We start from the raw sequence: 55,416 nt of genomic DNA on the forward strand, positions 1-55,416 counted from the left end.
GATCGGCGCGCTCAGGACACGGCACAGATTCGCCTGATAGACCTCGCCGGCCGCTATGTGCTCGCGGATGCGCCGTACGCCCGCCGTGTACGCGGAGCGGTCGAGCGACGACGTCCAGTCACCGGCAGCCGGGCCGAGCCACTTCCCCGGCACCGGCGCGGGCACGGGTTCCTCTCGTACGTCCCGGAAGCGGGCGCATGTCAGACCGCCCTCGAAGTCGGCGCAGACAGCCCAGAATCCGCTGGAGTCCAGGGCCGCGGCGTCGTTGGTCACATCGAGGAGGCCGGTGGCCACGCGATCGCCGAAGCGGGCGAGGGGAGGGAGGTCGGGCACGCAGTCGAGTCTATGGCGGGTGTCCTGCGGGTGACCTCGCCATGTCCCTTCGGGACCCGTCGGCAGGTCCCTGAGCAGGCGCAGCGCAGCACGCTGCACAAACGCGTTTTTGTGCTGGCCCCGGAATCCGCTAGAGTTCAACTCGTCGCCGGGCCGCGGGAGCGGAACGAAACGACAAGCGGACGTAGCTCAGTTGGTAGAGCGCAACCTTGCCAAGGTTGAGGTCGCGAGTTCGAGCCTCGTCGTCCGCTCGAAGGAACAGGGGATCTTCCCGACCCCCTACACTCCTGGTGGAGTGGCCGAGAGGCGAGGCAACGGCCTGCAAAGCCGTCTACACGGGTTCAAATCCCGTCTCCACCTCCAAGGACGATTAGCTCAGCGGGAGAGCGCTTCCCTGACACGGAAGAGGTCACTGGTTCAATCCCAGTATCGTCCACTGGATCTTCGACGGATCATCGAAGGTCTGACCCGCGCGATTAGCTCAGCGGGAGAGCGCTTCCCTGACACGGAAGAGGTCACTGGTTCAATCCCAGTATCGCGCACGCAGCAAGTTCGTGATCTTCAGGCGTGTTTGGTCGATCACGGTCCCGAGGACGATTAGCTCAGCGGGAGAGCGCTTCCCTGACACGGAAGAGGTCACTGGTTCAATCCCAGTATCGTCCACACACCGAAGCCCCCGGTCGATGACCGGGGGCTTCTTCGTGCTTGTGCGGCTCAGCTGGAGAACAGCATGTGGCCGAAGCTCTTGTGACGCTTGTGGCCGTAGTGACCGCCGTGGCCGCCATGGTGACCACCGTGCGGGGCGCCCCAGGCCGGGGCCGGAGGGGCAGGGGCCGGGTAGGCCTGCGGGGCGGCCGGAGGCGGCGGGGCCGGCTGGGACCACTGGGACTCCAGGCGGGTCAGCGACTCCAGCTCGCCGTAGTCGAGAAAGATGCCGCGGCAACCGCTGCACTGCTCGATCTGGACGCCGTTGCGGTTGTACGTGTGCATCGGGGCTCGGCACTTCGGACACTGCATGGTCGGCTCAACTCCTCGCCGGTCGATCCTGCTTCGCGTATCGCCAGAACAGACTCTGTCCGGCTGCGGTCGGTTGCACCCTACTTTGCGTAATCTCGGGTCAACTCAGGGGGGACGGAAGCCATTCGGTCGCAGGCGTCCACGAGGGACTGCTCGACCTCGTCCAGGGGACGGCCCTCGGCCACGGCCTTGGTGATCGCCCTCGCGGCGGTCTGCACGGTGAGGGCGCGGGCCGGGATGTCCAGGGCGGGCCAGGGGTCACCCTCCACGGGAACGGCCGGTCCGTCTGCGGCGCGGTACGCGGACAGGAACCGCTCCCACTCTTCGGGCGACAGCAGCCCGCAGGCGTACCAGGCGGCCGGACGGCCCAGGTCCCAGGCCGGCACGCCCACGCCGAGGTCGTCGACGTCGATGAGCAGCCAAGGGCCGTCCGGGGCCGGGTGGCGGACGAGTTGGCCGAGGTGGAGGTCGCCGTGGCAGAGGGTGGTGGTGTCGGGCTGCGGGGCCTTCGCGCGGGCCCAGGCGGGGAGGGTGTCCCAGGCGCGGAGGACGGCGGCGGTGGGGGTGCCGGCGGCGCTGGTGCCGCCCTCGGCTTTGCGGAGCCGGTCCACGGCGTGGGCGGCTTTGGCTGGGCCGCGCATGGGAGGCAGCGGCGCGCAGGCGTCGGTCGGGGTTCGGTGGAGACGGGCGAGGAGGGTGGCTGCCGCCTCCCAGGGGGCCGCGTCGGGGTCGCCCGGGTCGACGGGGGTGCCGTACGGCCAGAAGGTGACCAGTCGGCCGTGCAGGTCGGCGGGTATGAGGGTGAGCGGCGCCAGGAGTATGTCGGGGAGGTTGGCGGCGGTGGTGAGGCGAGGGGTGAGTTCGGTGGGGGTGATGTCCGGGGCGTGGGCCTTGGCGACGGTGTCGGCGTGCCGGACCACGGTGGCGTCGGGGCGGTCGGCCAGCGTGACGGTTGCTCCGCAGGGACAGGGGTGGGGGCGTGTGTGTGCCGTGGCTTCGGCGTGCGCGGTGAGGGCGGGCAGGAGGGGGTTCGGGGTCACTGGGGTCCCTTGTGTGCGGGGGTCTGGGCCGAGGGTACGTCGGTGACGGCGTCGGGTTGGCCGGGGGTTGCTCGTCGGCCTGGGCTGGATGCCGGGGGCGCCCCGGGATGTCTCGCCCCCCGCCGCCCCCACCCGTCCCGTCCTTGAAGGGGCTCCGCCCCTTCGACCCCGGACCTGGTGGGGGCTGCGGCCCCCAGAGCCCGCTATCGGCCTGAACGGCCTCGTCCTCAAACGCCGGACGGGCTGAAATACCTGGACCGACGCCTAGAGCGACCGTCCACGCTCACGCACCGCCCCCTTCGGGTGGGTGGGGGTTAGGGATGGCAGAGCCCTCGCCCCCAGATGCCGGACGGGCTGAAATACCTGGACCGGCGTCGAGAGGCAAAGCGAAGATCCTGCGCCGGCGGGCCGCAGCCGCGTACGACCGGAAGTCGCCGGCGCAGGCAAAAGCAATGCCGGCGCAGCTCCCCAGCTGCGCCGGCATTTGTGCCGTCCGCCGCACCCCCGTCCCCACGGGGTTTCATGGGTGGATGTCCCCGCCCGGACCGCTCTTCCGGGCCTGGGGTCGCCGCTCAGCGCCCCAGCATCACGCCCACGGACGACGCCTGTGTGGCCACTGTCTCCCAGCCGTCGAAGACGACCAGGAGCAGGACCGCCAGGGGAAGGGCCATGAGCGTCGCCACCAAGGGGTGGCGGCGGCCCTGGCGGCGCGGGCGCAGCAGCGGGCGCTGCTGCGTGCGGATCAGTGTCCGCGGTGCCGTCTGAGCCATGGTCCCTCTCCTGACCTGTGTCATTTGTCGTTGGCAGCGGCGGGTGTCTGACCTCGGGGGACGAGTGCTGCACCCGCCGCTTGACCTCAAATCTAGGCGGCCGGGCCACGCCGGGCGTCATGCCCTCGTACCGATTGGCGGGCCTCCCGGAGGATGAGCCATGACCCGGGAAGTACTCCCCTGGGTGGAGACGAGGTCCTGGGTCTCGGGGTCTTCCCCGAGGGGACGCCCGGTCTACACCGGTTTCTCCGAGCTGTCCTCGCGCGGCACAGGCTGCTCGACCAGCGCGAGTACCCGGTTCGCCATGAAGCGCGCCGTACGCACGACAGTCCCGCTTCGGGTGACTTCGCTCACTTCCACGACACCTCGCCGCACCGCCGTCTCCACCCGGCGGCCCGCCCTGCTCGCCACCACCTCGTACGTGCGGGTCGTGTCCCCCGCATCCACGACTATCTCCACGCGATCACCCTTCACGGGCCCAATCCCCCTTCTGCGATGGGCGGTTGGGGGACATTGCAGGGCGAAGTCGCCTTGCTCGCCAGCCCCCTGACCACCCTTCAAGTCTCCCACCCACCACTGACAATCCATCGCCCGGAGAGGGCGCGGCCTCTGCGCACGGCGGCCCGTGGAAACGTAAGCTGTGGCTCGTCAGACGGACCGGGCAGCGGGGATGAACATGGCGATGATGCGCCTGAGGCGCGAGGACCCGCGCGTCGTCGGCTCGTTCAGGCTTCACAGACGGCTCGGTGCAGGCGGAATGGGCGTCGTCTACCTGGGCTCCGACAAGAAGGGGCAGCGGGTCGCGCTCAAGGTGATCCGGCCCGATCTGGCGGAGGATCAGGAGTTCCGCTCGCGGTTCGCGCGTGAGGTGTCGGCAGCACGACGGATTCGCGGTGGCTGTACGGCACGGCTCGTGGCCGCGGACCTCGAGGCGGATCGGCCGTGGTTCGCCACGCAGTACGTGCCCGGGCCCTCCCTGCACGACAAGGTCGCCGGCGAGGGTGCGCTCGGCGCGGCGGACGTCGCCGCCGTCGGGGCAGCCCTGTCCGAGGGCCTGGTCGCCGTCCACGAGGCCGGTGTCGTCCACCGGGATCTCAAGCCCTCCAACATCCTGCTGTCGCCCAAGGGCCCGAGGATCATCGACTTCGGCATCGCCTGGGCGACGGGGGCCTCGACCCTCACCCACGTCGGCACCGCGGTGGGTTCCCCCGGCTTCCTCGCCCCGGAGCAGGTGCGCGGCGCCGCCGTCACGCCGGCCACGGACGTCTTCTCCCTCGGCGCCACCCTCGCCTACGCGTCCATGGGTGACTCACCCTTCGGACACGGCAGCTCCGAGGTGATGCTGTACCGCGTCGTCCACGAGGAACCCCAGCTGCACGGCGTACCGGACGCGCTGGCTCCGCTGGTGCGGGCATGTCTCGCGAAGGCACCGGAGGAGCGGCCCAGCACGCTGCAGTTGTCGCTGCGTCTGAAGGAGATCGCGGCCCGGGAGGCGCAGGGGCTCGCGGACGTACGGCCGCCCGCGCCGCGTTCCGGAGAGGCGGACCGGCCGACCGGGCGGCTCGCCGACACCTACCTGGAACAGCAGCGCCTCCAGCGCCGCCCACAGGGCACACCCCCGCCGCGCGGCGCCGCCGTCCCGCGCGGCAACGGCGCTTCCCGAGGTCCGGGTCCCGCGCGCGACGGTGTGCCGTCGCGGGGCGGCAGCGCCCTGCCCGGCGGTACGGCCTCGTCCCGGCCCGGACCCCGGCCGATCCCCGCCTCGCGCAACGCCCCTCGCTCGGGCGGCGGCGGCCGGCCCGCACCGCGCAATGGCGCAGGCCGCCCGTCGCCGCGGACGGGTACCGGTCGGCGGCCCGCCAACCCGCAGCTGCTGCGGCAGCGGCTGTTCGTGTTCGTCGTGGTGACGCTGCTCGTGGCGCTCGGCATTGCGGCGGCGCAGGGCTGCCAGGGCCCGGACCGCGGGCTCGGCGGTGACGGGGATGTCGTACGGCCGCAGCACGAGCAGCAGCAGGAGCAGGTGGAACCCGGCTACACGCCGCTGGACGGGGACGACCTGATGTCCCAGCGCTACGAGTCGACGTTCGAGATCCGCGACTAGGCGACGGGCCCGAGCGGAAGGGGCCTCACAGGGTCGGCAGGATCCGTTCGAAGAACTCGCGGTCGCCCTCGAAGACCGGGGCCAGGGACAGGAACTCCGCCGGGGTGACCCAGCGGGCCTCGGCGACCTCGCCCGGGTCGGGGACGACGTCGCCGGTCTCGGGGTTCGCCGTCCACCAGTGGAGGCGGAAGCGGCCGTCGTCCGTCTCGGACTCCCAGACCTTGGCCAGCGGTACGACGCTGAGGCCGACCTCCTCGCGGACCTCTCGGACGACGGCCTCGCGCTGGGTCTCCCCCGGCTCGATCTTGCCGCTGAGGGGTTGCCAGTAGCCGGGGCGCGCGACGGCGGGGCCGCGGCGGATGGCGAGGACGCGGTCGGCCCGGAGGAGGACCGCCACGATCGCCTCCCGCTGGGCCATCGCCGTACGGTCTAGATCTGCGGGCGGCCCGAGGCCACCGCGTAGAAGGCGACCGCGGCCGCCGCGCCGACGTTGAGGGAGTCGACGCCGTGGGACATCGGGATGCGGACCCATTCGTCGGCGGCGACCAGGGCCTGGGTGGAGAGGCCGTCGCCCTCGGCGCCGAGCATCAGCGCGACCCGGTCCATCCGGTGCGGGGCGGCCTCGTCGAGGGTCTTGGCCTTCTCGTCGGGAGTGAGGGCAAGGAGGGTGAAGCCCGCCTCGCGGACCGTTTCGAGACCCTTGGGCCAGGTGTCGAGGCGGGCGTACGGCACCGAGAAGACCGCGCCCATGGAGACCTTGACGCTGCGTCGGTACAGGGGGTCGGCGCTGTCCGGGGAGAGCAGGACCGCGTCCATGCCGAGGGCGGCCGCAGAGCGGAAGATGGCGCCGATGTTGGTGTGGTCGTTGACCGACTCCATGACCACCACGCGGCGGGTGGACTGGAGGAGTTCGGTGGCCGTCGGGAGCGGTTTGCGCTGCATGGAGGCGAGCGCGCCGCGGTGCACGTGGTAGCCGGTGACCTGCTCGGCGAGGTCCGGGCTGACCGCGTACACCGGGGCCGGGAGCTCGTCGATGACGTCGCGCATGACGTCGACCCACTTGGCCGAGAGCAGCATAGACCGCATCTCGTAGCCGGCTTCCTTGGCCCGTCTGATGACCTTCTCGCCCTCGGCGATGAACAGGCCCTCGGCCGGCTCGCGCTTGCGGCGCAGTTCGACGTCGGTCAGGCCCGTGTAGTCGCTCAGGCGGGGGTCGGCGGGGTCATCGACGGTGATGAGATCGGCCACAGGGTGATACTGCCTTGTCCTGGGTGTGGTGCCAACGGTTCGGTACGGGTTGGGTTACCCGCGGTTACGCGGAAGGGCTCGGTCCGCTCGGTCCCACGTTCACGACTTCGCCGATGACGATGACCGCCGGCGGCTTGACCTCGTGGGCGAGCACCGTCTCGGCGGCGGTCGCGAGGGTCGCGTTCACCCGGCGCTGGGCGGCCGTGGTGCCCTCCTGGACCAGGGCGACTGGCGTGTCCGGGGACTTGCCGTGGGCGATGAGGGTCTCGGCGACCTTCCCGATCGTGGCGACGCCCATCAGGATCACCAGCGTGCCGGTCAGCTTGGCGACGGACGGCCAGTCGACCAGGGAGCGCTCGTCGTCGGGGGCGATGTGGCCGCTGACCACGGTGAACTCGTGGGCGACGCCCCGGTGGGTGACCGGGATGCCGGCGGCGCCGGGCACCGAGATCGAGCTGGAGATGCCGGGCACGACCGTGTACGGGACGCCGGCCTCTGCCAGCGCCTGTACCTCCTCCATGCCACGGCCGTAGACGAAGGGGTCACCGCCCTTGAGACGTACGACCGACTTGCCCTGCTTGGCGTGCTCGATCAGCGCGTTGTTGATGGCCTCCTGGGCCATGAACCTGCCGTACGGCAGCTTCGCCGCGTCGATCACCTCGACGCTCGACGGCAGCTCCGCGAGCAGGTCGCGCGGGCCCAGGTGGTCGGTGATGACCACGTCGGCCTCGGCGAGCAGGCGGCGGCCGCGCACGGTGATCAGGTCCGGGTCGCCGGGGCCGCCGCCGACGAGGGCGACTCCGGCCGTACGGGTGCGGTGGTGCGGGGCGACGAGGGTGCCGTCGCGCAGGCCCTCGACGACCGCGTCGCGGATCGCGGCGGTGTGCCGGGGGTCGCGGCCACGCGCGTCGGTGGTGAGGACCGCGACCGTGACGCCTTCGCTGGTTCCCGTCGCCGGGGTCCAGGCGGTGGCGGCGTCGGCGTCGTCGGAGCGGACGCACCAGACGCGGTGGCGCTCCGCTTCGGCGGAGGCGCGGGTGTTGGCGTCGTCGTCGCTGGTGGCGATGAGGGCGTACCAGGCGTCGGCGAGGTCACCGTCCTCGTAGGGGCGCTGCTGCCAGGTGATCTCGCCTGCGTCCGCCATGGCTTCGACGGAGGGGGTCGCGTCGGGGGACACGAGGTGGATGTCCGCGCCTGCCGCGATGAGGGCCGGGAGGCGACGCTGGGCTACCTGGCCGCCGCCGAGGACGACCACTTTGCGGCCGGTGAGGCGGAGGCCTACGGGGTAGGCGGGGTGTTCGGCCATGAGGTGCGGCTCCTCGTCCTGGCAATGCGATGGGTGCTACGGCGCTGGAGCAGCCCTGACGTGCGGATTTTAGAGGTTGGTTCAGCCTATGGCCGGGGTGGGGTGCACGCAGGAGCGCGTACCCCACCCCGGTTCGAGGTCACTTCTCGGTGACACCCGCCGAGTCGAACGTCGCCACCTCGTGCATCGCCCTCGCCGTGCTCTGGACCAGCGGGAGGGCCAGCAGGGCGCCCGTGCCCTCGCCCAGGCGGAGGTCGAGGTCGACCAGGGGGCGCAGGCCCAGTTTGTTGAGGGCGGCCACGTGGCCGGGCTCCGCGCTGCGGTGGCCGGCGATGCAGGCCGCGAGGACCTCGGGGGCGATGGCGCGGGCGACCAGGGCGGCGGCGCCGGCGCTGACGCCGTCCAGGATCACCGGCGTACGGAGGGAGGCGCCGCCCAGCAGGAGGCCGACCAGCGCGGCGTGTTCGAAACCGCCGATCGCCGCCAGGACGCCGATGGGGTCGGCCGGGTCGGGCTGGTGGAGTTCGAGGGCGCGGCGGACGACCTCGGTCTTGCGGGCGAGGGTCTCGTCGTTGATGCCGGTGCCGCGGCCGGTCACCTCGGCCGGATCGGCGCCGGTGAAGACGGAGATCAGGGCGGCCGAGGCGGTCGTGTTGGCGATGCCCATCTCGCCCGTCAGCAGCGCCTTGTTGCCGGCCGCCACCAGGTCGCGGGCCGTCTCGATGCCCACCTCGATGGCCTGCTTGGCCTCCTCGCGGGACATCGCGGGGCCGGTCGTCATGTCGGACGTGCCCGCGCGGACCTTGCGGGGCAGCAGGCCGGGAGTGGCGGGCAGGTCGGCGGCGACGCCCACGTCGACGATGCAGACCTCCGCGCCCACCTGGCCGGCGAAGGCGTTGCAGACCGCGCCGCCGCCGAGGAAGTTGGCGACCATCTGGGCCGTCACCTCCTGCGGCCAGGGGGTGACGCCCTGGGCGTGCACGCCGTGGTCGCCGGCGAAGATCGCGACGGCCGCGGGCTCCGGGATCGGCGGCGGGCACTGCCGCGACAGCCCGGACAACTGCGCGGAGATGATCTCCAGCATGCCGAGCGCGCCGGCCGGCTTGGTCATGCGCTTCTGCCGTTCCCAGGCCTCGCCGAGCGCCTTCGCGTCCAGCGGGCGGATCTGGGCGACGGTCTCGGCGAGCAGGTCGTGCGGCTCCTCGCCGGGCAGCGCGCGACGGCCGTACGTCTCCTCGTGCACGACCCAGGACAGCGGGCGGCGCTTGGACCAGCCGGCCTGCATCAGCTCGGGCTCGTCCGGGAACTCGTCGACGTACCCGACGCACAGGTAGGCGATGACCTCCAGATGCTCGGGCAGCCCCAGTGCGCGGACCATCTCGCGCTCGTCGAAGAAGCTGACCCAGCCGACGCCGAGGCCCTCGGCGCGGGCGGCGAGCCAGAGGTTCTCGACCGCGAGCGCGGCGGAGTAGGGCGCCATCTGCGGCTGGGTGTGCCGGCCGAGGGTGTGGCGGCCGCCGCGGGTCGGGTCGGCGGTGACCACGATGTTCACCGGGGTGTCGAGGATGGCCTCGATCTTCAGTTCCTTGAACTGCTTCGCCCGGCCCTTGGGCAGCGACTTGGCGTACGCCTCGCGCTGGCGCATGGCGAGCTCGTGCATGGTCCGGCGGGTGTCGGCCGAGCGGATGACGACGAAGTCCCAGGGCTGGGAGTGGCCGACGGAGGGCGCGGTGTGCGCGGCCTCCAGGACGCGGAGCAGCACCTCGTGCGGGATGGGGTCGCTGCGGAAGCCGTTGCGGATGTCTCGCCGCTCGCGCATGACCTTGAGGACGGCCTCGCGTTCGGCGTCGTCGTAGGCGGGCGCGGCCGGGCCGGTGGACTGCGGTGCTTCTTCCACGGACGCCGTGCTCTCTTCTCCGGGGTCTTCCTGGTCGGCGGCCCGGGTGTCCAGGTCCTCCGCGTGCTGTACGAGTTCGGGGTCGCCGTCGCGGGGTGCCGGAACCGCGGCGCCGGCAGCCGGCGCCTCCTCCGTGGGGAGGACGATCGGCTGCGGCGGGGTCGGGGCGAGGTGCGGGGTGGTGGGCACCGATCCCTCGACCGGGACGAACTGGCCCAGCGGCTGGTCGGGCGCGGGCTGCTGGGCGATACCGGTCGGGAGGACGGCCGGGGCGCCGGCCCCACCGGACTCCGCGGGCTCCTCGGGTGCGTGTGCCGGGGCCTCGTGGGCCTGCGCGGGCCGGCCGGCCGGGGACCGGAGCTGCGGGCCGGCGGGCTCGGCGACGAAGGGCTCGGGCGCCTCGGCCGGGGCGTGCTGGGCCGTGGCCGGCTGCGGGGCGGCGGCATCGGCGGCGACTGCGGCGAGTGGCTGGGGCGCCACGGCGGGCTCGGCGACGTCCGGGGCCTGCTGGGCGTCCGGGAACTGGGCCACCGAGGCAACGACGGCCACCGGGACCGTCGGCGGGGCTTCCGCGTCGACGGCGGGCGCGGTCACGGCCACGGCCTGAGCTTCGGATTCGGTGTCCGGCAGAGCGGCGTGCTGCGGCGACTGCTGCTGGAATGCCTGCTCGGTGTCCACGGGTTCCGGGGCCGGCTCGGAGACCACGGCGGCCGAGGCGTCGTCGGCGGGCACGGTCACGGCGTCCGTGGGCTGCACGATCGGCGCGAGGTTCTCGGCCTCCGCGGGCTCGACTCCCTGCGCCGCGTCGAGCGCGACCGGGGCCGGGACAGCCTCAGGGGACGGCTGGGAGTCAGCGGGGGCCGAGGCCTGCGGAGCCTCGGGTGCGTCCGGGAACTGAACGGCTTCCGGGAACTGGGCCGCCTCGGGTGCAGCGGGCTCGGCGACCTGCACGGGGGCCTCGGGCACGGGAGCGTCCAGAAGCGGGGCGGCTTCCGGAGCGGGGGCGGCAGGGACCTGAACAGCTTCAGGGGCAGGGGCGCCGGGGATCGGGTCGCCTTCGGGAGCCGGCGCCTCGGGAAGCGGGGCAACCTCAGGGACCGTCTGCTCGGGGAACGGCACGGCTTCAGGGACCGTCTGCTCGGGCAGCGGCGCGGCTTCAGGGACCGTCTGCTCGGGGAACGGCACGGCTTCAGGAGCCGTCTGCTCGGGGAGCAGCGCAGCCTCAGGGACCGCCTGCTCGGGAAGCGGCCCAGCCTCAGGAACCGCCTGCTCAGGAAGCTGCACGGCTTCGGGGCCCGTCTGCTCAGGCAGCGGCGCAGCCTCAGCCGCGGGCATCTCGGAACCGTGCCCGGCGTCACCAGCGGTCGCAGCGGCAACCTGCGCAGGGCCGTCAGCGGCCGCATCGGCAGCCAGGTCCCCCGGCGCCTGACCGGCACCCGAGTCGACCTCGCTCACCGGGACGCCCCCAGCAGGGGTGTCCACCGCAGCCGCAGGAGCTGCGACATCGGCGGCACCGGGATCGGCCTCGTCCACCGCAGCCTCACCGGCGTCCGAATTCACGCCCACAGCCTGGTCGGCCTCGGAAGCAGGAGCCGCCGCACTCTCATCGGCCCCAGGAGCAAACGCGGCCGTGGGCGCCTCACCGGCATCCTGGCCGTGCACCGCCCCGGCAGCCGACGCGGCATCGTCACCCGACGGCTCCTGGGCGCCGTACGCCGCCTCCTGCGGAGCAGGCACGCCGACCTCGGCCTCCTGAACGGCACCTGCCTCGGCGCTGCCCTCCGTGGCCACCTGCTGTCCGGTCGGAACAACCGTTTCGGCAGCCGGTGCCTCGGTGCTCACCGGCACGGCGGCCTGGGCGGACGTGCCCCAGGCGGCCGCCGGCTGTGGGGCCGACGCCTCGCGGTGCTGCGGGACGTCCAGGTACTCGGGGCCGACCTGGCGGGCGGGGGCGCCGACGGCGCCGCGGTCGGCGAGAGAGCGGACCGGGCTGGCGGAGGCGTCGGGGAGGGGCGGACCGAGGTGCAGGGGGCGACGGGGAGTGATCGGCGGAATGGGCGCCGACGGGGCCGGCAGACGGACGGCGCTGAGGTCGACCGAACCGCTGTCGCGGCCGGACATCTCGTGCGCGCCCGGCTCGTGCAGGGCCTCGAGGACCGGCTCCGGCGCGGGCGGGGCGACCTCTGTGCCCCAGGCGCCCTGGGAGCCGGGCAGCAGCAGGTCTTCGTCCTCGGCAGTGGTCTCGGAGAGGTAGGTGTACGTACCGTGCGCCGCGGGGGCGCCCGGCTGCTCCACCATGCCTGCGCTCTCCGGCAGTCCCTCGCCCGGGACCTGGCCGGTGTCGGTCATGCGTACCCCTCGCCCATCGGTTAGTGCTTCCACGACCAGCTCACCGGGGACGGCGCACCGACCGCCCCCGTAGTGAAGAACGAGCGTGCGTGCCCAGCGGCACGAACGACCCGCCCAAAAAAGGCGACAAAGCCATTGAGTGGCATTGTCGTGGCCGTTCGACCGTCGCGACAGGTTGATCCGCGACAGGCCGCTGTGGACTGCGCCACGTTGCGCGTCCTCCGGTTTCGCCGTACCACACCCACCCCAAATGGGGAGCGTTTTTCCGGACATTGACCGACGAAGTGCCGGGCGACCGAGTGCGGTACAACGATCGGCCAGCCTACCGCGCGCGGTACGACAACCGGATCACGGGGAGGGCTACGCGATTACACTGTGCGGTCGGTCAGTGCCCGCCCGTCGCCCGACCACCACCCCTCAACGAGGCGCTTCGCGCCGCCCCAGATCTCCGGTGAGCAGGAACGCGACCGTCCGCTCCCGCTCCCTCCAGGCACGCGTGTCGAGTTGCACGGACTGCAGGAGGGCGCACTCCACGTCGTAGCCGTGCTGGGTGAGGTCGCGGCCGATGAGTTCGGCCTCGTCGCGGGTGGCGGCGTGCGTGACGATGCGCTGCGGGCGCCGGTCGGCGACGGCGGAGACGACGTCCGCTCCCCCGCCTCCGATGCGCACGACGTCCGGTTCGGGGAGGTTCTCCAGCACGTGCGGTGCCCTGCCGTGGACGATCTGGAGCTGGACCCCGAACCCGCGGGCGTTGGCCTCGGTGCGCTCGCAGGCGCGCGGGTCGCGGTCGACGGCGATGACGGCGGCGCCGGCCCGGGCCGCCTCGGTGGCGAAGGCGCCGCTGCCGCAGCCGATGTCCCACACCAGGTCGCCGACGCGGGGGCCGAGCCGGACGAGTTGGGCGGAGCGGAGCGGCTCCAGCTCGCCTTCGCCCATGAGACCGCCGTAGGCCTCGGCGGGCAGCGTCCAGCCGCGCGGCGCGGCAGAGGGGTCGCGGCCGGCGATCCACCCGCCGCCCTCCGTGGCGGCCACCTTGCCGCCGATGACGATCACGACGTTCGGGTCGCGCCAGGTGTGGTCGGCGGCCTTGTCGGAGGTGACGACGGTGACCTGTTCGCGGTCGGTGCCCAGTTCCTCGCAGATGACGAAGGTGCGGTGGACGCCTTCGAGGAGCAGGCCGAGTTCGGCGGGGCCCGCGCCGGGTGCGGTGAGGACTGCGACCTTGGTGTGGGCGCGGCACACATTGACCGCGCGGCGCAGGGTTCGGGGGTGTGCGACGACCACTTGTGCGTCGTCCCAGGGCATGCCGGCCCGGGCGAAGGCGGCGGCGACGGAGGAGACGGCGGGGACGACCTCGACCTCCAGGCCGAACTCGGGCGCGCGCAGGGTCCGTACGACTCCGAAGAAGCCGGGGTCACCGTCGGCGAACACGACCGCGGTGCCGCGGTGGCCGGCGATCCGGCGGGCGGCGAGGGCGACGCTGCCGAGGCGGATGCGCTCTGCGGCGGGCGGCACCTCGGGGAGCGCCAGGTGGTGGGCGGCACCGGCCACCAGCGTGGCGGCACCCAGGGCGGAGCGTGCCGCGGCGGTCAGCGGCGAGCCGTCCCAGCCGATCACCGTGACCCGGTCGGCCATCGTCGTCTCTCTCCAGGGATTGCGCAGGTCGTCGTCGGGCAGCCCGAGGGGCAGGCTCCGTGAGGGTACCTGGTCGCCGCGCGGGCACCCCGGGCGCCCGTGGGTTCGCTACCCGTCAGTTCCAGTCACCGAACGAGGTGAAGCCGTCGGCCGACTGATCGCCGACGCCTTCCAGGTCCTCGGGCAGCAGGCTCCAGACGATGAGGTCCGTGCGGACGTCGATCCACTCGCCGCTGTCGGTCCTGGCGCGCGCTATCCAGGCGCCGCGCAGTACGCCCTCGCTGATACAGCCGATCTTCTGCGCCACCTGCTGGGAGGCGGTGTTGTCGGCGGCGGTGCGCAGTTCCAGCCGTTCGAACTTCTGGTCGTGGAAGAGCCACTGCGCGGTGGCCAGGGCCGCTTCGCAGGCGTAGCCCTCGCCGCGCGCCCAGGGTGCGACGACGTAGGAGATCTCGCTGGAGCGGACACGCCAGTCGGTGTTCTGCAGCCGGACGATGCCGACGAGACGCTGGGTGAGGAACTCGGAGACCGCGAAGACTATGCCGTGCCCCTCGGTGCGTTCGGCGGGGGCGAGTTCGGTGATCCAGGCGCGGGCGTCGGCCTCGGTGTAGGGCTGCGGCACGGAGGTCCAGGCGGTGACCAGTTCGTCGTTCATCATCTCGGCCAACGACTGGATGTCCAGGTCTTCGAAGGGACGCAGCACCAACCGCTCCGTGCTGATGGAGATGTTGGGGAAGGTGCTAGTCATGCGCCACTCCGTAACCTTCGGAAAACCTGCAGGGCCTGCTGAACTGCCCAGCATGCAGCATGAAAGCACTGAACTGCACCACGGGGTCCACCCCAAGTGAAGGAGTGGACCCCGTGCGTGGCGATACGCCGTTTACGCCCCGTCAGCCGGAAGTCACCGGCAGGACCGAGCCCTTGTACTTGTCCTCGATGAACTTCCGCACCTCGGACGAGGCGAGGAGCTTCGCGAGCTTCTCGACCCGGGGGTCGTCCTCGTTGCCCTTCTTCACGGCCAGGAGGTTGGCGTAGGGGTTGTCCTTCGCCGACTCCAGGAGGATGGCGTCCTCGGTGGGGCTGAGGCCGGCGTCCTGCGCGTAGTTGTTGTTGATCACCGCCACGGCCACGTCGTCGAGCGAGCGGGGCAGCTGGGCGGGTTCCAGCTCCTGGAACTTCAGGTGCCGGGGGTTGGCGGCGATGTCCGCCGGGGACGCGTCCGTGCCCGCGCCCTCCTTGAGCGTGATGACGCCCTTGGAGGCGAGCAGCTTCAGGGCGCGGCCCTCGTTGGTGGTGTCGTTCGGCACGGCGACGGTGGCTCCGTCGGCGAGCTTCGTGACGTCGGTGACCTTGTTCGAGTAGACGCCCATGGGCGGCAGATAGGCCTTGACCACCGGGACCAGGTCGGTCCCCTTGGACTCGTTGAACTCGTCCAGGTAGGGCTCGTTCTGGTAGAGGTTCGCGTCCAGCGAGCCTTCCTGGAGGGCGGTGTTCGGCAGGACGTAGTCCGTGAACTCCCTGATCTCCAGCTTCAGCCCGGCCTTCGCGGCGAGATCGTCCTTGACGTACGTCAGGACCTCGCCGGCCGGGACGGCGGTGGCGCCGACGACCAGGGTGTCGTCGTCACCACCGCCGGAGCCCGAGCCACAGGCGGTGAGGCCGAGGGAGAGGGCACCCGCGAGCGCGGCCGTGAGCAGTACAGGGCGTCGGCGCCTCACGATGCTCATCAGAAGGCCGCGACGACCGCGCCGTCGTACTTGTCCTCGATGAACTTCTTCACCTCGGGCGAGGTGAGCAGCTTCGCGAGCTTCTGCACGCGCGGGTCGTCCTCGTTGCCCTTCTTCACCGCGAGGAAGTTGCCGTACGGGTTGTCCTCGGGCGACTCGGCGGCGATGGCGTCCTCGGCCGGGCTGAGGTCGGCCTCCAGCGCGTAGTTGCCGTTGATGACGGCGGCGTCGACGTCACCGAGGGAGCGCGGCAGCTGGGCCGCCTCCAGCTCCTTGAAGTTCAGGTTCTTGGGGTTGGAGGCGACGTCCTTGGGGGTCGCGTCGTAGCCGACGCCGGCCTTCAGCTTGATGACGCCGTTGGCTTCCAGGAGCTTGAGCGCGCGGGCCTCGTTGGTGGTGTCGTTCGGCAGGGCGACCGTGGCGCCCTTCTTGAGGTCCGTGAGCTTCTTGACGCCCTGGGAGTACACGCCGAGCGGCTCCAGGTGCACGGTGGCGTTCGGCACGGCGACGATGTCGGTGCCGTTCTTCTTGTTGAAGTCGTCCAGGTACGGCTGGTGCTGGAAGTAGTTGGCGTCGACCTCACCCTGCTGGACGGCCGTGTTCGGCGTCACGTAGTCGGTGAACTCCCGGACCTCGAGTTCGAGGCCCGCCTTCTTCGCGAGGTCGTCCTTGATGTAGGTGAGGATCTCGCCCTGCGGGGTCGGCGTGGCGGCGACCTTCAGCGGGGCGCTCGCGTCGGAGCCGGAGTCCTTGTCCGAGCCGCAGGCGGAGAGCCCGAGGGTGAGGGCTCCGGCGGCGAGGACAGCAGTGGTGATCTTGGCGGTGTTACGCACGAAAAGTGCCTTTCCTTATGGGTGGTGCGACCCCGACTTGGGTTCTCGGGGAGTTCTGGGTGCCCGTCCGGGAGGGTTCAGACGGTCTTGCTCGTGGCCGTGGAGGCCTTGAGCAGGCGGAGTTTGGGCGCCGCGCCCGAGTGGCCGCCCCTGCGGTGCAGGGAGCGGGCGGTGTAGTCGCCGGCGAACTGGATGAGGGAGATGACGACGGCGAGGATCCCGACGGTCAGCCACATCAGTTCGGTCTCGAAGCGCTGGTACCCGTAGCGGATCGCGATGTCGCCGAGGCCGCCGGCGCCGACCGTGCCGGCCATGGCCGAGTAGCCGATGAGGGCGACGATCGTGGTCGTGGTGCTGGCGATGAGCGAGGGCAGGGACTCGGGTACGAGGACCTTGCGGACGATGGTCCAGGTGTTGCCGCCCATCGACTGCACGGCCTCGACGAGCCCGCCGTCCACTTCGCGGACAGCCGTCTCAACGAGGCGGGCGAAGAAGGGGATCGCGCCGATCGCGAGCGGCACGATGGCGGCCTCGCGGCCGATGGTCGTGCCGGTGATCGAGCGCGTGAAGCCCATCAGCGCGACCATCAGGATGATGAACGGCATCGAGCGGGCGACGTTCACGATCTGCCCGATGACCTTGTTGGCGACGACGTTCTGCAGCAGGCCGCCCTTGTCGGTGAGGACGAGGAGGATGCCGAGCGGGAGGCCGCCGACGACCGCGATGAGGGTGGACCAGCCCACCATGTAGAGGGTGTCCCAACACGCCTGCTCCAGCAGGGGCTGCATCTCGGACCAGGTCACTTGGCACCTTCCTTCACCAGCGCGGAGACGGGCTGCCGGGCCTCTTGGCCGACGACGTCGATCTGCAGGCCCTGTTCGCGCAGGAAGCCGATCGGCACGACGTTGTCCTCGTAGCGGCCGGGCAGCTCGATGCGCATCCGACCGACCTGGAGGCCGCCGACGGTGTCGATGGCGGCGCCGAGGATCGAGATGTCGATGTTGTAGGTGCGCGAGAGCTGCGAGATGACCGGCTGGGTGGCGGCCTCGCCCTGGAAGGTCACGTCGACGACGGTGCGGTCGTCGGCGGAGGCCTCGCCGCCCACCGGGAAGAGCGCGGAGGCCAGTTCGGAGCCGGGGGTCGCGAGCAGCCCGCTGACCGTGCCGGACTCCACGACGCGGCCGTTCTCCATGAGCGCGGCCGAGTCGCAGATCGACTTCACGACGTCCATCTCGTGGGTGATGAGCAGGACGGTCAGGCCCAGCTGCCGGTTCAGGTCGCGCAGCAGCTGGAGGATGGAGCGGGTGGTCTCCGGGTCGAGGGCGCTGGTGGCCTCGTCGGAGAGCAGCACCTTGGGGTCGCCGGCCAGGGCGCGGGCGATGCCGACGCGCTGCTTCTGACCGCCGGATAGCTGGGCGGGGTAGGCCTTGGCCTTGTCCGCGAGACCCACCAGGTCGAGCAGTTCGAGTGCCTTGCGGGAGCGGTCCTTGCCTGACGTGCCGAGGATTTCGAGCGGCAGCTCGACGTTGTCCTGAACCGTCCGCGAGGACAGCAGGTTGAAGTGCTGGAAGACCATGCCGATACGGCTGCGCGCCCGGCGCAGCTCCCGGCCGGCCCGGGGACCGCGTCCCGCCAGGGCCGTGAGGTCCTGCCCGGCGACGGACACCGTGCCGGCGGTGGGGCGCTCCAGCAGGTTGATGCAGCGGATGAGGGAGGACTTGCCGGCGCCGGACTGGCCGATGACGCCGTAGACCTCGCCTTCGCGGACGTGCAGGTCGACGCCGTCGAGGGCGGTGACCTCACGGCCGCGCGAGCGATAGACCTTGGTCAGGCCCGATGTGGTGATCACTGGGTTTCCGTCACTGTCGAGTGCGCGGCGCATCGTGGGCACCGAACACGGGGCATTCGTGGTCGAAGGCGGCCGGAACGCAGCACGGCTTCCCGCGAACGCGGTGGAACGTGGGGGCGGACGTGTGCGCGGGGCGCGGCTCAGTCACGTACGCGGGGCGTACGGGCGGACATGAGCGGGCTCTCGCTTCGGGGCGCGAGGCTCAGATGGTGCAGGGGCCCTCTAGAAGGCGCACATTCGACACATACAACGAGCACCGGGCGCAAGGGTCGCCTCGGTCGCAAGGGTGCGGCAGCTCGTCGTGGTCATGCGATCAGTAAACCAGACGTACGGTCCTTACCAACCGCCGCTGTCCGCATACTGGACAGCGGCGGACAGCGCTCAGGCGCGTACGGAGATCTCGACTCCGGCATCGGTGACCAGTGCTGACAGGGCCGACAGGTCCTTCACCACGTAGTCGGCGTCCAGCTCGTGGGCCTGGTGGGTTGTGGTGAACGCCACGGTGGTCATTCCGGCGGCGCGGCCGGCCGCCAGGCCGGCGGGGGCGTCCTCGAAGACGACGCAGTGCGCGGGGTCGACGCCCAGCTGCCGAGCGGCGAGGAGGTAGGGCTCGGGGTCGGGCTTGCCGCGCGTGATGTCGTCGGCGGCGATCAGGGTCTTGGGCAGGATGCCGACTGCGTCGAGGCGGGCCTCGGCGAGGCGCCGGGTGGCGGAGGTGACGACGGCCCAGCGGTCGGCGGGCAGCGAGTCGAGGAAGTCCTTGGTGCCGGGCAGCAGGTGGACGCCGCCGTTGGGCACGTCCTCCACCTCCAGCGCCTCGATCCGCGCGAGGGCCTCCGGCACGACGTCGGCGGGCAGCAGGTCGGCGGCTATCTCCACAGCCGGCCGCCCGTGCAGCTCGATCCGCCCGAACTCCTCGGCCGTGATCCCGTACTCCCCGGCCCACCTGGTCCAGCAGCGGTCCACGGAATCGAGGGAGGAGACCAGGGTGCCGTCGTTGTCGAACAGGAGAGCGCGTGCGTGGATCGTCATGGTCCAGACCCTACGGGGCCGCCGGAGCTTGCCGGTCACGGCCTCGGGCGTCGATCGTGCCCGCACGAGACCGGCGGCGACGGCCATGGTGGCCGACGGGGAGTTGCCGAGCGGGTACGACGACGGGGACGAGACCGATCGCCGAGTCGGGCAACTGGACGCGATCGTCGAACCGGTGACGGTCGAGGAGACTCGTGCGCCGGCGGTCTGCTTCGGCCCGGCGACTGCGACGGCGTGGCCTGGTCGCTGCTGCACCTGATCGAAACGGGGCCGAACCCGGTGTTCACCGTCCGGCGCGCACCCGATGCCAACGAGTCGCAGCACGGGCTGTGGCAGCGGTGCCTGAACGGTGGCCTCGTCGCCGACGAACCGGTCGGCCGGCCGCCACCGGCCGGCCGCCGGGGTCGGGCGCCGGGGCCGGGCGCACCTGGCCTTTTGGCCCGTAATAGGCTCGCCACATGTTTGATGCCCTGACGCTGGTGACCGGGGTCGCCGCGCTGCTGCTCGCCGCGTGGTGCGGTTGGGCGGCGTACCGTGATCAGCCGACGAAGGACTGGCACTTCATCGGCATGGCCGTGGTGACGGTGCTGGCCCTGGTGCAGCTGGTGATCGGGATCGTGCTGCTGGCGCGGGGCGAGAAGCCGGAGCAGGGCACGACGATCTTCGTGGCCTATCTGCTGGGCTCGTTCGCCTGCATTCCCGCCGCCGGGTTCATGTCGCTGGCCGAGCGGAGCAAGTGGGGGTCGGTGACGGTCGCCGCGGGCGGCGTGGTGCTGGCCGTGCTCGAGGTGCGGCTCTATGACATCTGGGGAGGCTGAGGTGGCCGTGACGCAGGACAAGCCCGGCAGGGCACGGCTGATCAGCGGCCCCGGGATCGTGCTGGTGTGGCTGTACGGCGTGATGGTGGTCGGCGCCGTGTCGCGATCGGCGTACCAGATCGCGACTGAGTTCGACCGGGCGCCGCTCGCCTATTCGCTGTCGGCGGTGGCGGGCGTGGTGTACGGCTTCATCACGTACACGCTCGTACGCGGGGGCGAGACGGCCCGCAAGGCAGCGCGGATCTGCTGCGCGGCCGAACTGGTGGGCGTGCTGGTCGTAGGCACGTGGACCCTCGTCGAGCCGTCGGCGTTTCCCGATGCGACCGTGTGGTCCGACTTCGGCATGGGGTACTTGTTCATTCCCGTGCTTCTGCCTCTGTCCGCGCTGTACTGGCTGCGGAAGCGGGCGCCTCGCGAGGATGCCGCCTGAGGTTGTCAGGCGGCCGCGAGCACGTTGTGGCTGGTCGCGCAGTTCCCCGCGCCCCTTTGGGGCGTTGCAGTCACGCTGTTGTCGCGTATGTCCCGGCCGGCTTCTCCAAGACGACCATCGGAACGCCGTCGGCCCCCTTCGACGTGCCCACCGCCTCGTAACCCACCTTGCGGTACAGGCGCAGGTTGCCCTCGCTGCGGTGGCCGGCCTCCAGGCGGAACCTCTTGGCACCGCGCTGTTCGGTCAGGGCGGCTTCGGCGGCGCGCAGGAGGCGGGCGCCGATGCCGTGGCCCTGCAGGCGCGGGTGGACGCAGAGCTTGCCGATGGCCGCCGCGCCGTCCTCGGTGACGCTGCCGCGGACGGAGCCGACCACCTCCTCGCCGAGGCGTGCCACGAAGACGCAGTCCGCGGCGACCTCCGCACGGACCGAGTCCAGTGTCTGGACGAGCGGGTCGATGCGGTAGTTGCCGTACAGCGCCGCCTCGCTCTGGAAGCACAGGTATTGAAGCCTGAAGATCTGCTCCGCGTCCTGCTCGGTCGCCGCCGAGATGGTCACGCTCATGCCCATGTGCGCACGCCTCCCGCTCACCTGATCGCCTGTCGTCCCTCACTCCTATCCCCGCGCTCCGCGGGCCGCAACCTCCGGCGTGAGCATTCGACGCAGACATCCCAGGCATCTGGAACGTTCCGGGCCGAGACTGCCCTGTGAGATACCCAACTCCCCCGCGATTTCCCGGTATGTCAGGTCGTTCGGGGAGAGCAGGGCCTCGACGAGGCGGGGGCAGCGGCCGGGGAGGCGGCGCACCGCGTCGCGCAGGGCGCGATGGCGGGCGGCCGCGAGGGCGAGGTGCTCGGGGTCGTGACGGTCGGTGTCGGCGGCGGGCTCGTGCTCGTACGGGCGTTCATGGCGTGTCGTACGGCGGCTCCTGCGGGCCTCGGCGCGGACCGCCCTGCGCAGCCAGCCCGGCGGGTCCACGGGCGGGCCGTCGGAGTCGAGGCGTTCCAGGAGGCGGAGCCAGACCGCCTGTTCCAGGTCGCCCGGCTCCGCTCCGGAGGCAGGTGCCTCGGCTGAGGCCTCCGCGAGGAGCAGCGGGCGCAGGGCGGCAACCAGGTCGTCCGTCATATGCGGCACGACGCGGCCGCCCGGGCGCGGGGTTGCCCGGGCGGCCGACAGTCACCCCAACCGGGGCGCGGGTCTCAGCCGTTGACGAAGTCCTCGCGGGCCAGCAGGCCGGTGTCGGGGTTGTCGGTGAAGACGCCGTCGATGCCGGTCGCGAAGTACGTCCTGTAGGCGCCGAAGACGTCACCGTAGGCGTCCGCGTCGGTGCCCTTGCGGAAGCTCGTCGGCAGGAAGGGGTTCTCGTTGCGCATCGTGTAGGGGTGCAGGATCAGCCCGACCTTGTGCGCGTCGGCGACCAGCGTGGTGGGCTGGGTGAGGTTGCCGTTCGCGTCCTTCGGGATGACCAGGTCCAGGGTGGGGCCGATGCCTTGGGCGTAGGACGCGATCTCCCTGAGGCCGGCCGGCTTGACCAGGTCGGCGACCGTGCGCGGGTCACCCGTCTCGACGAAGTCCCAGGGGCGGGTGGTCGCGCCGGACAGCAGGACGACCAGCGGGTTGTCGACGAGCTTGTTCAGCCGCTGGATGCTGGTCGGCTCGAAGGACTGGAGGATGACGGGCGAGTTCCGCCGGTCCTTGCCGTACTTGTGCAGCACCTTGGCGACCCGCTCCTCCAGGGCGAGGCCCTGCTTGCGGAAGTACGTGGGGTGCTTGAGCTCGGGGTAGATCCAGACCTGCTTGCCGCGCTTGCGGCTCTGCTCGTCCTGCCAGCGCAGGACCTCTTCGAAGGTGGGGATCTCCCAGCGGCCGTTGTAGAGGGTGTTGTGCGGGCGGTTGGCGGGGATGCGCTCGGTCGCGCGCAGGGTCTTCAGCTCGGCGAGCGTGAAGTCCTCGGTGAACCAGCCGGTGGTGGCGACGCCGTCGAGGGACTTGGTCTTCTTGCGGTCGGCGAACTCGGGATGGTTCGCGACGTCGGTCGTGCCGCCGATCTCCGGCTCGTGCCGGCAGACGAGGTGGCCGTCCTTGGTGGGCACCAGGTCGCCGGCCTCGACGATGTCGGCGCCCATGTCGAGGGCCAGCTGGTAGGAGCCGAGGGTGTGCTCGGGCCGGTAGCCGCTGGCACCGCGGTGGCCGATGATCGTCGGCTTGGGCAGGCTCTTCAGGCCGCCGCCCGAGCCGCCGTGCCGGGCCTCGGCCGCTCTCGCCGTACCGGACAGCCCGAGGACCGCTCCGCCCGCGCCGAGCACAGCCGCGCCGAGAAGCATCCGCCGTCCGGTGACGCCCGTCTGCTCGTTCTCCTGGGTTCCCATGAGGGCCCTCCTGACCGTCCGCCCATTTCAGTGCGGGCCGATCGTAGGTGTGTGTCCATGACGGATGGGAGACCTGCGGCGGAACTCGCGGGTGATGCTGAATGTCGTACCGGAACGGTGAGGTGACGGCCCGTCGGAATGCCTACGGCCGTCCGGGGAACTCGCCCGCTAGGCCCTCGGGGCGATGTCCGTCACATCATGGCGATCGCGTTACGTGCCGTTCTCGGCGTGCCACCGCAGGTAAACGTGCGTCAACAGTGCGTAAGGCGTAGGTGAAGTCGGCCCACCCGATGTGCGGGACCCGGGGAACCGCGAGTATCGTCCTCACCTGCACAGACTTATACCGAATCCCTTGACACCGGAGGGCCCGTTGTCCCGCTTCGCGCTCATCAAGGCAGTGCTCGGACCGATCATGCGCCTGATGTTCCGCCCACAGGTGGAGGGCGCCGAGCACATCCCGGGCGACGGTCCGGTCATCCTGGCCGGCAACCACCTCACGTTCATCGACTCGATGATCCTGCCGCTGGTCTGCGACCGTCAGGTCCTGTTCATCGGCAAGGACGAGTACGTCACCGGCAAGGGCCTCAAGGGCCGGCTGATGGCGTGGTTCTTCACCGGCGTCGGCATGATCCCCGTCGACCGTGACGGCGGCCGCGGCGGCGTGGCCGCCCTGATGACCGGGCGCCGGATCCTGGAGGAGGGCAATGTCTTCGGGATCTACCCCGAGGGCACGCGCTCTCCCGACGGACGGCTGTACCGCGGGCGCACCGGCATCGCGCGCCTGACGCTGATGACCGGGGCGCCGGTCGTCCCGTTCGCGATGATCGGCACGGACAAGATCCAGCCGGGTGGGGCGGGGATGCCCCGGCCGCGCAAGGTCACGGTCCGCTTCGGCGAGGCGATGGAGTTCTCGCGGTACGAGGGGATGGACCGGGACCGGTACGTGCTGCGGGCGGTGACCGACTCCGTGATGGCGGAGGTCATGCGGCTGTCCGGGCAGGAGTACGTGGACATGTACGCGAGCAAGGCCAAGGAAGCGGCGTAGCTCCGCTGGTTCGGCGGCCGGGAGGTCGGGGGGCCGCGGGCTGTTCTCGGGTGCGGGTCCGATGTGACTGGTCGCGCATTCCCCGCGCCCGCGAAGGGACGTCGACGTTGGGCATTCCCGCGGCGGCGACCCCGAAGCCGAGGGGGCCACGGACCGTTCTCGACTGCGGGACCGATGTGGCTGGTCGCGCCCGTGCGGTGGAGCCGTGGATCAGACACCGCCCCGCGCCCTGAAGGGCGCGGGGAAGGCGGGTCGCTCAAGGCATCAGGCGGCGTTGTCCAGCCGCTGGTTGCGGAGCAGGAACCACGCTGCCACCGCCGCCGCGAGCAGCACGGCCGCGCCGGCTCCCGCCGCCAGGGCGAGACCGTCGACGAAGGAACTGCGGGCGGCGTCCAGCATCGCCTCGGACGTCTGCGCCGGCATTCCCGCCGCCGCTTCCACCGCACCACCCAGTGACTCGTGCGCCTCCGGCGGAGTGCCCGCCGGACCCGTGAAGTCCCGGTAGACGCCCGTCACGATCGAGCCCAGCACGGCGATACCCAGAGCGGCACCCAACTCGTACGCCGTCTCCGACACCGCCGACGCCGCGCCCGCCTGCTCCTTCGGGACGCTGGAGAGGATCACGTCCGACGTCACCGTGAAGGAGAAGCCCGCGCCGACACCGACCACCAGCAGGGCGGCGCCCAGCAGGGGGTAGCCGGTCGAGCGGTCGATGACCGTGAGCGCGGCCAGGGCGAGGCCGATGGCCGCGAGGCCGCCGGAGACGACGGCCCGTACCGAGTAGCGGCGGGCCGCGCGACCGGCGATCAGGCCGGCGACGACCGCGCCGATCGCGGCGGGCAGCTCCGCAAGGCCCGCCTCGAACGGGCCCCTGCCCTGCACGAGTTGCAGGAACTGGGAGAGGAAGAACACCAGGCCGGACAGGCCGAGGATGGTCAGCAGGTCGGCCAGCACCGCGCCGCTGAAGCCGCGATGACGGAACAGCCGCATGTCCAGCAGCGGGGTCGGCAGGGTGAGCTGGCGGCGTACGAAGCCGTACAGCGCGCCGGCGCCAGCCAGGCCCGCGGCGAGCATGACCCAGGTGAAGCCGACCGCGGCCGCCTCCTTGACGGCGTACACGACACCGATCATGCCGACGAGGGACAGGACGACACTGATCATGTCCCAGGGACCGGGGTTCGGGTTGCGCGACTCGGGCAGCAGCTTGATGCCGACGACCACGAGGACGGCCATCACGGGCAGGTTGATCAGGAAGACCGAGCCCCACCAGAAGTGTTCGAGCAGGAAGCCACCGACGATCGGGCCGACGGCCGTACCGGCGGAGGCGGTCGCGCCCCAGATGCCGATGGCGAGGCTGCGTTCGCGCGGGTCGTGGAAGAGGTTGCGGATCAGGGCGAGCGTGGCCGGCATCAGGGTGGCGCCGGCGACACCGAGCAGGGCTCGGGCGACGATCATCATCTCCGGCGTCGTCGCATAGGCGTTGAGCACGGACACCGCGCCGAACGCCGTGGCGCCGACGAGCAGGATCCGCTTGCGGCCTATTCGGTCGCCGAGGCTGCCCATCGACACCAGCAGACCTGCGATGACGAAGGAGTAGACGTCGCCTATCCACAGCAGCTGGGTGCCGGAGGGCTTCAGGTCCTCGCTGATGTAGGGGGTCGCGAGGCCGAGGACTGTCGCGTCCACGGCCACCAGCAGCACGGCGAGGACGAGGACGGACAGCGCGAGCCAACGGCCGGGGCGCTTGGTCACCGCCTCGGTCTTGGTCGCCGACTGCAGGGTGCTGGTCATGATTCCTCTCTTCTGAGCGCGCCGCCGAGCAACAGCTCGACGATCATGTGGTGGAAGTCGTTGGGCGCGACCTTGCCGCTCTGCACGACCCAGGCGCCGGAGGCGAGCAGTCCGAACAGAGCCTCGGTGAGCCACGTGGGCGTGAGGTCGATCCGGAACTCGCCGTTGTCCTGTCCGCGCCGGAACAGCGCGGCGATGCGGGCGTCGATCCGCGACCAGCCCTCGTTCACCTCCTCGCCCTCGAACAGCTGGTTCTCGGTGTAGAGGAAGGCGAGCAGTCCGGCGGCGGGCTCGATCCCGCGGACGAGACGTCGTACGGCGTCACTCGCCGCCCCCTCGTCCAGCCGCGCCGAGTCCACCGCGGCCTCGCACTCCGCGATGCCGAGCGACTCCAGCGCCCGGACTAGCGCGTCGCGCCCGGCGAACTGCCGGTGCAGTGTGGCGCGGCTGATCCCGGCGGCCTTGGCGACCTCGTCCATGGTCGCGGTGGATTTACGGGTCAGCAGTGCGGCTGCACTGCGGAGTACGTGGTCACGATCGACGGCCATGAGACAACAATAGCCCATGTGAGACATCATTGTCTCATTCAAGGCACAAGAAGCTCATGGCCGCCTGCTCGCGGGGGTCTCGGTGCCAGGGCACCGCAGGGGGTCTCAGTGCCAGGGCACCGCAGGGGGTCTCGGTGCCAGGGCACCGCAGGGGGTCTCAGTGCCAGGGCAGTTGCCCGCGCCGCTCCCAGTACGCGCCCGGCTCCTCCACCAGCGCGGCCAGCTTCTCCAGCTGCCCCTCGTCGAGATCGACCACGGCGGCGTGCAGGTTGGACGCGAGCTGTGCGGTCGTCGCGGCGCCGGAGAGGACGACGCCGGCCCAGGGGCGGCGCAGGATCAGCGCGAGGGCGACGGCGTCACACCCGAGGGACGTCTCCTCGGCCACGGCCTTCAGCACGTCGGGCGCATACGGGTCCGCGAGCCGCCCGTTGGCCATGCCCTCCTTGACGATCACCGTGAGCCCGGCGTCATGGGCCTCGGCGAGGGCGGGTTCGGCCGAGGTCTCCAGGGCGTTGTACGTCGACTGGACCGTACGGAAGAGGGGCTCGCCGTCGACCGTCACGGCGAGGGCGGCGCGGATCGCCTCGGCCTGGGCGGGGCCGCTGGTGGAGAAGCCGACGGTGAGGCCCTGGGCGGCGGCCTCGGCCAGCCTGGCGTGCAGGTCCTTGTCGGTGAGCGCGGGGCTGTCCGGGGTCACCGAGTGGATCTGGTAGAGGTCGAGCCGGCCGCCGAGCAGGGCGTCGGTCTCGGCGCGCTGACGTTCGTAGGTCTTCAGGCCGTGGTCCTTGACCTCGTGCTTGTCGGCGTCGGTGGTCCAGTCGGCGGTGTACGTGTAGCCCCATTTGCTGCCTACGACGATGTCGTCGAGGTCGGGGTGGGCGTTCAGCCAGTCGGCCAGGAACTCCTCGGAACGGCCGTAGGAGCGGGCCGCGTCGAAGTAGCGGACGCCCTGGGCGTAGGCGGCGTCGAGGAGTTCGTGGGTGCGGGTGCGCAGCGCCGACGCGCTGCGGTTTTCCGGGAGGTCCTCTTCCCGGCCGAGGTTGATATAGCCGGGACGGCCGACCGCGGCAAGACCGAAGCCGATGTGACAGGTGGGGGTCGTTGCTGTGGCCAGTCGGGCGAAGGGCATCTCGGGCTCCGTTTGGTCGGGTCCGCTACGGCTTCCGACCAACGTAACCCGGGATGACCTTCGCCTCAGAGCTCGGCTCGTGGGGTGATTTGGCGGGTGCGGGCTCGTCGTGGCTCGTCGCGCAGATCCCCGCGCCCCTTGAGGGCGTTGCTCTAGCGCTTCTTGGCGGTCGCCCACTCGTGCTGGGCCGCCACGTCCCGCTTCACCTCGGCCAGCTGCACCGCCACCGCGCTCGGCGCGGTACCCCCACGGCCGTTCCTGGAAGCCAGAGCCCCCGGCACGTTCAGCACCGAGCGCACCTCCGGCGTGAGGTGGGCGGAGATCTTCGCGAACTGGTCGTCCGTCAGGTCGCCGAGTTCCTTGCCCTCGGCCTCGGCGACCTTGACGCACTCGCCTGCGACCTCGTGGGCGACGCGGAAGGGGACGCCCTGCTTGACCAGCCACTCGGCGATGTCGGTGGCGAGGGAGAAGCCGGCCGGGGCCAGTTCCTCCATGCGCTCGCGGTTGACGGTGAGGGTGGCCATCATGCCGGTGAAGGCGGGGAGCAGGACCTCGAGCTGGTCGCAGGAGTCGAAGACGGGCTCCTTGTCCTCCTGTAGGTCGCGGTTGTAGGCAAGGGGCAGGGCCTTGAGTGTGGCCAGCAGGCCCGTCAGGTTGCCGATCAGGCGGCCGCTCTTGCCGCGCGCCAGCTCCGCGATGTCCGGGTTCTTCTTCTGCGGCATGATCGACGAGCCCGTGGAGAACGCGTCGTGCAGGGTCACGAAGGAGAACTCCTTCGTGTTCCAGATGATGATCTCCTCGGCGATCCGGGAGAGGTTCACACCGATCATCGCGGTGATGAAGGCGAACTCGGCGACGAAATCACGGGAGGCCGTGCCGTCGATCGAGTTGGCGGCGGACCCGTGCTCGAAGCCGAGGTCCTTCGCCACCGCCTCCGGGTCCAGGCCGAGGGACGAGCCCGCCAGGGCGCCCGAGCCGTACGGCGAGACGGCCGTCCGCCCGTCCCACTGACGCAGTCGCTCGGCGTCCCGGGACAGGGACTGGACGTGGGCCAGCATGTGGTGGGCGAAGAGCACCGGCTGGGCGTGCTGCAGGTGGGTGCGGCCGGGCATCGCCACGTCCGGGTGGGCCTCGGCGAGGCCGATCAGGGCGTCCTGGAGGTCGGCGATCAGGCCGCCGACGATGCGGGCGTGGTCGCGCAGGTACATCCGGAACAACGTCGCCACCTGGTCGTTCCTCGACCGGCCGGCCCGCAGCTTGCCGCCGAGGTCCGGGCCGAGGCGCTCCAGCAGGCCGCGCTCCAGGGCGGTGTGGACGTCCTCGTCGGCGATCGTGCCCACGAAGGAGCCGTCGGCCACGTCCGCCTCGAGCTGGTCCAGCCCGGCGATCATCCGGGTCAGCTCGTCCTGCGTGAGCAGCCCCGCCTTGTGCAGCACGCGCGCGTGGGCACGCGAACCGGCGATGTCGTACGGCGCCAGCCGCCAGTCGAAGTGGACGGATGCGGACAGCTTGGCCAGTGCCTCGGCGGGACCGTCGGCGAAACGGCCGCCCCAGAGCCGGACGTCACCGCTGTTGCTGCTCACTTGCGTTGCTCCTAGGGAGGGTTGGTCGGCGTTGCGCCGGGTCGACGTCAGGCTATGCCCGCGACGGACGCCGAGCGGGAATGCTCGACGACTGGCTGATGCATGAGTATGCAGAGCTATGCATGATTCGTCAATCTCGGTCGGTGTGCGCGGAAATTTTCGGGCTCCCTTTGAACGGGGGAAACCGCTTACCCGTACCTCTCGCCGAACGCAGGCGCCGCGTTCGTAAAGAAGAAGACACCCCCGAACCCGAGTGAGGCATCCGCATGTCCAGGGCTCTTCCGAAGTACAACAAGCGTCGCGTCGCGTTCGTCGGCGGCGCCGCCGCGGTGGCGCTGTCCGGCACGGTGATCGCCGGTTTCGCCCTGGCCGGGGAGACCACATTGCCCTCGAAGAGCGCGGGCACGAACGCCCGGACTCTGGCCGGTCCCGGCACCATCTCGTGCCCGGACGTGACCGGCGAGCTGCCCGCGGTCCCGGCGTCCGCGCGGGCCGAGGTCGACCGCAACCTCGCCCAGCTCCAGACCCAGATCCAGGAAGCCAACCAGCGCCTCGTCGACACCGTCGGCCAGGGCGGCCCCAACTTCGTCCAGAACGCCATCCTCGGCCCCCTGGAGGACAAGCGCGTCGCCGCCCTCAACCGCATCGAGACCGCCATCGGCCGCACGGCCGCAAAGCCCGAGGGGCTGGAGGCGTTCGCCGCCTGCACGCTCACCCAGTGACGTGACAGGCAGCCATGGCCGCCCCGTTGGCACGCCGGCCGGGGCGGCCATGGCGACGTCGAATGGACTCCGCAATTCCTTAGACAGGCGAACGACCTGCGTCCATACTCGGTTGACGTGGGAAAAACTTATGAACGCATAGACGGCAGGCTGCGGACCTTCATCGAGGAGCAGCCCCTCTTCTTCACCGCGACCGCTCCCCTGTCCGCCGACGGCACGGTCAACCTCTCCCCCAAGGGACTCAAGGGTTCCTTCGCCATCCTCGACGAACTGACCGTCGCCTACCTCGACTTCGCCGGCTCCAACGCCGAGACCGTCGCGCATCTGCGGGAGAACGGCCGGATCACCCTGATGTGGTGCGCCTTCCAGGGCCCGCCGAACATCGTCCGTGTCCACGGCCGCGGTGAGGCCGTCTTCCGCGACGACCCGCGGTTCAAGGAGCTGCTCGGGCACTTTCCCGACATCGATCCGTCCCTGCACGGGCTGCGCGCCATCATCGTGGTCCGGGCCGATGTCATTCGCGACTCCTGCGGGTACGCGGTGCCCCTGATGACGTACGACGAGGACCGCGACCTGCACGGCAAGCGGTTCGCGCGGGAGGACGACGACTCGCTGAGCGCGTACTTCAGCAAGAAGGAGTACATCGCGAGCAGCCTGGATGGCCTACCCGGGCTGCCGTTGCCGCTCCCGCCCTCTAGCGTCTGAGCCATGCGCCCCGGTGCCGTAGCCCTCGCGTCCGCGTCCTTCCTCGTGCTCGGCGCCGCACCCGGCGCCGGAACGCCCGAGCCGCTGCCCGCACGCATGGCCGACACCGGGGGCGGCACCCAGCTGATCACCGCCGTGGCGCCGAGGAAGGGCTCGACGTCGGGCACGGTCACCTGGTGGGACCGGGGCGGCGGGACGTGGGTGAAGGCCGGCTCGGCGCCGGCCCGTTTCGGGGCGAAGGGACTCGTCGAAGGGACCGGGCGCAAGCAGGGCACGAACACGACACCGACGGGGCTGTACGGGCTGCCGTACGCCTTCGGCATCAAGGCGGCGCCGCGCGGCACGGCGTACAAGTACCGGCGTGTGCACCAGGACTCCTGGTGGTGCCAGGACAACGACTCCCGCGCCTACAACCGCTGGAGCGAGCCGCTGGCCCGCGACTGCCGTGCCGCCGAGTCCGAGCACCTGGTCTCCTACGGCGCGCTGTACGCCCACGCGCTCGTCATCGCCTTCAACTACGAGCGCCCGGTGAAGGGCCGCGGCGCCGGCATCTTCCTCCATGTGAAGGGGCGTACGGCGACGGCCGGTTGTGTGTCGGTGTCCGAGGGGGCCATGAAGCGGATCCTCAAGTGGGCCGATCCGGGACGGAAGCCGCACATCGCGATCGGGACGGCGAGCGGGGCCACGGCGATCACCCGTTACTGAGAAAGCACCACTGAACACACTGACCTCCCCGCACGTACCTCTGGGCCAAGGGACCACGCCCATCACCACCCCCTTGCTCCCGTCCCCGGAGGAACCGTGACCACCACGCTCGCAGGCGGCCGTGCCGCTCGCCGCCAGACGATGCGCCGCATCCGCCCGCGCCGCTCCCCGGCCGTCCCGCTGGTGATCGCCCTATGGGCGGGCGCGGCGGCGGTGCTGTGGTTGTGGTGGGACAACACGCCGTCCCTCGCGGACAACACGGCCAAGATCATCGCCGCGGGCCGGATCACCGGCCTGCTCGCCGGCTACCTGATGGCGCTCGTGGTGCTCCAGATGGCCCGGGTGCCCGCGCTGGAGCGACGGGTGGGCTCGGACCGGGTCGCGCGCTGGCACGCGATGAGCGGGCGCTACACCATCTGCCTGGTCATCGCGCACGTCTTCCTCATCATGTGGGGATACGCGCTCCAGGCCGGCAAGACGCTCGGCGACGTCGTCCAGCAGACGATCGACTCGGTCAACACGCTGCCGGACATGGGCAAGGCGGCGATCGGCACCGGACTGCTGTTCTTCATCGCGTTCATCTCGATCGGGGGCATCCGCCGCCGCATCCCGTACGACACCTGGTACCACGTGCACCTGCTGACGTACGCGGCGGTGTACCTGACGTTCTGGCACCAGATCTCCACCGGCAACGAGTTCGCCGTCGAGCCCGCCGCGAAGACCTTCTGGTACGGGCTGTACGGCGTGGTCACCGCGCTGGTGGTCTGGTACCGGATCCTCACGCCGATCCGCCTCAACCTGCGGCACCGGATGTATGTCGAGGCGGTCATCGAGGAGACGCCGGGCATCGTGTCCGTGCTGATCGGCGGGCGCAAGCTGCACCGGATCGGGGCGGAGGCCGGGCAGTTCTTCCGGTGGCGGTTCAAGGCGCCGGGGATGCGGTTCAGCTCCCACCCGTACTCCCTGTCGGCGGCGCCCCGCCCCGACATGCTGCGGATCACGGTCAAGGCGATCGGCGACCACACGTCGCGGCTGCGTGACCTGAAGCCCGGCACCAAGGTGTGGGCCGAGGGGCCGTACGGCGCGCTGACCGCCCAGCGGCGCAGCCGCGGCAAGGTGCTGCTGGTCGCCGGCGGGGTCGGCATCACGCCGATGCGGGCCCTGTTCGAGACGCTGCCGGGCGCGTCCGGCGACATCACGCTGCTCTACCGGGCCAACAGCACCCAGGACCTGGCGCTGTGGGACGAGCTGTCCAAGATCGCCGACGAGCGCGGTGCGCGGCTGATGTACGCGGTCAACAGCCCGGACGGGGAGCGGCCCGACATCTCGGCGGAGCGGTTGCAGCAGAAGCTGCCCGACATCGACAAGCACGACGTGTTCATGTGCGGGCCGGCCGGCTTCGCGCAGTCCGTCTACGAAGCACTACGCGGCGCGGGTGTGCCCGCCCGCCGCATCCATCACGAGTCGTTCGAGATGTGAGCGACGGGACTTCCAACTTCAGGAGCTGTAGGAGCGATGAGGAAGAGTCACCCGATCCGCCGTGTGGTGCTGGCAGGCGCCGCCACCGTGTCCGGGATCGTGCTGCTGCTGTCGCTGAAGCCGGCGACCGACCCGGGCTCCGCGCAGGCGGCGGGCGTCGGCGCACCGCCGGCGGCCTCGGCCCAGGGCGGCGCCCAGGCGGCGTCCGGCACGGTCACCGGTGACGCGGCGCAGACCCAGTACGGCGCCGTGCAGGTGCGGCTGACCGTGGCCAACGGAAAGATCACCAAGGCCGAGGCGGTCCAGGCCCCCAAGGGCGGCCAGAGCGACCAGATCACCGCGAACGCCGTACCCAAGCTCAACCAGGCGGTGGTCACCGCCCAGAGCGCGAACGTCGACGCCGTGTCCGGGGCGACGTACACCAGCAACGGCTACAAGAAGTCCGTCCAGTCGGCGATCGACAAGGCGAACGCGAGCGCCGGCTCCCAGGGCTCGGGCGGCTCCGCCCAGGCCGCCACCGTCACCGGCGACGCCGTCCAGACCCAGTACGGCGCGGTCCAGGTCCGTGTCACGGTCGCCGGCGGAAAGATCACCAAGGCCGAAGCCGTCCAGGCACCCAAGGGCGGCCAGAGCGACCAGATCACCGCCAACGCCGTACCCAAACTCAACCAAGCCGCCGTAGCCACCGGAACCGCCGACATCGACGCCGTCTCCGGAGCCACCTACACCAGCAACGGCTACAAGGAATCCCTCCAGTCCGCCCTGGACAAGGCGCAGGCGAGCTCCGGCTCGTCACAGGGCTCCGGGTCCGAGGGTTCGGGCGGCGGCGCCGCTCAGGCCCGCACGGTCACCGGCAGCGTCTCGCAGACCCAGTACGGCGCGGTCCAGGTCCGCATCACCGTCGCCGGCGGAAAGATCACCAAGGCCGAAGCCGTCCAGGCACCCAAGGGCGGCCAGAGCGACCAGATCACCGCCAACGCCGTACCCAAACTCAACCAAGCCGCCGTAGCCACCGGAACCGCCGACATCGACGCCGTCTCCGGAGCCACCTACACCAGCAACGGCTACAAGGAATCCCTGCAGTCGGCCCTGGACCAGGCCGGTGGCTGACACGGTGGTGGAACCGACACAAGCACCCGCCGCGGTGCGTCATGCGGAGGAGGTCATGGGGACGGTCTTCTCCTTCGACGTCCGCGGCGGGGACGCCGGGGCCGTGCAGGCGGCGCTGGGAGAGGCGGTCGCAGGACTGCACCGGGTCGACGAGGTGTTCAGCACCTACCGCGACGACAGCCAGATCTCCCGGCTGGCGCGCGGTGAGCTGACCGTCGAGGAGTGCGATCCGGAGGTCGCCGAGGTGCTGGAGCTGGGCGCCGAGGCGGAAGGGCTCAGCGAGGGCTGGTTCAGCACGCGGTACGAGGGCCGCCTCGACCCGACCGGCATCGTCAAGGGCTGGTCCGCCGAACGCGCGGCCCGCCACCTCGCCGGCGTCCCGGGCGTGACGGGCGTCAGCCTCAACGGCGGCGGCGACGTCCAGCTCCTGGGCGTACCGGGCCCCCAGCGTCCCTGGCGGGTGGGCGTCTCCGACCCGCTCCGTCCCGGCGGCCTCGCGGCAGTCATCTCGGCCGCCGGCGCGTCCGAACTGGCGGTCGCCACCTCCGGCACGGCAGAACGGGGCGACCACATCGTCGACCCCCGCACGGGCCGCTCAGCGGTGACGGACCTGGTGGCGGTGACGGTGGTGGCACCGAGCCTGACCTGGGCGGACTGCTGGGCGACGGCGGCGTTCGCGATGGGTTCGCGGCAGGGTCTGCGCTGGCTGGAGTCGCTGCCCGACGTGGAGGCCCTGCTGATCACGGCAGGCGACGAGGTGAGATGCACAGGCGGCCTGGCATCTCGACTCGGGTAGGTCGAGATGCCAGGGGGCGCGTGGAACCCACCGCCCCCGCTCAGTGGCCGTTCTGAGCCAACCTGAGCAAGTGATCGGCCAGGGCCTGACCGCCCGTGGGGTTCCGGCTGATCAGCAGCAACGTATCGTCACCGGCGATCGTCCCCAGGATGTCCTGCAATTCGGCCTGATCGATGGCCGAGGCCAGAAACTGCGCTGCCCCCGGAGGGGTACGCAGGACCACGAGATTCGCAGAAGCCTCCGCGGAGATGAGCAGCTCCTGCGACAACCGCCGCATCCGCTCCTCCTTCGCCGACTCCCCGAGCGGCGCCCGAGGAGTGCGAAAGCCCCCCTCGCTCGGCACCGCGTAGATCAGGTCACCGTCGTTGTTGCGGATCTTCACCGCGTTGAGCTCGTCCAGATCCCGGGAGAGCGTCGCCTGGGTGACGCTCAGCCCGTCGTCCGACAGCAGCTTCGCCAGCTGACTCTGCGAGCGCACGGGCTGCCGGTTGAGGATGTCCACGATCCGGCGGTGGCGTGCGGTGCGGGTCTGCGGCACGGCAGGCCCGACGGCCCCGTTCGCCTCGTTGTGCCCGTGGTCCTGCGCCTGACTCATCGTCGTCTCATTCTCCGGATCCGTCCCCGTTGGCTTGGTCCAGGATGCCGGGAAGGGCCTGAAGAAGCGCCTCCACTTCGTCGTCACCGAGGTTCAGCGGCGGCATGAGCCGTACGACATCGGGGGCGGGCGCGTTCACCAGGAAACCGGCGTCCTGAGCCACCTGCTGCACCTTGGCGGCGTGCGGCTCGGTGAGCACGATACCCAGGAGCAGTCCCGCGCCCCGGACATGACCGATCAACGGGTGGCCCAGCGCCTCGATCCCGTCCCGCAACTTCTCGCTCTGCCGCTTGACGTTCTCCAGCAACCCCTCGTTCGCGATGGTGTCCAGCACGGCAAGACCCGCGGCGCACGCGACCGGGTTCCCGCCGAAGGTCGTCCCGTGCTGGCCGGGCTGCAGCAGCTCCGCGGCCCGCCCGAAGGCGACGGTCGCGCCCAGCGGCAGCCCGCCGCCTAGCTGCTTGGCGAGGGTGACCACGTCGGGCAGAACACCCTCATGGGCCTGGTACGCGAACCAGTGCCCGGACCGGCCGACGCCGGTCTGCACCTCGTCCAGCACCAGCAGCGAGCCGGTCGCGGCCGTGATGGCCCGGGCCGCCTTGAGATAGCCGGCGGGCGGCACGACGACTCCGTTCTCGCCCTGGACCGGCTCGATGATCACAAGCGCGGTCTCCTCGGTGACCGCGGCGGCCAACGCCTGCGCGTCCCCGTACGGCACGTGCGTGACCTCGCCGGGCAGCGGCAGGAAGGGCTCCTGCTTGGCGGGCTGGCCGGTGAGCGCGAGGGCGCCCATGGTCCGGCCGTGGAAGCCGCCGTCGGTGGCGACCATGCGGGTCCGCCCGGTCAGCCGGCCGATCTTGAACGCGGCCTCGTTGGCCTCGGCGCCGGAGTTGCAGAAGAAGACCTTGCCGTCCCGGCCGAACAGCTGGAGCAGCCGCTCGGCGAGGGCGACGGTCGGCTCGGCCATGAAGAAGTTGGAGATGTGGCCGAGGGAGGCGACCTGCTTGCTCACGGCCTCCACGATCGCGGGGTGGGCGTGGCCGAGCGCGTTGGTTGCGATGCCGCCGACGAAGTCGAGGTACTGCCGGCCCTCACTGTCCCAGACCTTGAGGCCCGCACCGCGGACGAGGGGCAGCCGCGGGGTGCCGTAGTTGTTCATGAGCGAGCCCTGCCAGCGCTGGGTGAGCTCCTGATTGCCGGTCATTCGGCATCCCCCTCTTCGGCGTCCGGCACGACCATCGTGCCGATGCCCTCGTCGGTGAAGATCTCCAGCAGGATCGAGTGCTGGACCCGGCCGTCGATGACGCGGGCGGTGGTCACGCCGCCACGGACCGCGTGCAGGCAACCCTCCATCTTCGGCACCATGCCGGAGGACAACTCCGGCAGCAGCTTCTCCAGTTGGGAAGCGGTGAGGCGGCTGATCACCTCGTCGGAGTGGGGCCAGTCCTCGTAGAGGCCCTCGACGTCGGTGAGGACCATGAGGGTTTCGGCGCCCAGCGCAGCAGCGAGTGCCGCAGCCGCCGTATCAGCATTGACGTTGTAGACATGTCCGTCGTCCTGGCTCCGGGCGATCGACGAGACGACCGGGATCCGGCCGTCGGCCAGCAGCGCCTCGATCGCGCCCGTGTCGATGTCGGTGATCTCGCCCACCCGGCCGATGTCGACGAGTTCGCCGTCGATCTCGGGCTGGTGCCGGGTGGCGGTGATGGTGTGCGCGTCCTCGCCGGTCAGGCCGACGGCCAGCGGGCCGTGCTGGTTGAGCAGCCCGACCAGTTCACGCTGGACCTGTCCGGCCAGCACCATCCGTACGACGTCCATGGCGTCCTCGGTGGTGACCCGGAGCCCCGCCTTGAACTCGCTGACGATGCCGTGCTTGTCGAGGGCGGCGCTGATCTGCGGGCCGCCGCCGTGCACGACGACCGGCTTGAGGCCGGCGTGGTGCAGGAAGACGACGTCCTGGGCGAAGGCGGCCTTCAGGTCCTCGTCGACCATGGCGTTGCCGCCGAACTTGATGACGACGGTCTTGCCGTTGTGCCGGACCAGCCAGGGCAGCGCCTCGATGAGGATCTGGGCCTTGGGGAGTGCGGTGTGCTTCCGCGCGGGTGGATTGCTCATGAGGAGTAGGCGCTGTTCTCGTGCACGTAGTCGGCGGTGAGGTCGTTGGTCCAGATGGTGGCGGTCTCGGACCCGGCGGCGAGGTCGGCGACGATGTGCACCTCGCGGTAGCGCATGTCGACCTTCTCGCGGTCCTCGCCGACGCCGCCGTTCTTGCACACCCAGACGCCGTTGATGGCGACGTTCAGCCGGTCGGGCTCGAAGGCGGCGGCCGTCGTGCCGATCGCGGACAGGACGCGGCCCCAGTTGGGGTCCTCGCCGTGGATGGCGCACTTGAGGAGGTTGTTGCGGGCGATGGAGCGGCCCACCTCGACGGCGTCGTCCTCGGTCGCGGCGTTGACGACCTCGACCTTGATGTCCTTGCTGGCGCCCTCGGCGTCCCGGATCAGCTGCTGACCGAGGTCGTCGCAGACCTGCCGTACGGCCTCGGCGAACTCCTCGTACTCCGGGGTGACGTCGGCCGCCCCGGAGGCGAGCAGCAGCACGGTGTCGTTGGTGGACATGCAGCCGTCGGAGTCGACGCGGTCGAAGGTCGTGCGCGTCGCCGCCCGGAGTGCCTTGTCCAGTACGTCGCTGTCGAGGACGGCATCGGTGGTCAGGACGACGAGCATGGTGGCCAGGCCCGGGGCGAGCATGCCGGCGCCCTTCGCCATCCCGCCGACGGTCCAGCCGTCCTTGGGCACGACGGACGTCTTGTGGACGGTGTCGGTGGTCTTGATGGCGATGGCCGCCTTCTCGCCGCCGTGCTCGGAGAGCTGGTCGGCGGCGGTCTCGACACCGGGGAGCAGCTTGTCCATCGGCAGCAGGACGCCGATCAGGCCGGTCGAGCAGACGGCGACCTCGATGGCGCCCCGGCCGAGCACCTCGGCGACCTTCTCGGCGGTGGCGTGGGTGTCCTGGAAGCCCTTGGGACCCGTACAGGCGTTGGCGCCACCGGAGTTGAGGACGACGGCGGACACCTCGCCGCTCTTCAGCACCTGCTCGGACCACAGCACCGGCGCCGCCTTCACACGGTTGGAGGTGAAGACACCGGCGGCGGCACGGTGGGGCCCGGTGTTGACCACGAGGGCCAGGTCCGGGTTGCCGTTCTCCTTGATCCCGGCGGCGATGCCCGCCGCCGTGAATCCCTTTGCGGCCGTGACGCTCACGGTGCGACTCCGATCGTGGAAAGCCCGGTGTTCTCGTGAAACCCGAGGGCGATGTTCATGCTCTGGACGGCACCACCGGCCGTGCCCTTGGTCAGGTTGTCGATGGCGCTGATCGCGATGATGCGGTTCGCGGCGGCGTCGAATGCGACCTGCACCTGAACGGCGTTCGAACCGTAGACGGACGCCGTGGCGGGCCACTGCCCCTCGGGGAGGAGGTGGACGAAGGGCTCGTCGGCGAGGGCCTTGTCGTAGGCGGCGCGGACGGACTCGCCGGTCACCCCGTCCTTCGCCTTCGCCGTGCACGTGGCGAGGATGCCGCGGGGCATCGGGGCGAGGGTCGGCGTGAAGGAGACGGAGACCCGCTCCCCCGCCGCCGCGCTGAGGTTCTGGATCATCTCGGGCGTGTGCCGGTGCCCGCCGCCGACGCCGTACGGCGACATGGAGCCCATGACCTCGCTACCCAGCAGGTGGGGCTTGGGCGCCTTGCCCGCGCCGGAGGTGCCGGAGGCGGCGACGATCACGGCCTCGGGCTCGGCGAGGCCGGCGGCGTAGGCCGGGAAGAGGGCGAGCGAGGCGGCGGTCGGGTAGCAGCCGGGTACCGCGATGCGCTTGGACCCCTCCAGCGCGGCGCGGCCGCCCGGCAGCTCGGGAAGGCCGTACGGCCAGGTGCCGGCGTGCGGGGAGCCGTAGAACGTCTCCCAGTCGCCCGCGTCCTTCAGCCGGAAGTCGGCGCCCATGTCGACGACCAGCACATCCGGGCCGAGCTGCTCGGCGACGACGGCGGACTGTCCGTGCGGCAGCGCGAGGAAGACGACGTCATGCCCGGCGAGGGCCTCGGGGGTGGTCTCGTGGAGTACGCGGTCGGCGAGCGGCAGCAGGTGCGGTTGCAGCGCACCGAGCCGCTGGCCCGCGTTCGAGTGCCCGGTCAGGGTCCCTATCTCGACCTCGGGGTGCGCCAGGAGCAGACGCAGCAGTTCCCCGCCCGCGTACCCACTCGCTCCGGCCACTGCCGCACGTACCGCCATGGACTCCTCCTCCTAGATGGCATGACTATACGTTTCGCCGCAGGTTTATGCAATCACGATTCACCGCGACCCGCCCCTGGAGCGGGCCGAGAAAACCAGCTTTGTCCAGGACATGCCCATGAGCTAGTGTCCCCCGGCAAACATCAGGGGATCACGGCAGGTGGGGGCACATGGCCGAAAAGATCGGCATGCCGGACAAGGGCCACAACGCGTGGGGGCAGGCTGTCGCGGCCGTGGCGCTGTTCGCGGCGATCGCCGCCGGCCTGTGGGTGTCCGAGGCGACATCCCGGAACAGTGGCCCCCCGGCAGCCACGTGCTCCGACGAGGAACCCGGCAAGTCGACCGGGCGGGTGACCGGCAAGCAGCTGTGCGAGGCACTGCTGCGCCCCGATCTGGCGGAGTTGCTGGGCACACCGACGGAGACCGCGAAGACCGCCTTCGGCAACGACGGTTCCGCCGGACTCGAAGGCGGCAAGGACATCCCGATGCCCACCGCGGAGGTCGAGTTCGACACCTACACCGTGACGCTGTCGGCCACCTACGACGACCTCCCCGTGGCCGGGTCCCACGAGCTGCTCGGGGAGGGGGAGCAGCGTGCGGTTCTGGGCCGTCCGGCGGTGCTGTACTCGGACCGGACCATCAGGATCGACTTCCGCCTCGACGGGGGCGACGCCGAGGCCGGTACCGGCGTTCCGCTCCGCGCCCTCATGGTGGCCCAGGACGCGAAGGACGGCGGCGGCTCCTACGACGTGACGCTGTGGCGTTCGGACGGCATGGTGCCGGACGACGCCGTGCTGCTGCGGGTCGCCGAGAAGGTACTGCCGACGGTCCCGGGGTGGGCCGCCGGCAGCTGACGCACTTCGTCACCTCTGCTTGATCCTCAGGAACGTCACGGAGTTCGCCGGGAAGGTGTACGTGAACTCGTCGGCGACCCCCGAGAACGTGGACGCCACGGGCGTGACCGGGGCGTCCGTCTCGGTGTTCACCGCGTCCTGGTCGGCGGCCAGGGTGGTGACCCGGGCCTTGGCGGCGACCTCGGCGCCACCCAGGTCGATCGCCGTGCGGGCCGGCGCGGACTGGGCGTTGACGACCTTGACGATCAGGTCACCGGTGCGGGCGTCCTCGGTGACGACCTGGCGGAAGGGCTCGGCCGGCTTGTCGTCGGTGAAGCTGCCCCACTCCTTGCCGTCGAGGTAGAGGGTGACCTGGCGGCCGCGCACCTTGATGTCGATGTCGTAGGCACGGCCCGTCTCGATCGACCCGGCCTTCGTCATCAACGTGCCCTTGCCGCCGTCCACGGCCTGCTCGATCGCGGACTGGGTGTTGTTCCAGCCGCCCAGGTTCCACCAGTAGTAGTTGCCGGTGTCCTTGACGCCGAAGGCGACGAGGAAGCCCTCCTTGCCGGACTTCTTGGTGGCCTTCACATGGACGTCGTAGTCGTGCCAGGTAGGGTCGCCGGCCGACACCATCGTGTTCTCGGCGGCCACGTCGGTCTGCACGTACTGGCCGTCCTGGACACTCCAGCTGCCACCGCCCGAGTGCGTCCACTTCGAGACGTCGCCGGAGAAGTCGTCACTCAGCAGCGTCGAGCCGTCCACCGCCGTGACCTTCACGTCGTCGTAGGCGGCACTGGTCGCCCACGTCGACAGGCCGACGGCACCGGCGATCGGGCCGCTGACGTCCGGCGTGGCGGTCGCCTTCGAGGGGACGACCCGGTCGCCGACGTTGTTCATGAACAGCTTCTGGACCTCGTAGTTCGTCGAGTTCCAGGCGGCGCGGTTGTTGAACCAGACCAGGTCCGGCCGCCACTGGACGTAGTCTTCGTTGGCGAGCAGCGGGGCGTACGAGGCGAGCTTGACGACGTCCGCGTTGCGCTCCAGGCCGGTCATGAACGCGGCTTCGGAGAGGCCGTTCTTCCAGGCGTTGCCCTGGGAGGCGTACTCGCCGAGGAAGACCTTCGGTCCGCTGCGGTCGTAGGAGTCGTAGCGGTCGTTGTTCTGCAGGAACCAGGTGGGGCTGTTGTAGTAGTGCTCGTCGACCATGGCGACGTTCGCCTCGCGGTTCAGCTTCCAGGCGGTGTCGAAGGTCGTGCCGCTGTCGTCCGGGCCGGAGTTGGAGACGACGGTGATGTCCGGGTACTCGGCCTCGATCGCGGCACGGAACTGCTGGAACCGCGCGAAGAACTCGTTCGGAAGGTTCTCCTCGTTGCCGACCTCGAGGTGGGTCAGGCGGAACGGCTCGGGGTGGCCCATCCGGGCACGCACCTTGCCCCACTTGGAGCTCGCCGGGCCGTTGGCGAACTCGATGAGGTCGAGGGTGTCCTGGATGTGCCGCTTGAGCAGCGCCTCGTCGTCGACGGCCTTGTTCTGGCCGCAGCCGGTCACCAGGGCCGGGACGACGGGAAGCGGCATGGCGCCGATGTCCTCGGAGAAGCGGAAGTACTCGTAGTAGCCGAGGCCGTAGCTCTGGTTGTAGCCCCAGAAGTTGGAATTGGTCGCGCGCTGCTCGACCGGGCCGATGGTGTCCTTCCACTGGTAGGACCGCTTGCGCTGCCAGCCGGAGGCCTCGCTGTAGTCCTCCATGGAGCCGGTGTTGACCAGGCAGCCGCCGGGGAAGCGCACGAAGCCCGGGTGCAGGGCGGCGATCTTCTCGGCAAGGTCCTTGCGCAGGCCGTTCGCCTGGTTCTTGTAGGTGTCGCGGGGGAACAGCGACACCATGTCGAGGGCCGCCGCGTCCGTGGCGGCGACGGCGAGACGGCCGCGGTTGCTGGTGCGGGTCGCGGTGAACGTGGCCTTGTACTGCGCCCAGCCGCCCTTCACGGCCACCTGGCGGGCGGTCGCCAGTGCGCCGGCGGCGTCCTTGAGGCCCACACTCAAGGTGCTGCCGCTCTCGGCGCGCGCCCACACCGAGAAGTCGTACCTCTTGCCCTGCTCGACCCGGATGCCGGTGTTGTAGCCGATGTTCGTGACGGACGAACCGGCGCCCAGGGAAAGGTGGTTGCGGTTGCGCTCGTTGAGCCGGCCGGAGTCGTTGACGACCTCGGCGGTGCCGTCGACCGTCCAGGAGGTGAGCGGGGTGTAGGAGCCGTTGTCGGCGGTGGAGTACTCGAACGACCGGTTCTGCACGAGCTCGGCGTACAGACCGCCGTCCGCGGCCCGGTTGATGTCCTCGAAGAAGACGCCGTACATCGTGTCGTCGATCTTCGCGCCCTGGGCGGCCGGGTCGACGGTGATGGCGTAGTCGGTGACGTCCTCGGCGTGGGCGGGGGCCGGGATCAGGGTGGCTGCCGCCAGGAAGGCAGTGGCAGCGACGCCGAATCTCCAGCGGGTGGGGGTGCGTGGCATGGATACTCCGCGGCTCGATGTTCGAAATATCAGACGCTGATCAACACTTCGAACGGCAAGATAGGGAGGGGGATTCGGAGCGTCAACGGGTCGCGCGGTACCGAAAGTGTCGGAAGTGAGGGCGGGATGGGCGAGTTCTGGCCGGTTCCGGATGTGCTGGCGTATCTCGCCGGAAGCTGGGGAGTCGTCCGTTCCGTACGGGATCTGGCGAGTGGGTACGAGGGGGCGTTCTCCGGTACGACGGTTTTCGGCCCGCTGGAGGGCGGCGGGCTACTGCATCACGAGTCCGGCACCTTCGCCTGGCAGGGCGTCCCGAGACCCGCCGAGCGGACGCTGCGCTTCCTGCCGGGCACCGCGCGGGGCACGGCGGACGTACGGTTCTCCGACGGCCGCCCCTTCCACGACCTCGACCTGACGTCCGGGCGGCACATCGCGGACCACCCCTGCTCGGCCGACCTCTACCGGGGCGAGTTCACCGTCCTCGACGAAGAGCGCTGGCGGACGGTGTGGCGGGTGCGCGGCCCCGCCAAGGACCTGGTCCTCACCACCGACTACGCCCGCGAGGGCTGAACCGGCGCTCCCTCGAAGCGGAGGTACCAACGCCCCGCCCGGCCGGTCACGGTGGTCGTCGACAGGGGACGCACGTCGATGTTCCAGTACGTCGACGGCGGCGCCTTCAGCGCGTACACCAGAGCGGCACGGATCACGGACGGCTCGGCCACGGCGACGATACGACCGCCGTCCTCCACGGGCCGGGTGTCGAGCCAGTTGCCGACCCGGGCGATGAACGCGAGCAGCGACTCGCCGCCGTGCGGTGTGCCCCGCGGATCGGCGAGCCAGGCGTCCACCGCCTCCGGCTCGCGGGCCATCGCCTCGCCGAGCGTGAGCCCGCGCCAGCGGCCCATGTCGCAGTCGCGCAGGGCGAGTTGCACCAGCGGTGCGTAGCCGAGGGCGTCACCGGTGGCGCGGCTGCGCGGGGTCGGCGAGCAGTAGCGCAGCTCGGCCGCCGCCAGCGGCAGCAGGTCGCGCGCGGCGAGCTGCACCTCGTCCCAGCCGGCCTGGTCCAGCGGCCGGTCGTCCTGGAAGCGCTCGGCGAGCAGCGGGGAGCTGCGCGCGGCGGCGACGAACGTGACCCGAAGCGACATGCGGCGATGGTGTGTCGCGAAAGTGCGCAGGTCAAGAGAGGTTGTGCAGCTGTCACCGAGGGTTGGTGAAGCTTTACTGCGGGGTCAGGATCAGACGGACATGTCCCCGGAAAACGATCAGTTGGAAAGTTCAAGCACGCCGCCCGCCCCACCCTCCCCTCGGGGAACGCCCGAAGCTAGAAGTAGAGCGCCATCCACTGGTCCGGCTTCTCCAGCGGCGCGAACCCGTGCTTCTCGTAGACCCCGTGTGCGTCGTGCGTGGCGAGCAGCATCCGCTTCACCCCGTACGACCGCACCTGCTCGCGTATGGCCCCGACGAGCGCCGTCCCGATCCCCTTGCCGCGTACCGACGGGTCGACGTACACGTCACAGAGCCACGCGAAGGTCGCCCGGTCGGTGACGACCCGGGCATACGCCACCTGCTCCCCCGAAACCGTCGCGTACACCCCGAAGTTCAGCGAACCCTCGATCGCCCGGTCCTGCTTCTCCCGCTCCCTCCCTATCGCCCAGTAGGCGTCGGTGGACAGCCACCGGTGCACGCGCTCGGCGTCGATACGGTCGGCGTCGGTGGAGATCTCGTAGCCCTCGGCGAGGGGCGGGGTGTCGGTCATGCGGCGAGATTCGCAGGCCGGGGCGCCGGCGTCGAGCGGTTTTCCCCGGCGGGCGGGGCGTTGTCAGTGGCGGGTGCGACTGGTTCACGTGCGGCCTCACAACGCTGCCGGCCCCTGGAACACCTCGTCCCAAGCCGTCCGCAGTCGCCGCACGCCCTCCGTGATCTCCCCCGCTCCCGCCACCGCCGCGAAGCTCAAGCGCAGGTGCCCGGCCGAAGGCTCCGCGCTGAAGTACGGGCGACCGGGGGTGATCGCGACGCCCGAGCGCAGGGCGGCGGAGGTCAGGGCGGACTCTCCCCCGGAACCGAAAGCCTGGGACGAGCCCCCGGTGCCGTCGGGCAGGCGGAGCCAGAGGTGGTAGCCGCCGGACGGGATGTGCGGGAGGGCGAGTTCGGGAAGGTCGAGGCGCAGGGCGGCCGTCATCGTGTCGCGGCGGGTCTTCAACTCGGCGGAGATCGCCCGCAGATGGCGCGGCCAGGCCGGCGAGCCGACCAGTTCCAGTGCCGCCTCCTGCAACGGTCGCGGCACGAAGAAGGTGTCCACGACCTGGATGGCGCGCAGCCGCTCCAGCACCGGGCCGCGGGCGGCGAGCGCGCTCACCCGGAAGCTGGGCGAGGTGGCCTTGGTCAGCGAGCAGACGTGGACGACGACGCCGTCGGGGTCCTCGGCGGCCAGCGGACGCGGCAGCGGCCCCGCGTCCTCGTGCACCAGCCGTCGCACGAAGTCGTCCTCCACGACGAAGGCACCGGCCTCGCGTGCGACGCGCAGCACCTCGCCGCGCCGGTCGGGGGCGAGCATCGCGCCGGTCGGGTTCTGGAACAGCGGCTGGCAGACGAAGACGCGGGCGCCGGTCGCCCGGAAGGCGTCGGCGAGCAGGGACGGCCGTACGCCGTCGGCGTCGACCGGGACGGGAACCGGGCGCAGTCCGGCCGCGCGGGCGATCGCCAGCATGCCCGGGTAGGTCGGCGACTCCACCAGCACCGGTGCGCCCGGCGGCGCGAGTGCCCGCAGCGCGGTCGTCAGGGCCGACTGGCCACCGGAGGTGATCAGCACCTCCGCGGCGGTGACGGCGCCGCCCGGCCCGCCGATGCTGCGCGCGAACCACTCCCGCAGCTCCGGCAGCCCCTCCATGGGCGGCCTCCCCCACGCCCCGGGCCGTCGGCCGGCCCGGGACAGCGCGGCGGCCATGGCTCGCTCCGGCTGCAACGACTGGTGCAGATAGCCGCCGTTGAACTCGATCACACCGGGCGGCGGCGCGGTGAGCGAGGCCAGTACCCCGGAGGCGTCCACCGAGCGCGGTACGACTTCCGCGGCGGCGTCCGCGCTGAGCGTCACCTCCTGCCAGGAGGTGTCCCCTGCGGCGGCGGTCCGGGTGTGCGCCTCGGCGCGGAAGGCTCCGGCGCCGGGCCGGGTCACCACGAGCCCCTCGGCGGCCAGCTGCGCGAGGGCGCGGGAGACGGTCACCGGGCTCACCCGGTACCGCTCGACGAGGGCCCTGCTCGACGGCAGCTTTCCACCTGGAGAGTAGCGGTTCAGCTCCCGCCGCAGCCGATCCGCCAGTTCACCGACACTGCTACGCTCTTGCATGAGGACCAAGAATAGCGCTACCGCTCCGAGCTCGATAGCAGTGACCGGCGGCAAGGCAATACCGGTCGCCCCGGCCGGGACGGCCTTCGGAGGCACCCTCCAGGCCGCTCTGGGAGTCGCGGCCTTCTCCCTCACCTTCCCCGCCACCGCCTGGGGCCTGGAGAGCTTCGGCCCCTGGTCCCTGGTCGCCGTGCGCAGCCTGCTGGCCGCGCTGATCGCGGGGGTCTGCCTGCTGGCGCTGCGCGTGCCGCTGCCCGCCCGCCGGCACTGGGCGGGCCTGGCGGTGGTCGCCGCCGGAGTGGTCCTCGGCTTCCCCCTGCTCACCACGCTGGCGCTGCAGACCTCCACCACCGCGCACGCGGCCGTCGTGGTCGGTCTGCTCCCGCTGACCACGGCCCTGTTCTCCGCCCTGCGCGTCGGCACCCGTCCCTCGCGCACCTTCTGGACGGCGGCGCTGGCGGGCGCGGCCGCGGTGGTCGCCTTCACCGTGCAGCAGAGCGGAGGCGCGCTGACCACGGCCGACCTGTATCTCTTCGCGGCGCTGCTGGTGTGCGCGGCCGGCTACACCGAGGGCGGCCGGCTGGCCCGGGTCATGCCGGGCTGGCAGGTGATCGGCTGGGCGCTGGTGCTGTGTCTGCCGCTGACCGCCCCGGTCGCCGCGGTCGCGCTGTCGTACGAACCCGTGCACCTGACCTGGCACGGCGTGACCGGGCTGCTGTGGGTCGCGGCGGGCTCGCAGTTCCTCGGCATGGTCGTCTGGTACCGGGGCATGGCGGCCATCGGCATCCCGAAGGCCAGCCAGTTGCAGTTGGCCCAGCCCCTGCTCACACTGGTGTGGTCGGTGCTGCTGCTGGGCGAGCACCTGACAGTGGCCGCCCCGCTGACGGCCGCGGCGGTGCTGGTGTGCATCGCCGTGACCCAGCGGGCGCGTGGCTGAGCGGGCCGCACGACCCACCTCCAACCACCGCTCCACGCCGTAGACTCAAGGCCACGGACCGCTGCTCCCGCACCTGGTGAGGAGGCCCAACAGATGCGTGCAACCGTGGGCGACCAGCTTGTCCAGCACGGCAGGGTGGTCGGGCAACACGACAAGGTCGGCGAGATCGTCGAAATCCTGGGCCACGAGGGCAATCCCCCGTACCGCGTCCGCTTCGAGGACGGGCACGAGGGTCTGTGCTCCCCCGGCCCCGACACCGAGATCCGTCACAGGAACACGATGAAGTAGCCCGGCGAGCAGATCAGCGCGGGGAAATCGCCGGCTGCCCGTAGTGGTCGGCGACGACCCGTGCCATGGCCCCGATCCGGTCCGCCGCCACCTCCTTCGCGGCGAAGTACACGTGCCCGCCCACCTCCGCGTGCTCCTTGGCCAGGGTCAGATGCCGGGACAGCTCGGCCGGGTCCTGCCAGGCCGCGGGCTGCGCCGGATCCCCGGCCTTGTAGAGCGCCTCTCCCACGTACAGCTTCGTCCTGCTGCCCCGCGCCACCTGGGCCCACCAGGGCACCAGCTCGGCGTAGTCGGCGGCCGTGAAGCCGATGTTCCAGTACAACTGCGGGCAGATGTAGTCGATCCAGCCCTCCCGGACCCATTTGCGGGTGTCCGCGTACAGGTCGTCGTACGTCTCCACCCCGCCCCGGGTGTCGGAGCCGAGCGGGTCGGTGACGGCATTGCGCCACACGCCGAACGGGCTGATGCCGAACTGAGTGGTGGGCCGGATCTGCCTGATGGCGTCCGCCATCTCCAGGACCAGCTTGTCGATGTTGTCCCGCCGCCAGTCGGCCCGGACCGTGAAGCCGCCGCCGTGGCGGTCGTAGGCCTCGTCGTCGTCGAAGCTCTGGCCGGCCACCGGATAGGGATAGAAGTAGTCGTCGAAGTGGACCCCGTCGATGGGGTACCTCTCCACCGCGTCGAGCATGGCCCGCTGCACGAAGGCACGGACGTCGGGCAGTCCCGGGTTGTAGTAGAGCTTGCCGCCGTACGTCACCACCCAGTCCTCGTGCGCGCGGGCGGGGTGCGACTCGGCCAGCCTGCCGAGGTCCGTGTGGTTGGCGATGCGGTACGGGTTGAACCAGGCGTGCAGCTGAAGGCCGCGGGCGTGGGCCTCCTCGACGGCCGTGCCCAGCGGGTCCCAGCCGGGGTCCTCGCCCTGCGTGCCGGTGAGGACCTGCGACCAGGGCTCGTACGGCGACGGCCACAGGGCGTCGGCCGTGGGCCGCACCTGGAGGATCACCGTGTTCAGGTGGCGCTCCACCGCCGTGTCCAGGTGGGTGATCAGCTCGGCGCGCTGCTCGTCGGCGCTCAGTCCCTGCTTGGAGGGCCAGTCCCGGTTCGCCACGGTCGCCACCCACACGCCGCGCATCTCCCGGGTCGCCTGTCGCCGGGATCGGTCCGTCCCGCCCGCCGTGGCGGACCCGGCCGCCATGGCGCTTCCTGACGCCACGAGTGCCGCCAGGGCGGTCACCGAGAAAGCCCGTCGTGACATCCGTGACTTCCGGTGCAGCATCTCTTCATACCTCCGTGTGCCGTGGTCAAGGGCCCACCCCGCGACCGGTCCGCACCTGAGGACCGGCCCCGCGTCAGCCTTTCATGAGGCACCCGAACGATCGATCAAGCTGCGCCGAAGGTAACGTGCAGGTTTGGAGCAGGCGTCGAACAACGGCGGACCTGCCGCATTCGTGGATCAGCGAAGGGGTCGATGTGACCGGCATCTCCGGAGATATTGCACGCGTCGGCGTGGTGGGCTGCGGCCAGATGGGAGCGGGCATCGCCGAGGTGTGCGCCCGCGCCGGCCTGGACGTGAGGGTCGCCGAGACCACCGGCGAGGCCCTGGAGTTCGGCCGTACCCGGCTGTTCAGTTCCCTGGCCAAGGCCGCCGAGCGCGGCAAGATCACCGAGGAGGAGCGGGACGCCACGCAGGCGCGGCTGTCCTTCACCACCGACCTCGGCGAGTTCGCCGACCGTGACCTGGTGATCGAGGCCGTGGTCGAGAGCGAGCAGGTGAAGACCGAGATCTTCCAGGTGCTCGACCAGGTCGTGACCCGGCCGGACGCGATCCTCGCCTCCAACACCTCCTCGATCCCACTCGTGAAGCTGGCGGTCGCCACCTCGCGCGCCGACCAGGTCATCGGCATCCACTTCTTCAACCCGGCCCCGGTGCAGCAGCTCGTCGAGCTGATCCCGGCGCTCACCACCTCCGAGGGCACGATCGCCCGTGCCCAGTCGTTCGCGGAGAAGCTGCTGGGCAAGCACGCCATCCGTGCCCAGGACCGGTCCGGCTTCGTCGTGAACGCGCTACTGATCCCGTACCTCCTCTCCGCGATCCGGATGTTCGAGTCGGGCATCGCCAGCCGTGAGGACATCGACAACGGCATGGAGCTCGGCTGCGCCCACCCGATGGGCCCGCTGAAGCTGTCCGACCTGATCGGTCTGGACACGGTCGCCTCGGTGGCGCAGAGCATGTACGACGAGTTCAAGGAGCCGCTGTACGCCGCTCCCCCGCTGCTGCTGCGCATGGTCGACGCGGGCCGGCTGGGCCGCAAGACGAACTCCGGCTTCTACACCTACGGCTGATTACGGACGGTCAGATTCCAGCCAACCGCACGGGCCCGGCACCGAGAAGGTGCCGGGCCCGTGTCATTCACACACCGTGTGCGCTCCGGGCTCGCATATGCCCCTCGCACACTCTCCCCACGTGCCCACCAGGCGAGTTCACTTTCCCTGCGCATGCAAGGGATGTGAGATGACTACGGAAAGGAGCGGACACGTGACCGCCGATCCCGAGCATCCCGTCGTTCAAGGGGAACTCGCAGAGTTACGACGTCGCCTCGACGTCGCCTACGCCCGCGTGGAGGGCGGGCTGGCTCTGCTCACGCACCGCACCGAGGAGACCGCCAAGGAACTCGACGAGCTGAACACCCGGATCCACACACTGGAACACGCGCGCTGGCCGCTGCCCGCGGTCGCCGCCCTCACCGCCGTGGGTGCCCTCGTCGTGACGATCTGGCAGGCGGTGGGGCACTAGATCCTGGCCGCGGGACGTCGATCAGGGCAGGACGTCCTGGCCGAGCCTGAGATGGTGCAGCATCAGTAACGCGGCCGCCATGTTGGCGGCCGGGACCTCCCCCCGGGCGATCATGTCGGGGACGAGCTTGAGAGGAACCCATTCCCGGCGGTCCGACTCGAAGTCGTCCACGGGATGCCCGACATACTCGCCCTCGTCGGCCCAGTAGATGTGGTGCCGGGCGTCGGTGAGCCCGTTGGAGGGCTCCACGCTCATGAGGTGGTGCAGGGGTCCCGGCCGCCAGCCGGTCTCCTCCTCGAGCTCCCTGGCGGCCGCGCGGACGATGTCCTCGCCGTCCTCGACGACCCCTGCCGCGAGTTCCCACCCCCAGCTGTCGGTGATGAAGCGATGGCGCCACAGGAGGAGGACTTCGCCCGCCTCGTTGACCACCGTGGCCACGGCGACCGGCCGCATCCGTATCAGGAAGTGGTCCAGGTGCCGACCGTTCGGCAGTTCCACGTCTGCCAGGTTGACGGTGAACCAGCGGTTTTCATACACAGTTTGTTCGCTCTGTTTCGTCCACTGCACGGTTCTGCCACCTTCCGTCGAGTAAGTGGCAATATCGCAGCAGGGACTATGAAGTGTCGGTGCTCGGGTGCCCCGTCGTGGCCGGGCTACAGCGGTACGCGCAGTGCTCCGTCGATGAGTTCGGCCGCCTCGGCCGTGCCCGCACAGCCGTTGCGCACCAGGTGTTCGCGTACCGCCCGGAGTCTGTCGCGCAGGCGCTGGGACTCCATTCCCCGGGCCTGCTCGGCCATCTGCACCGCGATGGCCACCGCCTTGTCGGCGTTGCCCTGACGCAGCTCGATCGTGCTGAGCATCGCCAGCCGGTGCACCCTGCCCCGGTCGTGCGCGGGATTGTCGACGGCGGCCGCGGCATGCTCTCCCGCGGCCGCCAGCTCCCCGAGGCTGAGCAGCGCCTCCGCCACCTGGACGTTGACCAGCCCCGGCTGGACATAGCCGGTCTCGTCGGGTTCGTATCCGCGCCGGATGCGATCCGCGGCCTGCTCGGCACGCCGTATGCAGGACAGGGCGCTCGTGCCGTCGCCGAGGTGGGCGTACGCCTTCGCCTGCATCGCGTACAGGTCGGAGGCGAGCGCCGGGGTGATGTGCTTGCCGGCGGCCCTCAGGGCGGCCTCCGCGAAGGCGACGGCCTGCCGGAACTCCCGCATGAACAGCGACTGGTTGACCAGCAGCGCGATCACATATGCGCCGAGCCCCCGGTCCCCGCTGGCCTTCGCGAGCCGCAGCGCCTGATGGAAGTAGCGCTGGGCGAGCCCGTGCGCGTCGGAGTCGTAGGCGCAGATGCCGGCGATGGCCACCAACCCGCCCGTTGCCCGGTGCAGTTGACGCCCCGTCGCATCGGTGTAGCTGCCGCGCAGCAGCGGGGCGGCCTCGGCGTTGAGGAAGCCGACGATCCGGGTCCGGGTCGCCATGCCGCCCGCCTTGCGGTACATCTGCTCGTAGTGCGTACGGGCGGAGCGCAGCATCTCCAGGTCGGCGGGGGTGACCCGGTGCCGGCCGCCGCGCGAGACGTCCACGTCCTCGGGCGGGTTCTCCCATTCCCACACGGGCATGACGGCGGGCGTGCCGGTGACCGCCGGGGCGCCCAGGATATGGGGACGCTGCTGCTCGTCGGAGCGCCACAGGGCGGTGGCCCGCTCCACGAAGCCGGACAGCGAGGTGGTGTGCGCGGCGGACTGCTCGCCGGGCACGCCGAGGCCGATGTCGTCGAGCGTCACGGTGCGGTGCAGCCGGGCGGCGAGCACCTCGCAGATCAGGTCGGGCACCTGGCCGCGTGGCCGCTGTCCCTTCAACCACCGTGCGACGGCGGTGTGTTCGTATCTCAGCGCGAGCCCGCGCGCCCGCCCCGCCTGGTTCACGTGCGCGGCCAGCCCCGCGTGCGAGACCCCCGCCTCGTCCAGGATCGCGTCGAGCAAAGTGTTGGGCTGCATGTATGCCCCCCGGGTGGCTCGGTGTCGTCAGAGTAGTGCGGACCGCTTCACACGGGGTGTGAACGGAGTACGCGAATCCGCAGCGTGCGCGCGCTGTTGCGGAGAGTTTCCGACCGGTTGACTGAAATGCCTCGCAAGAGGCCGGCCGGGCCGCCGGCTCCCCCTCGTACAGTGCGGCGGCCCGCATCCGCGCCGTCCGCCCAGCTGCCTGCCCGACACTCCGCGGCTGGGCGGATGGCGACCCCGGTGCCGCGCTAAGGATGGTTGGTCGGCTGCGGGTTCGTCGTGGCCGGTCGGGCAGTTCCCCCCGCCCCCAGACGGTCGCAGGCCACCCTCGTTCGATCGTTCCGTAGGACCAGTAGCGCTATGTCGTCCGCTTGCCTTCCTCTCGCGTGACGGAGGACGGCCGTGAAGAGGGTGCGCAGGATCGTCTGGGAAGTGATCGTGTGGTTGCGTACGGCGTCGATGAGCGCCGCCTGGAGCGAAAAGAACCGGCCTCTCGCGTCCCTCGCGTCCTCGACACCGTCCGTGTACAGGACGAGCGAGTCGCCGGGCAGGAGTGAACCGCAGGGCAGGGGGGTCAGTTCGGGCGGAAGGGGGAACGGGCCGAGGGGTGGAAGGGGGTCGGCTCGGGCGAGGGGTTCGACGGTCCCGCCGCTCAGCAAGTACGGCCAGGGATGACCGCAGTTGAGAACGGTGATCTCGCCGTCCCGCCCGATCTCCAGCAGCAGTACGGTGACGAACTCCTCGGCGGCCGGGCTGTCCGGATCCCGGAACCTCTCGCGCACGTGGCGGGCCAGGGCCCGGTCCAGTCTGTGCAGCACCCGGCCCAGGTCGGGTTCGTCGTGGACGGCCTCGCGGAAGCTGCCGAGGACCGCGGCCACGGTGCCGATGGCGGTGATGCCATGGCCGCGGACGTCGCCCATCACCGCCCGTACGCCGTGTTCCGTGGCGATGACGTCGTACAGGTCACCGCCGACACAGGCGCTGCGATCCGCGGAGAGCTGGGCGGCGGCGACGTCCAGCCCGTCGATGTGCGCGGGCAGCGGCCGCAGCAGCGCGCTCTGCGCGGCACCGGCGACCTTGCGGACCTGCCGGAGCTCACGCAGCAGGGCTTGGCGGACGTGCACGATCAGCCCCGTACCCACGGCGAAGAAGACGGCACTGGTGACGACCCGAGCGCCGAGGCTGTTCTGCTGGGCGAGCGGGCAGGTCAGCTTGTACGTGATGGCCATCGCGCCCCAGGCGGTGGGCAGCCCCAACGCGATCACCTTGCGGGGAACCCGACCCTTGATGCGGAACATGCCGATGGCCCCCCAATAGGCCCTGACAACGCAGACGGACCGACCCCGAGAGGCCGGTCCGATTCTGTCGACAGAGAACCCGGAAGTACCAGATCACCCAGAGAAGTCACCCTTTTGAGTGAGGTGACCGCAACGCCCTGATGGGGGGTGTGGGGGGCTCGCCCCCCCACACAAGGGGGGCGGGGAACTGCGCGACCAGCCACGGACTACCCGCAGCCGCCAAGCAAGCGCAGTCCCCCGCCTCTTAGGCGAACTACCCCCTCAAAACCGCACCCGTCCGCTCGCCCGCGAGGGCCACCGCGGCGTCCCGAGCAGCCGACGCCTCATCGACGGTCAGCGTCCGATCCCCCGCGCGGAAGCGCAACGCATACGCCAGCGACTTCTTCCCGTCACCGAGCTGCTCGTCATTGACGTACACGTCGAACAGCCGGATCGCCTCGAGAAGTGCGCCCGCCCCCTCACGCAACGCGGCCTCGACCTCCGCGGCCGGCACCGGCTTGTCGACGACGAGTGCGACGTCCTGCGTGGCGACCGGGAACGTGGAGATGCCCGGCGCCTGCGGCGTACCGTCCCCGACCTGCTCCAGCGCGTCCAGGTCCAGCTCCATCGCGCAGGTACGCCCGGGAAGGCCCAGCGCCTTGAGCACCCTCGGGTGCAGCTCACCGGCGTGACCGACAACCCGCTGCGCACCGTCGACGGTGATCGCCAGCTCGGCGCACCGGCCCGGGTGCCACGGCCCGTACTGTCCCGTCCGCACGATCAGTTCGGCGCCCGCTTCGACGGCGACGGCACGCGCCGCCTCCACCGCGTCGGCCCAGTCGGCCGGACGGCCCTTGCCCCACCAGCCGGCCTGCTCACGCGCGCCGGCGAGGACGACGGCCACGTGCCGGGGCTGCTCGGGCAGCACGGCGTTCAGCGCGGCGATCTCCTCGTCGGTCGGACGCCGGTCGACCGGCAGGTGCCCGGCGACGCGCTGCTCCTCACGCGGCTGGAAGACCAGGCCCGTCTCGAACAGGGCCAGATCGTGCGAGCCCCGGCCGTCGTTACGGCGCAGCGCACCGAGCAGACCCGGCAGCAGCGACGTACGCAGCGCGGGCTCCTCGTCGTTGAGCGGGTTGACCAGCTTCACGACGCGGCGGGCCGGGTCGTCGGCCTCCAGGCCGAGCTGGTCGAAGACCTGCTCGCTGACGAAGGGGTAGTTCGGCGCCTCGACGTAGCCCGCGCCGGCCAGCGCGCGGCCGACCCGGCGGTGCAGCCGCTGACGGTGGGTCAGACCACGGCCGGACGGAGGCTTGGGCAGCGTGGAGGGCAGGTTCTCGTAGCCCTCCAGGCGGATGACCTCTTCAGCCAGGTCGTTCGACTCCAGCAGGTCGGGTCGCCAGGACGGCACGGTGACGATCAGCTCGTCCTGCCCGTACACGTCGCAGCCGATCTCCTGCAGCCGCCGTACGACCGTCTCGCGACCGTACCCCACACCCGCGACCTTGTCGGGGTGGTCGGCCGGGGTGGTGATGGTGTGCGGCGCGGACGGCGCGACGACCTCGGTGACGCCGCCCTCGGCGGTGCCGCCCGCGAGCAGCACCAGCAGGTCGACGGTGCGCTGGGCGGCAGCCGCCGCGGCAGCCGGGTCGACGCCGCGCTCGAAGCGGCGGGACGCCTCCGAGGACAGCTTGTGGCGGCGGGCCGTGCGCGCGATCGACACCTGGTCGAAGTGGGCGGCCTCGATGACGACCTCGGTCGACGCGTTCTCCACGTCGTCGTGGTCGGCGATCTCGGTGTTGGCGCCGCCCATGACGCCCGCGAGGCCGATCGGGCCGCGCTCGTCGGTGATGACCAGGTCCTCGGCGTGCAGCTTGCGCTCGGTGCCGTCGAGGGTGACGAGCTTCTCGCCCTCCTGCGCCCGGCGCACCCCGATGGTGCCCTGGACCAGGTTGCGGTCGTAGGCGTGCAGCGGCTGGCCGAGCTCCATCATCACGTAGTTGGTGATGTCGACGGCGAGCGAGATCGGGCGCATGCCGACCTTCTGCAGGCGGCGCTGCAGCCAGATCGGGGAGCGCGCCTCGGGGCTCAGGCCGGTCACCGTGCGGGCGGTGAAGCGGTCGCAGCCGATCGGGTCGGAGACCTGTACCGGGTAGCCGTAGGCGTTCGGGCCGGGCACGTCGAT

At 70.9% G+C, this 55,416-nt stretch carries 52 protein-coding genes, 5 tRNA genes and 1 pseudogene (2 of these 58 running past the window's edge); 21 read left to right on the forward strand and 37 right to left on the reverse strand.

The genetic code is table 11. The features are described from left to right. On the reverse strand, positions 1-333 hold the beginning of the coding sequence (locus tag AB5J55_RS07500) for a chorismate-binding protein (RefSeq protein WP_369269898.1). Its footprint begins 714 nt before the window's first position; 333 of the gene's 1,047 nt are visible here — the first part of the coding sequence; it begins with the start codon at positions 331-333; the stop codon falls past the left edge of the window. Positions 334-511: 178 nt separating this feature from the next. On the opposite strand from AB5J55_RS07500, the gene AB5J55_RS07505 reads away from it, so the two are divergent. The 5 genes from AB5J55_RS07505 to AB5J55_RS07525 all read left to right on the forward strand — a co-directional run bounded on the left by AB5J55_RS07505 (position 512) and on the right by AB5J55_RS07525 (position 996). Next, positions 512-584: transfer RNA gene (locus tag AB5J55_RS07505), tRNA-Gly, on the forward strand. A gap of 38 nt (positions 585-622) precedes the next feature. Beyond that, positions 623-696 (forward strand) — tRNA-Cys (locus tag AB5J55_RS07510). A gap of 1 nt (position 697) precedes the next feature. Next, a tRNA-Val gene (locus AB5J55_RS07515) sits at positions 698-769 on the forward strand. Between the two features lie 34 nt (positions 770-803). Next, a tRNA-Val gene (locus tag AB5J55_RS07520) sits at positions 804-875 on the forward strand. Between the two features lie 49 nt (positions 876-924). Then, positions 925-996, forward strand: a tRNA-Val gene (locus AB5J55_RS07525). Positions 997-1,047: 51 nt separating this feature from the next. Here AB5J55_RS07525 and AB5J55_RS07530 read toward each other — a convergent pair. The 4 genes from AB5J55_RS07530 to AB5J55_RS07545 all read right to left on the reverse strand — a co-directional run bounded on the left by AB5J55_RS07530 (position 1,048) and on the right by AB5J55_RS07545 (position 3,634). Further along, entirely contained in the window at positions 1,048-1,350 is a 303-nt protein-coding gene (locus AB5J55_RS07530; RefSeq protein WP_369269899.1) for a zf-TFIIB domain-containing protein, read from the reverse strand. An 80-nt stretch (positions 1,351-1,430) separates the two neighbouring features. Next, the gene (locus tag AB5J55_RS07535; protein ID WP_369269900.1) at positions 1,431-2,390 is read right to left on the reverse strand and encodes a phosphotransferase family protein; all 960 of its coding nucleotides are present in this window, start codon (positions 2,388-2,390) and stop codon (positions 1,431-1,433) included. Positions 2,391-2,962: 572 nt separating this feature from the next. After that, a complete protein-coding gene (locus tag AB5J55_RS07540; protein ID WP_369269901.1) occupies positions 2,963-3,160 on the reverse strand; it encodes a hypothetical protein in 198 nt (65 codons plus the stop codon). 234 nt (positions 3,161-3,394) lie between these two features. After that, positions 3,395-3,634 carry a hypothetical protein gene (locus tag AB5J55_RS07545; RefSeq protein ID WP_328428941.1) on the reverse strand — a complete coding sequence of 80 codons (240 nt, stop codon included), beginning with the start codon at positions 3,632-3,634 and terminating at the stop codon, positions 3,395-3,397. 196 nt (positions 3,635-3,830) lie between these two features. Between AB5J55_RS07545 and AB5J55_RS07550 the strand changes: the two genes are divergently transcribed. Next, positions 3,831-5,261, forward strand: coding sequence for a protein kinase (locus tag AB5J55_RS07550; protein ID WP_369276122.1), 1,431 nt, complete (start codon positions 3,831-3,833; stop codon positions 5,259-5,261). Between the two features lie 25 nt (positions 5,262-5,286). Here AB5J55_RS07550 and AB5J55_RS07555 read toward each other — a convergent pair whose 3' ends face one another. From AB5J55_RS07555 to AB5J55_RS07605, 11 genes are all read right to left on the reverse strand, one after another. Next, positions 5,287-5,679, reverse strand: a complete 393-nt coding sequence (locus AB5J55_RS07555; RefSeq protein WP_369269902.1) for an NUDIX domain-containing protein — start codon at positions 5,677-5,679, stop codon at positions 5,287-5,289. A gap of 11 nt (positions 5,680-5,690) precedes the next feature. After that, entirely contained in the window at positions 5,691-6,509 is an 819-nt protein-coding gene (locus tag AB5J55_RS07560; protein WP_369269903.1) for a TrmH family RNA methyltransferase, read from the reverse strand. A 64-nt stretch (positions 6,510-6,573) separates the two neighbouring features. Next, on the reverse strand, positions 6,574-7,815 hold the full coding sequence (gene cobA, locus AB5J55_RS07565; protein WP_369269904.1) for a uroporphyrinogen-III C-methyltransferase: 1,242 nt from the start codon (positions 7,813-7,815) through the stop codon (positions 6,574-6,576). Between the two features lie 139 nt (positions 7,816-7,954). After that, complete coding sequence (cobT, locus tag AB5J55_RS07570; RefSeq protein WP_369269905.1) at positions 7,955-12,061, reverse strand: nicotinate-nucleotide--dimethylbenzimidazole phosphoribosyltransferase; 4,107 nt, start codon at positions 12,059-12,061, stop codon at positions 7,955-7,957. 417 nt (positions 12,062-12,478) lie between these two features. Continuing rightward, positions 12,479-13,696 carry a precorrin-6y C5,15-methyltransferase (decarboxylating) subunit CbiE gene (gene cbiE / locus AB5J55_RS07575; RefSeq protein WP_369269906.1) on the reverse strand — a complete coding sequence of 406 codons (1,218 nt, stop codon included), beginning with the start codon at positions 13,694-13,696 and terminating at the stop codon, positions 12,479-12,481. Positions 13,697-13,811: 115 nt separating this feature from the next. Beyond that, a complete protein-coding gene (locus AB5J55_RS07580) occupies positions 13,812-14,444 on the reverse strand; it encodes a GNAT family N-acetyltransferase (RefSeq protein ID WP_369269907.1) in 633 nt (210 codons plus the stop codon). A 142-nt stretch (positions 14,445-14,586) separates the two neighbouring features. After that, positions 14,587-15,414: a MetQ/NlpA family ABC transporter substrate-binding protein gene (locus AB5J55_RS07585; RefSeq protein WP_369269908.1), complete on the reverse strand. Its 828-nt coding sequence runs from the start codon at positions 15,412-15,414 to the stop codon at positions 14,587-14,589. 8 nt (positions 15,415-15,422) lie between these two features. Then, positions 15,423-16,256 (reverse strand): MetQ/NlpA family ABC transporter substrate-binding protein, encoded by an 834-nt coding sequence (locus AB5J55_RS07590; protein WP_369269909.1) that lies wholly within the window; start codon positions 16,254-16,256, stop codon positions 15,423-15,425. Between the two features lie 77 nt (positions 16,257-16,333). Beyond that, on the reverse strand, positions 16,334-17,059 hold the full coding sequence (locus AB5J55_RS07595; protein WP_369269910.1) for a methionine ABC transporter permease: 726 nt from the start codon (positions 17,057-17,059) through the stop codon (positions 16,334-16,336). After that, on the reverse strand, positions 17,056-18,105 hold the full coding sequence (locus tag AB5J55_RS07600; protein ID WP_369269911.1) for a methionine ABC transporter ATP-binding protein: 1,050 nt from the start codon (positions 18,103-18,105) through the stop codon (positions 17,056-17,058). The genes AB5J55_RS07595 and AB5J55_RS07600 overlap by 4 nt, the downstream gene beginning before the upstream one ends. Before the next feature lie 381 nt (positions 18,106-18,486). Then, a complete protein-coding gene (locus tag AB5J55_RS07605; RefSeq protein ID WP_369269912.1) occupies positions 18,487-19,137 on the reverse strand; it encodes an HAD-IA family hydrolase in 651 nt (216 codons plus the stop codon). 458 nt (positions 19,138-19,595) lie between these two features. On the opposite strand from AB5J55_RS07605, the gene AB5J55_RS07610 reads away from it, so the two are divergent. Both AB5J55_RS07610 and AB5J55_RS07615 read left to right on the forward strand, forming a co-directional pair. Continuing rightward, positions 19,596-19,955, forward strand: a complete 360-nt coding sequence (locus AB5J55_RS07610) for a hypothetical protein (protein ID WP_369269913.1) — start codon at positions 19,596-19,598, stop codon at positions 19,953-19,955. Then, positions 19,936-20,385, forward strand: coding sequence for a hypothetical protein (locus AB5J55_RS07615; protein ID WP_369269914.1), 450 nt, complete (start codon positions 19,936-19,938; stop codon positions 20,383-20,385). The genes AB5J55_RS07610 and AB5J55_RS07615 overlap by 20 nt, the downstream gene beginning before the upstream one ends. A gap of 70 nt (positions 20,386-20,455) precedes the next feature. Here AB5J55_RS07615 and AB5J55_RS07620 read toward each other — a convergent pair whose 3' ends face one another. The 3 genes from AB5J55_RS07620 to AB5J55_RS07630 all read right to left on the reverse strand — a co-directional run bounded on the left by AB5J55_RS07620 (position 20,456) and on the right by AB5J55_RS07630 (position 22,752). Next, entirely contained in the window at positions 20,456-20,953 is a 498-nt protein-coding gene (locus AB5J55_RS07620) for a GNAT family N-acetyltransferase (RefSeq protein WP_369269915.1), read from the reverse strand. A 45-nt stretch (positions 20,954-20,998) separates the two neighbouring features. Beyond that, on the reverse strand, positions 20,999-21,508 hold the full coding sequence (locus AB5J55_RS07625; RefSeq protein ID WP_369269916.1) for a sigma-70 family RNA polymerase sigma factor: 510 nt from the start codon (positions 21,506-21,508) through the stop codon (positions 20,999-21,001). Between the two features lie 74 nt (positions 21,509-21,582). Continuing rightward, on the reverse strand, positions 21,583-22,752 hold the full coding sequence (locus tag AB5J55_RS07630) for a glycerophosphodiester phosphodiesterase (protein WP_369269917.1): 1,170 nt from the start codon (positions 22,750-22,752) through the stop codon (positions 21,583-21,585). Positions 22,753-23,122: 370 nt separating this feature from the next. Between AB5J55_RS07630 and AB5J55_RS07635 the strand changes: the two genes are divergently transcribed. Next, positions 23,123-23,797: a lysophospholipid acyltransferase family protein gene (locus tag AB5J55_RS07635; RefSeq protein ID WP_362381384.1), complete on the forward strand. Its 675-nt coding sequence runs from the start codon at positions 23,123-23,125 to the stop codon at positions 23,795-23,797. Between the two features lie 264 nt (positions 23,798-24,061). Here AB5J55_RS07635 and AB5J55_RS07640 read toward each other — a convergent pair whose 3' ends face one another. The 4 genes from AB5J55_RS07640 to argH all read right to left on the reverse strand — a co-directional run bounded on the left by AB5J55_RS07640 (position 24,062) and on the right by argH (position 28,848). Further along, on the reverse strand, positions 24,062-25,588 hold the full coding sequence (locus AB5J55_RS07640) for an MFS transporter (RefSeq protein WP_369269918.1): 1,527 nt from the start codon (positions 25,586-25,588) through the stop codon (positions 24,062-24,064). Then, positions 25,585-26,136: a TetR/AcrR family transcriptional regulator gene (locus tag AB5J55_RS07645; RefSeq protein ID WP_369269919.1), complete on the reverse strand. Its 552-nt coding sequence runs from the start codon at positions 26,134-26,136 to the stop codon at positions 25,585-25,587. The genes AB5J55_RS07640 and AB5J55_RS07645 overlap by 4 nt, the downstream gene beginning before the upstream one ends. A gap of 157 nt (positions 26,137-26,293) precedes the next feature. Further along, entirely contained in the window at positions 26,294-27,265 is a 972-nt protein-coding gene (locus AB5J55_RS07650) for an aldo/keto reductase (protein WP_369269920.1), read from the reverse strand. Between the two features lie 152 nt (positions 27,266-27,417). Next, complete coding sequence (argH, locus tag AB5J55_RS07655; RefSeq protein ID WP_369269921.1) at positions 27,418-28,848, reverse strand: argininosuccinate lyase; 1,431 nt, start codon at positions 28,846-28,848, stop codon at positions 27,418-27,420. Positions 28,849-29,114: 266 nt separating this feature from the next. Between argH and AB5J55_RS07660 the strand changes: the two are divergent. The 6 genes and pseudogenes from AB5J55_RS07660 to AB5J55_RS07685 all read left to right on the forward strand — a co-directional run. Beyond that, positions 29,115-29,543, forward strand: a pseudogene (locus tag AB5J55_RS07660) (hypothetical protein); the annotation flags it as partial. Between the two features lie 144 nt (positions 29,544-29,687). Next, positions 29,688-30,275: a pyridoxamine 5'-phosphate oxidase family protein gene (locus AB5J55_RS07665; protein ID WP_369269922.1), complete on the forward strand. Its 588-nt coding sequence runs from the start codon at positions 29,688-29,690 to the stop codon at positions 30,273-30,275. Between the two features lie 3 nt (positions 30,276-30,278). Continuing rightward, positions 30,279-30,980 (forward strand): L,D-transpeptidase, encoded by a 702-nt coding sequence (locus tag AB5J55_RS07670; RefSeq protein WP_369269923.1) that lies wholly within the window; start codon positions 30,279-30,281, stop codon positions 30,978-30,980. 96 nt (positions 30,981-31,076) lie between these two features. Next, entirely contained in the window at positions 31,077-32,459 is a 1,383-nt protein-coding gene (locus AB5J55_RS07675; RefSeq protein WP_328882818.1) for a ferredoxin reductase family protein, read from the forward strand. Between the two features lie 36 nt (positions 32,460-32,495). Then, on the forward strand, positions 32,496-33,569 hold the full coding sequence (locus AB5J55_RS07680; RefSeq protein ID WP_369269924.1) for an FMN-binding protein: 1,074 nt from the start codon (positions 32,496-32,498) through the stop codon (positions 33,567-33,569). After that, positions 33,562-34,365, forward strand: coding sequence for an FAD:protein FMN transferase (locus AB5J55_RS07685; protein ID WP_369269925.1), 804 nt, complete (start codon positions 33,562-33,564; stop codon positions 34,363-34,365). Before AB5J55_RS07680 ends, AB5J55_RS07685 begins: the two co-directional genes overlap by 8 nt. A 40-nt stretch (positions 34,366-34,405) precedes the next feature. Here AB5J55_RS07685 and AB5J55_RS07690 read toward each other — a convergent pair whose 3' ends face one another. From AB5J55_RS07690 to argC, 5 genes are read right to left on the reverse strand one after another with little or no spacing between them, the layout of a single operon-like run. Next, the gene (locus AB5J55_RS07690; protein WP_328428916.1) at positions 34,406-34,960 is read right to left on the reverse strand and encodes an arginine repressor; all 555 of its coding nucleotides are present in this window, start codon (positions 34,958-34,960) and stop codon (positions 34,406-34,408) included. 7 nt (positions 34,961-34,967) lie between these two features. Continuing rightward, positions 34,968-36,164 (reverse strand): acetylornithine transaminase, encoded by a 1,197-nt coding sequence (locus AB5J55_RS07695; protein ID WP_369269926.1) that lies wholly within the window; start codon positions 36,162-36,164, stop codon positions 34,968-34,970. Beyond that, positions 36,161-37,075 carry an acetylglutamate kinase gene (gene argB / locus AB5J55_RS07700; protein WP_369269927.1) on the reverse strand — a complete coding sequence of 305 codons (915 nt, stop codon included), beginning with the start codon at positions 37,073-37,075 and terminating at the stop codon, positions 36,161-36,163. The genes AB5J55_RS07695 and argB overlap by 4 nt, the downstream gene beginning before the upstream one ends. After that, positions 37,072-38,223: a bifunctional glutamate N-acetyltransferase/amino-acid acetyltransferase ArgJ gene (argJ, locus tag AB5J55_RS07705; protein WP_369269928.1), complete on the reverse strand. Its 1,152-nt coding sequence runs from the start codon at positions 38,221-38,223 to the stop codon at positions 37,072-37,074. The genes argB and argJ overlap by 4 nt, the downstream gene beginning before the upstream one ends. Next, positions 38,220-39,248 carry an N-acetyl-gamma-glutamyl-phosphate reductase gene (argC, locus tag AB5J55_RS07710; RefSeq protein WP_369269929.1) on the reverse strand — a complete coding sequence of 343 codons (1,029 nt, stop codon included), beginning with the start codon at positions 39,246-39,248 and terminating at the stop codon, positions 38,220-38,222. Before argC ends, argJ begins: the two co-directional genes overlap by 4 nt. 170 nt (positions 39,249-39,418) lie before the next feature. On the opposite strand from argC, the gene AB5J55_RS07715 reads away from it, so the two are divergent. After that, on the forward strand, positions 39,419-40,102 hold the full coding sequence (locus AB5J55_RS07715; protein ID WP_369269930.1) for a DUF6215 domain-containing protein: 684 nt from the start codon (positions 39,419-39,421) through the stop codon (positions 40,100-40,102). Positions 40,103-40,111: 9 nt separating this feature from the next. On the opposite strand, the gene AB5J55_RS07720 is transcribed toward AB5J55_RS07715, so the two are convergent. After that, complete coding sequence (locus AB5J55_RS07720) at positions 40,112-42,592, reverse strand: alpha-L-arabinofuranosidase C-terminal domain-containing protein (RefSeq protein WP_369269931.1); 2,481 nt, start codon at positions 42,590-42,592, stop codon at positions 40,112-40,114. 126 nt (positions 42,593-42,718) lie between these two features. On the opposite strand from AB5J55_RS07720, the gene AB5J55_RS07725 reads away from it, so the two are divergent. Further along, positions 42,719-43,162 (forward strand): DUF6314 family protein, encoded by a 444-nt coding sequence (locus AB5J55_RS07725; protein ID WP_369269932.1) that lies wholly within the window; start codon positions 42,719-42,721, stop codon positions 43,160-43,162. Here AB5J55_RS07725 and AB5J55_RS07730 read toward each other — a convergent pair. The 3 genes from AB5J55_RS07730 to AB5J55_RS07740 all read right to left on the reverse strand — a co-directional run bounded on the left by AB5J55_RS07730 (position 43,144) and on the right by AB5J55_RS07740 (position 45,935). Continuing rightward, complete coding sequence (locus AB5J55_RS07730) at positions 43,144-43,737, reverse strand: histidine phosphatase family protein (RefSeq protein ID WP_369269933.1); 594 nt, start codon at positions 43,735-43,737, stop codon at positions 43,144-43,146. The genes AB5J55_RS07725 and AB5J55_RS07730 overlap by 19 nt on opposite strands. A 176-nt stretch (positions 43,738-43,913) precedes the next feature. Beyond that, positions 43,914-44,348, reverse strand: a complete 435-nt coding sequence (locus tag AB5J55_RS07735) for a GNAT family N-acetyltransferase (RefSeq protein WP_369269934.1) — start codon at positions 44,346-44,348, stop codon at positions 43,914-43,916. Positions 44,349-44,444: 96 nt separating this feature from the next. Next, a complete protein-coding gene (locus tag AB5J55_RS07740; RefSeq protein ID WP_369269935.1) occupies positions 44,445-45,935 on the reverse strand; it encodes a PLP-dependent aminotransferase family protein in 1,491 nt (496 codons plus the stop codon). Here AB5J55_RS07740 and AB5J55_RS07745 point away from each other — a divergent pair. After that, the gene (locus AB5J55_RS07745; RefSeq protein WP_369269936.1) at positions 45,934-46,872 is read left to right on the forward strand and encodes a DMT family transporter; all 939 of its coding nucleotides are present in this window, start codon (positions 45,934-45,936) and stop codon (positions 46,870-46,872) included. The two genes, AB5J55_RS07740 and AB5J55_RS07745, sit on opposite strands and share 2 nt — an antisense overlap. 93 nt (positions 46,873-46,965) lie before the next feature. After that, entirely contained in the window at positions 46,966-47,160 is a 195-nt protein-coding gene (locus tag AB5J55_RS07750) for a DUF1918 domain-containing protein (protein WP_328882804.1), read from the forward strand. Positions 47,161-47,173: 13 nt separating this feature from the next. Here the strand turns inward: AB5J55_RS07750 and AB5J55_RS07755 are convergent, their stop codons facing one another. After that, positions 47,174-48,415, reverse strand: coding sequence for a glycoside hydrolase family 10 protein (locus AB5J55_RS07755; RefSeq protein WP_369269937.1), 1,242 nt, complete (start codon positions 48,413-48,415; stop codon positions 47,174-47,176). A 215-nt stretch (positions 48,416-48,630) separates the two neighbouring features. Between AB5J55_RS07755 and AB5J55_RS07760 the strand changes: the two genes are divergently transcribed. Further along, positions 48,631-49,503: a 3-hydroxybutyryl-CoA dehydrogenase gene (locus tag AB5J55_RS07760; RefSeq protein ID WP_328882802.1), complete on the forward strand. Its 873-nt coding sequence runs from the start codon at positions 48,631-48,633 to the stop codon at positions 49,501-49,503. A gap of 193 nt (positions 49,504-49,696) precedes the next feature. Beyond that, entirely contained in the window at positions 49,697-49,954 is a 258-nt protein-coding gene (locus AB5J55_RS07765; protein WP_369269938.1) for a hypothetical protein, read from the forward strand. Between the two features lie 21 nt (positions 49,955-49,975). Here AB5J55_RS07765 and AB5J55_RS07770 read toward each other — a convergent pair whose 3' ends face one another. The 4 genes from AB5J55_RS07770 to pheT all read right to left on the reverse strand — a co-directional run. Continuing rightward, complete coding sequence (locus AB5J55_RS07770; RefSeq protein WP_369269939.1) at positions 49,976-50,521, reverse strand: NUDIX hydrolase; 546 nt, start codon at positions 50,519-50,521, stop codon at positions 49,976-49,978. An 86-nt stretch (positions 50,522-50,607) separates the two neighbouring features. Then, positions 50,608-51,948 (reverse strand): transcriptional regulator, encoded by a 1,341-nt coding sequence (locus tag AB5J55_RS07775; RefSeq protein WP_369269940.1) that lies wholly within the window; start codon positions 51,946-51,948, stop codon positions 50,608-50,610. 254 nt (positions 51,949-52,202) lie between these two features. Then, positions 52,203-53,252 carry a PP2C family protein-serine/threonine phosphatase gene (locus AB5J55_RS07780; protein ID WP_369269941.1) on the reverse strand — a complete coding sequence of 350 codons (1,050 nt, stop codon included), beginning with the start codon at positions 53,250-53,252 and terminating at the stop codon, positions 52,203-52,205. Between the two features lie 253 nt (positions 53,253-53,505). Further along, positions 53,506-55,416: the 3' portion of a phenylalanine--tRNA ligase subunit beta gene (gene pheT / locus AB5J55_RS07785; protein ID WP_369269942.1), read on the reverse strand. The gene runs 603 nt beyond the window's last position; 1,911 of the gene's 2,514 nt are visible here — the last part of the coding sequence; the start codon falls outside the window, past its right edge; its stop codon occupies positions 53,506-53,508.

It is taken from the genome of Streptomyces sp. R11 (assembly GCF_041051905.1).
In the GTDB taxonomy this organism is placed as follows: Bacteria; Actinomycetota; Actinomycetes; order Streptomycetales; family Streptomycetaceae; genus Streptomyces.

Excerpts from the sequence above, each read along its gene's own strand:
- AB5J55_RS07530 (WP_369269899.1), bottom strand. The coding sequence starts at position 1,350 with ATGCAGTGTCCGAAGTGCCGAGCCCCGATGCACACGTACAACCGCAAC.
- AB5J55_RS07540 (WP_369269901.1), bottom strand. The coding sequence starts at position 3,160 with ATGGCTCAGACGGCACCGCGGACACTGATCCGCACGCAGCAGCGCCCG.
- AB5J55_RS07550 (WP_369276122.1), top strand. The coding sequence starts at position 3,831 with ATGAACATGGCGATGATGCGCCTGAGGCGCGAGGACCCGCGCGTCGTC.
- AB5J55_RS07555 (WP_369269902.1), bottom strand. The coding sequence starts at position 5,679 with ATGGCCCAGCGGGAGGCGATCGTGGCGGTCCTCCTCCGGGCCGACCGC.
- cobA (WP_369269904.1), bottom strand. The coding sequence starts at position 7,815 with ATGGCCGAACACCCCGCCTACCCCGTAGGCCTCCGCCTCACCGGCCGC.
- cobT (WP_369269905.1), bottom strand. The coding sequence starts at position 12,061 with ATGACCGACACCGGCCAGGTCCCGGGCGAGGGACTGCCGGAGAGCGCA.
- cbiE (WP_369269906.1), bottom strand. The coding sequence starts at position 13,696 with ATGGCCGACCGGGTCACGGTGATCGGCTGGGACGGCTCGCCGCTGACC.
- AB5J55_RS07580 (WP_369269907.1), bottom strand. The coding sequence starts at position 14,444 with ATGACTAGCACCTTCCCCAACATCTCCATCAGCACGGAGCGGTTGGTG.
- AB5J55_RS07605 (WP_369269912.1), bottom strand. The coding sequence starts at position 19,137 with ATGACGATCCACGCACGCGCTCTCCTGTTCGACAACGACGGCACCCTG.
- AB5J55_RS07610 (WP_369269913.1), top strand. The coding sequence starts at position 19,596 with ATGTTTGATGCCCTGACGCTGGTGACCGGGGTCGCCGCGCTGCTGCTC.
- AB5J55_RS07615 (WP_369269914.1), top strand. The coding sequence starts at position 19,936 with ATGACATCTGGGGAGGCTGAGGTGGCCGTGACGCAGGACAAGCCCGGC.
- AB5J55_RS07620 (WP_369269915.1), bottom strand. The coding sequence starts at position 20,953 with ATGGGCATGAGCGTGACCATCTCGGCGGCGACCGAGCAGGACGCGGAG.
- AB5J55_RS07625 (WP_369269916.1), bottom strand. The coding sequence starts at position 21,508 with ATGACGGACGACCTGGTTGCCGCCCTGCGCCCGCTGCTCCTCGCGGAG.
- AB5J55_RS07630 (WP_369269917.1), bottom strand. The coding sequence starts at position 22,752 with ATGGGAACCCAGGAGAACGAGCAGACGGGCGTCACCGGACGGCGGATG.
- AB5J55_RS07640 (WP_369269918.1), bottom strand. The coding sequence starts at position 25,588 with ATGACCAGCACCCTGCAGTCGGCGACCAAGACCGAGGCGGTGACCAAG.
- AB5J55_RS07645 (WP_369269919.1), bottom strand. The coding sequence starts at position 26,136 with ATGGCCGTCGATCGTGACCACGTACTCCGCAGTGCAGCCGCACTGCTG.
- AB5J55_RS07650 (WP_369269920.1), bottom strand. The coding sequence starts at position 27,265 with ATGCCCTTCGCCCGACTGGCCACAGCAACGACCCCCACCTGTCACATC.
- AB5J55_RS07670 (WP_369269923.1), top strand. The coding sequence starts at position 30,279 with ATGCGCCCCGGTGCCGTAGCCCTCGCGTCCGCGTCCTTCCTCGTGCTC.
- AB5J55_RS07680 (WP_369269924.1), top strand. The coding sequence starts at position 32,496 with ATGAGGAAGAGTCACCCGATCCGCCGTGTGGTGCTGGCAGGCGCCGCC.
- AB5J55_RS07690 (WP_328428916.1), bottom strand. The coding sequence starts at position 34,960 with ATGAGTCAGGCGCAGGACCACGGGCACAACGAGGCGAACGGGGCCGTC.
- AB5J55_RS07695 (WP_369269926.1), bottom strand. The coding sequence starts at position 36,164 with ATGACCGGCAATCAGGAGCTCACCCAGCGCTGGCAGGGCTCGCTCATG.
- argB (WP_369269927.1), bottom strand. The coding sequence starts at position 37,075 with ATGAGCAATCCACCCGCGCGGAAGCACACCGCACTCCCCAAGGCCCAG.
- argC (WP_369269929.1), bottom strand. The coding sequence starts at position 39,248 with ATGGCGGTACGTGCGGCAGTGGCCGGAGCGAGTGGGTACGCGGGCGGG.
- AB5J55_RS07715 (WP_369269930.1), top strand. The coding sequence starts at position 39,419 with ATGGCCGAAAAGATCGGCATGCCGGACAAGGGCCACAACGCGTGGGGG.
- AB5J55_RS07720 (WP_369269931.1), bottom strand. The coding sequence starts at position 42,592 with ATGCCACGCACCCCCACCCGCTGGAGATTCGGCGTCGCTGCCACTGCC.
- AB5J55_RS07725 (WP_369269932.1), top strand. The coding sequence starts at position 42,719 with ATGGGCGAGTTCTGGCCGGTTCCGGATGTGCTGGCGTATCTCGCCGGA.
- AB5J55_RS07730 (WP_369269933.1), bottom strand. The coding sequence starts at position 43,737 with ATGTCGCTTCGGGTCACGTTCGTCGCCGCCGCGCGCAGCTCCCCGCTG.
- AB5J55_RS07735 (WP_369269934.1), bottom strand. The coding sequence starts at position 44,348 with ATGACCGACACCCCGCCCCTCGCCGAGGGCTACGAGATCTCCACCGAC.
- AB5J55_RS07745 (WP_369269936.1), top strand. The coding sequence starts at position 45,934 with ATGAGGACCAAGAATAGCGCTACCGCTCCGAGCTCGATAGCAGTGACC.
- AB5J55_RS07740 (WP_369269935.1), bottom strand. The coding sequence starts at position 45,935 with ATGCAAGAGCGTAGCAGTGTCGGTGAACTGGCGGATCGGCTGCGGCGG.
- AB5J55_RS07750 (WP_328882804.1), top strand. The coding sequence starts at position 46,966 with ATGCGTGCAACCGTGGGCGACCAGCTTGTCCAGCACGGCAGGGTGGTC.
- AB5J55_RS07755 (WP_369269937.1), bottom strand. The coding sequence starts at position 48,415 with ATGTCACGACGGGCTTTCTCGGTGACCGCCCTGGCGGCACTCGTGGCG.
- AB5J55_RS07775 (WP_369269940.1), bottom strand. The coding sequence starts at position 51,948 with ATGCAGCCCAACACTTTGCTCGACGCGATCCTGGACGAGGCGGGGGTC.
- AB5J55_RS07780 (WP_369269941.1), bottom strand. The coding sequence starts at position 53,252 with ATGTTCCGCATCAAGGGTCGGGTTCCCCGCAAGGTGATCGCGTTGGGG.